Source organism: uncultured Thalassolituus sp., assembly GCF_950066645.1.
Classification (GTDB): domain Bacteria; phylum Pseudomonadota; class Gammaproteobacteria; order Pseudomonadales; family Oceanobacteraceae; genus Thalassolituus.
Genome location: NZ_CATMFB010000012.1, coordinates 57,672 through 112,963, shown reverse-complemented (window position 1 = coordinate 112,963; position 55,292 = coordinate 57,672). Strand labels below are relative to the sequence as shown.

Genomic DNA, 55,292 nt, shown 5'->3' with positions numbered 1-55,292 from the left:
CAGCTCCAGCCAGGCTTGCTTGTCTTCTTCAGACAGCTCTACAAACTCGATACCGTTCTGTGCGAGTGCTTCGCGGGCGCCGGCTTCGTCTTTCTCGTTCTGTTCGTCCATGCTGGCAAACGCGGCTGCCATGATGCGCTTTACAACGGCCTGATCGGCAGGAGCGATTTTGCGGAAGGCTTTCTGATCAACCACGATGGTGCCTGTCAGAAACAGCAGCGGATAATCGGTTACGTACTTCACTTTGGTGTGCCACTGCAGCGCAATGGCAGACGATGCGTTAACGACGATGGTATCGATGAGGCCGGTTTGCAGGCTGGTGTACACGTCAGAGACAGGCAGAGAGATAGGTTCTACACCGCCGTTTTCAAACGTGGTGGCGCCAATCAGATCGCCTTCCGGTACCCAGACTTTCTGCTGGCGTGCGTCCTCAGAGGTGCGGATAGGCTCACCCGACATCATGTAAGCGAAGCCCGCTTCAGAGATACCCAGAACCACGTAACCTTTCTTCTCAAGTTCACTGGCGATGAAAGGATCGAATTCTTTACGCACGGTACGGATTTCTTCCAGATTGCGGAAGGTGAATGGCAGATTGTAGAGCTGCGACGCTGGAGCGATGTTAATCAGAGATCCGGTCGCGATAGCGCCGCCCTGAAGTTGTCCGATACGCATTTTACGCAATACGCTCTGGTCGCTGCCCTGAACGCCACCCGGGAAAAATTTAATTTTTACCCGGCCTTCCGTTTCTGCCTTAATGTCATCGGCGGCCTGGCGCATGACTTTCATCCAGCTGGTACCGTCTGGCGCCAGTGTGGCAATTTTAAGAGTCGCGGCGTGGGTGGCCGGTGTGATCATGCTGACCAACAGCAGAACAAAAGCAAAAATTCTCATAGGGATCTCACTCAAAGTAATCGGCAGATTCGGCTAACAGTGCGGCAGCCTGACGTTGCGCCAGGCGGTTGACCAGGGTCAGGCCTTCGGCATAAGGGTCGGCATCCAGTACTTCCTGAAGCAGACGGTCGTGCAGTTCCTGTTCAAACATCAGTCGGGCAAACTGCTTGGCGTAGAGCACCTTCGCCATCAGGTGCTGGCCCTCTGTCAGTTCAATTGCTTTTTCAAAATGTGCCTGACCAATTTCAGGTTTGCCTCCGACAGAAGGCGGCAGCTGGCTTTCCAGTACGCCCAGATAAACCTGCACGGTCGCGTTGTCATAACCCTCGTCATAACCCGCAACCCATTGCATCAGCGTTTTGACTTTGCCGACCTGAGCGATCGCATTCCAGTCACTGGTATTCGCCTGAATCCAGCCTGCCCAGGCCGCACCATAGGCATAAAAGATTTCAATATCGCTTTCGTCATAGCGGGCTTTCAGGCCACTGAGCAGGTCGTCGGCCGGACCATCCACCAGATCACAGGCTTTATCGTCGTATTCGCACAGTGCGCGGCGGGCGTATTCCATGGCCTTATCAGCCATGCCTGCGGCCTGTTCTTCATCCTGTGCAAAGACACCGGCATAGGCACCGTAGAGTTGTGCGCCCGCCAGCAGGAAACGTTCATTTTCCGGATAGGTGAGGATCAGGGCATCCAGCATCAGCAGGTAGGCCGGTGCGCCTGCTGCAACAACGGACGGATCGTCCTGGTTGAGCATGGCGCGGGAGAGGTTATCGGGTAGCTGGGTCACGGCACAGCCACTGAGCATCAGAGTCAGTACGACAGACAGTATGCGTTTCATAATTATGTCGGCAAATGAGTGTGCGGCGATTGTACACTGCGGGGCGGGGTGTTTCACCCGCCCACCTGCGTCAGACCTGAGTCAGATCGTCCAGATGAACCGCCTGCTTCTCAGAAACCACGCCGTAATCAATGCCAATACCACGGAGGATGTCCCACACCAGCACATTGTCACTGTTCTCAGCGATGGTTTTCTTCGCCATAAATTGCGCGATTTCCTGAATGGATTTGATCAGGGCGTAATCTGCAGAGCTGGAGTGCAGGCCATCAATGAAGTTACGGTCAATCTTGACGAAATCGACCGGCAGGGCTTTCAAATAGTTGTAGGAAGACTGACCGGTTCCGAAGTCGGACAACACGAAGCGACAACCCAGAGTGCGCAGTTCATGCATAAAGTCTGCGGCGTCACCCAGATCATGCAGCGCCGATGTTTCGTTCAGCTCAAAACAGAGTTTACCCACTGGAACGTCGTGTTCCCGTGCCTGTTCGGTCAGATATTCGAGCAGGCTTTCGTCGCTGACGGCCCGCGCTGAAAGACGCAGAACAAAGCGACGGATGTTCTCGGCTTCTTCTTCGTGGGTACTCAGCCAATGGACGAGTTGTTCGATGATCCAGCGATCGAGCATATACATGCGGTTATAGCTTTCTGCGGCCTGCAGGAACTCAATCGGTGGAATTTCTTCACCGTCTTCTGTCTGGATGCTGATTACGACTTCGTACTGTATGGTCCCTTTGTGGCGGCTCTGAATCGGCTCTATAGGGACACAGAGAATACGGATACGGTCTTCTTCAAAGGCCTGATTGAGGCGGTTCCCCCAAACCATAAACTGCTCGTGGCGCTGGCGTGAGGCATCGTCATATTCATAACGGACGATGCGGCTGCTGCCTTTTTCCTTCGCCAGCTGACAGGCAATTTCCGCCTGTTCGAGCAGATCGGCGGCATCGGTGGTGTCGGCAGACATGACCGCCAGACCGATGCTGACCCGCAGGCGGAACTTATCTTTGCCGGTATCAATGTCGGTTTTCTCGACCGCTTTCATCAGCATGCGGGCTGAGGCCTCGGCACGCTCGATGTCCTGCTCTTCAAGCAATACGGCAAATTCGTTACTGCCAATGCGTGCGCAGATGGCGTCTGGCATTTCTTCCTGCAGAATGGTGGCAATGGTCTGCAGTGCGGTGTCACCCGCTTCGACGCCGTAGTTTTTATTGATCAGTTTGAACTGGTCAACGTCAATCATACACAGGGTATTGGAAGTGGGTTCCCGGGCAGACTCAGACACACTGGTATCGAGTTGCTGCAGAAACTGCTGGCGGTTGGTCAGCCCGGTCAACGGGTCTGTGGTGGCCTGCAGAGACAGATCGGTATAAATCTGCTGCACGAGCTTGTCGATACTCTGGTCGACCGGGGTATCTTCCTGCTCGTAGATCCGCTTGATCGTGCCTTCTTCCATGGCTTTCGCCAGTTCGTTGAAGCGGTAGTCATGTACGCGCATCCCGGTATGGTTAACGCAGGCGTAGCGACTCTGATCGGCAGAAATCCAGGCGATGGATACGATCTGCTGCTGATCAGTAATCATCAGCCAGTCACCCACCTGCAGGCTGAGAACACGACGTGCGCCTTTTCCTTTCAGCAGCGTTTCTTCTTCCTGTTCTTCGAACTCCGGCAGGTTGATCGCATCTGGCATTTCACCCTGTTGCAGGTGTTTCACGGCGGCTGCCATGATGTCATCCTGCCACTGCGCATGTTTCGGCTGAGGGCCGTTCAGCTGATCCAGCTCTTTACGGGCAAGAGTCAGCAGCGGCGTAAACTTCTCCAGCAGGTCTTCCCGTCCGGAATTATTGGCGTTAAACAGAATCAGTACCTGGCGGTAGAGCTTTACCGCCCCTTTAAAGCGTGTGCTGTCGGCACCCTCACGAAGGAGAAGCAGGCAGAGCATCTGTTGCCAGCCTTCCTGTAGCCATTCAATGACGCACTGGGGCAAGACCCGTTCGGAGGTATCTTTTCCGATCAGGGCATTCACGCGTTTGTGTGCCATAAACAGACGGTACTCACCTTCGGCGCTCTGAGCGACACGCTCGGTGTTCTGTTTGACTTTACGTTCGGCAGAGCCCACCAGTAACTGCAGGTTCTCCACCAGGTCTTCCATCTGTTTCGGGTCGGAAGACGGAGCCTGCAGAACCGGATCAATCATTTCTTCCAGTGCTGCGCGCAGCCGTTTCTGGCCGCTGCTGGTGATTCGTCCAAGCCGGCCCAGCAGGTTCAGGATCAGACGTCCCGGGTGTTCTGGGTTAAACAGCAGTGATGGGTCTTTCAGCATCAGGCGCAGCAGTGGCCAGCCAAGTTGCTCGATACTGGGTTTGATAAATTCCGCAAGGCTGGGGTTATCAAGCAGGTTACGGGTAACCTGTTCCATTGTATCAATGGCCTGTCGTGTTTCTTCCGGCAGGCTGACTTCTTTTTCGGCGAGTTGCTGTTCGAGCTCTTCGCGCACGCTCTTTTCACTGAGCGGCGCGGATCGGGACAGACTTTCCACCAGTTCTGTGATCTGTTCCGGTGCTGCCTCAGGCAGGCTGCTTTCTGCGCCTTCCTGAAGCTCGCGCTGATAACGCAGGGTCAGAAGGTGCTGAATGTTTGAATAGGCCTGCTGTGCCTCGCCCTGATGGCGTTGAAAATCAAACAGTGAGCTGCCTTTGCGTTCTGGGTCTGAACGACGGCTGTGAGCCTCGTAGGCTTCCTGCACTTTGGTGTCTGTCGCCGGTGTCTGTGAGGCATCGGTAACCACCGGGGTTTCGCGCTGGCGACGGAAGCGGAAGGTAATCGGGATATTGATCTGACGGATCACCGACTGATAAACGCTTTTCAGCGCCGCGACGGCGACTTTCTCAAAGGTATCAAAGGCCAGTTCGCGGGCCTCATGCGGCAGATCAAGAGCATCAATACTGTCACGGAAGGCTTCGGTGACCGTGTTGGGTCCAATCGGGTTAAAGCAATGTTCTGGCGCGGCCTGAGAAAGCGTATCCAGCAGCTGCCGCAACTCGAAACTTTCCTGAGACAGGAACGACTGCAGATGAGAGGCCGCAACTTTGGCCTGCAGCCAGTCTTCGAAATCGCTCTGGCGCACCAGCGACAGAGCAACGGCACCATCAAACTCTTCGTTCTCATCAGACAGTTTTGGCTCTCCTGCCTGCCAGCGCTGCATCTGGTGGTGCAGTATCTGGCTGAAGCGCTCAAAAAACTTAGCGGCCTTTGCTTCGGTCTGAGCGCCCAGTTTGGTCCAGAGTTGCTGTTCGGAGGTATTGCGGGCGTAGTCTGCTTTGCTGTGACTGGCTTCGGCAAACTCCGGCACCCACTGACGTGGCAGTTTTTCAATCAGGGCATTGGCTTCACTGATGAACTGCTCGCGGAAGCGCTGCCGCTGATCTTCGGACAGTCCACCACCTTTGCGGGTCTGCTGATTGAATTCCTGCATCTCGAGGAACAGCTGACTGTCTGCTTCATGCATCTTGACGCCAACCGTGGTGCCATTCTGATAGACCAGATCGACTTCAGCGCGGACGGGTGTACTGAGCTGCATTTCGAGAATCATAGGCCCGAGCTGTTCCGGGATCTCTTCATGCATCCAGCGGAGTTTCATACCGGAATGCGAGTAGTCCGAGACCAGACATTCATAACCACTGCCGTCGGTGAGTATCAGCCGGGCGTTCAGCTGGCTGGCAAAGCGGGGATGTTTCCGTGATTCGGTGGTCATGTCTGTTCCCTAAAGTACTGCCGATTCCATATAAAGAAGAGAAAGTATAGTCGGCAGCTTACAATCTTTTTCCCATTCTTAACCGGAATACCGGACGAATCAATGTCCACCGGAAATCTGTGGGCAAAGTGACCCGTTTGTTGCGGATAGTTGTCCTGAGTGGAATATCGCGGCTGCGACATCATGTCGCAGGCGGTAGAGTCGGACTGGTGGCAGACTTTGCCCCCGAATGTCCAACCGATCGCTCTGGAGGTTTCTATGCCGCAGCGGCGCCCCGTCTTCAGTATCCCGCTTGTCCGGGAGCTGACGCTGGTTCTTATCATCAAGCTGGTTCTTATCACCCTCATTGCCCGGGCATTCTTTTCAGATCCGGTAGAAACCGATCCCCAGGGGACGCATATGGATGAGGTATTCGGCATCCCCAGCGCCTCGCCTTCACTGTCACAGGAGACACAGCATGATCAGTGAACACCTGGTAGATATGTCGCGTCTGCAGTTTGCGATTACTGCCTTTTACCATTTTCTTTTTGTACCCCTGACACTCGGGCTGTCTTTCATTCTTGCCATTATGGAATCTGTTTACGTCATGACGGGCAAACAGGTCTACCAGGACATGGTGAAGTTCTGGGGCAAGCTGTTCGGAATTAACTTTGCTCTGGGAGTGACAACCGGGCTGACGATGGAGTTCCAGTTTGGAACGAACTGGGCGTATTACTCTCATTATGTCGGAGATATTTTCGGCGCCCCGCTCGCCATTGAAGGTCTGATGGCGTTTTTCCTGGAGTCGACCTTTATCGGGCTTTTCTTTTTCGGATGGGATCGTCTCTCCCGGATCCAGCACCTGATGGTGACCTGGCTGGTGGCAATAGGCTCAAATATGTCAGCGCTCTGGATTCTTATTGCGAATGGCTGGATGCAGAACCCTGTCGGTGCGGAATTTAATTTCGATACCATGCGAATGGAAATGATGAGTTTTACCGAGGTCATTTTTAACCCGGTAGCGCAGGTGAAATTTGTGCATACCGTGTCTGCGGGGTACGTCACCGGTGCGATGTTTGTATTGGCTATTTCGGCGTACTTTATGCTGAAAAAACGCGACCTTCCGTTCGCCCGGAGATCGTTTGCCATCGCTTCCAGCTTTGGCCTGGCTTCGATTCTTTCGGTGATTGTGCTGGGGGATGAATCGGGTTACGAAATCGGTGACGTGCAGAAGGTAAAACTGGCCGCCATCGAAGCCGAGTGGGAAACGCAGGAAGCGCCGGCAGCGTTCACCCTGATTGGCCTGCCAGATCAGGAGGCGATGGAAACCGACTATGCAGTCCGTATACCTGCCGTACTCGGCCTGATCGCGACCCGTTCGGTTTCTGAAGAAGTCAAAGGTCTGAAAGATCTGATGGCTGAACACGAAAAACGCATCCGCAATGGGATGCTCGCCTACGCGCTTCTGACACAGATTAAAGCCGGCGATCGTTCTGAAGACACCATCGCTGCCTTCCGGGAAAAAGTCGACGACCTTGGCTTTGGTCTGCTACTGAAAAAATATACGGATAATCCAGCTAATGCGACGGAAGAACAGATAGCCCAGGCAACGAAAAATTCTATTCCCCGGGTAGCACCTATGTTCTTTACTTTCAGGATTATGGTGGGGCTTGGCTTCCTGATGCTGATACTTATCGGCCTGTCTTTTTACTACAGCGCAAAGGGTACTGCAGAGCGTCAGAAATATTTACTGCGCGCACTGATTATTGCATTACCTGCGCCCTGGATTGCCTGTGAAATGGGGTGGTTTGTTGCCGAGTTCGGTCGTCAACCATGGTCAATCGGCGAAATACTGCCCACTCATTTATCGGTATCTACCCGCTCGGTGGAAGACCTGTATATGAGCCTTGCCGCGTTTATCGGGTTTTATTCACTGCTGCTGGTGGTCGAAATGTATCTGATGATTCGTTTCGCCCGCCTGGGCCCTTCTGCACTTCATACCGGGCGCTACCATTGGGAGCAGCCAGAAAATCAGACTCAACCGGCACAGGCACATTAAGGGGGCGTTATGGATTACGAATTGCTGAAGTTAATCTGGTGGGTTCTGATCGGCGTTCTGCTGGTCGGGTTTGCCGTGACCGACGGATTTGATATGGGCGTCGGCGCCTTGTTGCGTCTGCTGGCGAAGACCGACTCAGAACGGCGCGTGTTGCTGAACACCGTCGGGCCACACTGGGATGGCAATCAGGTGTGGCTAATTACCGCTGCAGGCGCCATTTTTGCTGCCTGGCCGGTGGTCTACAGCGTTGCTTTTTCCGGGCTCTACTGGGCGTTTCTGCTGGTGCTGTTTGCGATGTTTTTCCGCCCAGTGGGATTCGAATACCGTTCGAAAATGACGGACCCCCGCTGGCGCAGTGCGTGGGACTGGGGGCTGACCATCGGGGGTGCCGTTCCTGCACTGGTGTTTGGCGTCGCGTTTGGCAATATGTTCCTGGGCGTTCCTTTTTCACTTGATGAATTTATGCGCTCCGCTTACAGCGGGTCGTTCTGGCAGCTACTGAATCCATTTGGTCTGTTGTGCGGTGTGATCAGCCTGCTCATGTTGTCGATGCATGGCGCTGCGTATCTGCAGATGCGGACAGCCGGAGAGCTGCGTCAGAGAGCCCGGCGAGCAGGTTTTCTTCTGGCCGTTGCGGTCGCAGTGTGTTTTGCCCTCGCGGGTATCTGGGTCAGCTATCTGCCCGGGTATGTTATTCAGTCTGCGGGCGATGTCGGGGCTGCGATGACGCCTCTGATGAAAACCGTTTCTCTGCGGGACGGCGGCTGGCTGGCTAACTATCAGACATTTACCTGGATGATAGCGGCACCTGTGATTGGTTTTGCTGGTCTGCTGCTTGTGGCTGTCGCCAGTCTGTTGAACCGCAGTGCTCTGGCGTTCGTCGGAAGTTCATTCGCGGTTGCCGGGGTGATCTGTACCGCCGGCTTCAGCCTGTTTCCGTTCCTGCTGCCATCGAGCCTTATTCCGGATCAGTCACTGACCATATGGGATGTCACTTCAAGCGCCCTGACACTGAATATTATGTTCTGGGTCGCCATGATATTTGTGCCCATTATTCTCAGTTATACGCTCTGGGGTTATTACAAAATGTGGGGTCGTCTGACCACGGAATTTATCGAAGACAATAACTACTCAACTTACTGAACGGAGGCTATGGCTATGTGGTATTTCGCATGGATTCTGGGTGTTCTGCTGGCGTGCTCCTTCGGCATTATTAATGCCCTCTGGCTGGAGGTGAACGAAAACCTCGACCGCGAACCAGATCCGGACGACGCTCAATGAGTGAACCGGTCAATTATCATCAGTACGGCCCGCTTTATGCGGGCTGGGCCCGGCTGTTTTCTTTCGTGCTGGCGACCGGACTGTCTGTTGCTCTGCTCGTCATGCCGCATCTTGTCGCAACGGATACCCGGGACCTTGAGCACGGACCGCTGTCGCTGGCTCTGCTGGGAATCAGCGCAGGCTTTGTGCACGGGGTCGGGTACGTTCCCCTGCTGACTCTATGGCGCTGGCTGTTCAGCCCATACATGGCCTGGCCAGTTATGCTGTGGTGTGGCTGGTGGTGGGCGCAGGCGCTCTGATCAGGTTGTATTTTATTATTCTTATGTGGTTATATTGATCTTCCATACAGGAGGCTCCTATGACAACAGCGATGACGAAGGACGATTTTCTGGCTGAAGCACAGGCTTCAGTGACGCCCGTGGATGCAGAAATGGCTCAGCAGATGATGGATTCCGGTGCCCGGGTTCTGGATGTGCGTGAGCCTGCAGAATTTATGATGGGGCATCTGCCAGGAGCAGAAAACATTCCTCGCGGGGTTCTGGAGTTTAAAGCCGCGGACCACCCGTTACTGGCCGACCGGAATGCGCAGATTCTGCTCTACTGCAAGAATGGTGGCCGCAGTACGCTGGCGGCGCATACGCTGAAGCGGATGGGCTATGACCAGGTGAAAATGCTGGTGGGCGGCTTTGATGCTTGGGCGGGCTCTGTACATAAAGTGGAGTCTGATCCGGGCCTTTATCGCTGAGGGAATCTTCATGAGACTGTGTGTCATGGCAGGTGCAATCCTGCTACCACTCTGGGCGTCTGCTGAGAGCGTGCCCCCTATGCTGGATGAAGCCCGTATTCAGACAACCGCTATGGCGGAATCTCTTAAGCTGACCCTGATGGCAGGCATGAAAGCTGATGGGCCAGTGGCGGCAATCTCTCTCTGTCACACTGAAGCGCCGGCGATTGCTGCCCGCTTCAGCGAAGGCGGCTGGACGGTCGGCAGAACGTCAGAAAAGCTGAGGAATCCTGCTAACGCGCCGGATGACTGGGAGCGGGAGGTGCTGAAAGATTTCGCCAGGCAGGCCCGTCAGGGAATCGATATCAGCACACTGGAGGCATCCTCAGAAAGCGATGATGGGGAGTATCGTTATATGAAAGCGATTGCCGTAGGCGGGCCTTGCGTGATCTGTCATGGTCAGTCACTCAGCCCTGAAGTGTCCTCTGCGCTCAGTTCACTGTACCCGGAAGATCAGGCGCGGGGCTACCTCCCTGGCCAGCTGCGTGGTGCTTTTACTCTGATTTACCGTCCACAGGAGCACTGATCATGGAGCACCGGGTAGCCGTCAGCTGGGAACGTCAGGGCGCGTTCAGCCACGAAGGATTTGAGCGGCGTCACAGCCTGAGTTTTCAACCAGAGGTGACACTTCCTGCGGGAGGCGCGGGCAATGATTACGGTGCCGATCCGGAACAACTTCTGGCAGCGGCCATGGCAAGCTGTCATATGCAGACGTTTCTCGCTCTGGCGGCCAAGAAGCGCCTGACGGTAGATTTCTATTACGATGATGCCGAAGCCGTGCTCGGGCAGAAAGACGATGGCAAGTTCTGGATTGAGACCCTGATCCTTCGTCCCCGTGTCGGTTTCAGCGGCGATAAAGTGCCGGATGATGCAGTTGTCGTCGCCATGCATAACAAAGCACACGAACACTGTTTCGTTGCAAATTCTGTCATATCGGAGGTCGTTATCGAGCCCGGTTTTCAGGCAACATAAAAATTTTTCAGAAAATCACATCCAGTCTCTGAACTGCACCGTAAAGGTAATACACATTGAGTGTACAACCTGAAATCGGGAGCAGTTATGAAAACGCACGTCACCCTTCTGCTCAGTGCGATGGCCGCATTGAGTACTATGAATGCCAGCGCTTCGAGTCACCGGGAGGCGCCTAACGTCACCCGCCTGCCAGCAATCGACTCCACGGATTTTTACGCCTTCCGCAGCTACGAAAGTGGGCGCGAAAATTATGTTACCTTCGTTGCTAATTATATTCCGCTTCAGGACGCATACGGCGGCCCAAACTATTTTGCGATGGACCCCAGCGCACTCTATGAAATTCATATCGACAACAACGGCGATGCTGTTGAAGACATAACATTCCAGTTCCGTTTTCAACAGATGCTGGGCGCCATGGGAAGTGGATTTTCGCTGCCTATCGGTGAAGGTGATAACCAGAAAAATGTCGCTATTCCGCTGAAAAATTACGGCAATGTTGATACTGACGGCAGCGCTAATTTTTATGAAAGCTACAGCATCAGTAAAGTCAGCGGTGATCGTCGTACCGGCACGGCTATGCCACTGAGTGATGGCTCTGGCAATGAGACCTTCACTAAGCCACTCGATAACATTGGTGAGAAATCATTTACCGATTATGAAGCCTATGCCGCAGGCTATGTTCATGACCTGACCATCCCCGGGTGTGATGCGGGAGGTAAGGTATTTGTTGGTCAGCGTAAGGACCCCTTCGTGGTTAACCTGGGGAAAACGTTTGACCTGGTAAATTATACGCCGCTGGATGCTGACGGCAGTGCACAGGACGATGCGAATGATGATCTCGTAGATAAAAACGTCACATCTATCGCACTGGAAGTACCTGTTTCGTGTGTAACGGGTTCTGGTAATGGAGTCATTGGCGCCTGGACAAGTGCCAGTCAGCAGCAGGCCCGTATCCTCAACCCTGAAGCATCGTTTGCTAAACCGGAAGTGAATGGTGGTGCGTGGACTCAGGTCTCACGTCTTGGTATGCCGCTGGTAAACGAAGTGGTTATCGGGCTGAGCGATAAAGACACCTTTAATGCCTCTGAGCCCAAAGATGATGGTCAGTTTGCAGACTATGTGACACACCCGACGTTGCCCGCTCTGCTGGATATTCTCTTCCGCGATGCACTGGGGGCATCGGACAATATTGCACCGTCCAATATTCCTCGTACTGATCTGGTGACAGCCTTTCTGACGGGCTTTCCGGGTGTGAACCAGTTGTCGACCGTGACCGCCTCTGAAATGGTACGTCTGAATACCATCATTGCACCAACGGCCGCCGCAGAGCAGAGTGCATTTGGTGTGGTCGCAGGTGATCTGGCTGGCTTCCCGAATGGTCGTCGTCCGGGCGACGATGTTGTTGATATCGCTCTCCGTGTCGTCATGGGTGCTCTGTGTCATCCGGTAGACCTCGATGGTGATGGTAATGCGACGGACGATCTGGGGCTCTGCAGTCCGGGCGATGCACCGACTGGAGATCAGCCGTTTTCCGATCTGGCACCGATTGATTCCACCTATGTCAATGATGTCTTTCCATACCTGCTGGCACCGCTTGCAGGGTCAGTTACTCCAACGCCGTAACGTAAGGAGACAGACATGAAAACTTCTTCACTACTGATGATTATGAGCGTCGTTTTTCTCAGCGCATGTTCGGATAACGGCAGCAGTAATCAGACGCTCGACCTGACCGGTCCGGGTGATGACGTGACAGAGCAGACAGGCGTATTACTGACTCAACTGATCGACGAAATTTTTTCGGCATCTGAAAATTCAGAGCCGTTAAAAATTAATGATCTTGAGATCACTGATAACGCCGACGAGTTCTCTTTCTCGTATCTCACTGGCGAGTGAATGACTTTCCGGGGCCACGATGTGGCTCCGGGTTTTTTCATTGCGCAGAATTTTCACAATACCCGGGAATAAACGATGTTCATTAACCGTCTGATCAACTGCATCAGCTTCCGGATTGCGATCGCTGGTGTGTTCATATTGCTTGCAGCAACCGCAGCAACCGCAGCAACCGCAGCAACCGCAGCGTCCGCCTCTGAAATGTGGTCGGAACCCGACGATGACGTTGTCGTTGCGCGTTGGAGTGAAGACCAGCTTAAGGCCGTTCAGCTACCTCACGCAGAGCGTCTGGATGAAATAAGAAAACATTTTTTATTGGCAGACAGGCCTGGTGAGTCCTGGCGCTATGACCGGATATACGGATTGATGGACGGTATCGAAGAGGAAGAAGACAGTGATTCATGTGGGGTGACGGATGAAATTGCCTATTTCCGCGCTCGACTGTTGCAACATGGTCATGACTTCACTCGCGCTGCGTCTGTTCTCGAAAATATTGAACAGACCTCCGCGTATTACACCAGTGCGCAGCTCATGTTGTCCCAGGTGTATCACGAGCAGGGGCTCGTTAAACCCGCACACGAGGCGTGCCTTTCACTGATGCTGGTCCAGTCAGATGTCGCTGCCATATGCAGTATGGGGCTGCAGTCGGGTGCAGACGATTCTCAGCGACAGTTATTTACGTCGTTTCTGAACAGGTTCAGCAAAGACATGACGCCGCAGGGGCGCAGCCTGACTGCCTGGGTGATTTACCAGAAGGCTGCTTCCCTCCTGAAAACCGCAGATTACGAACAGGTTGATCAGTTGTACCGGCACTGGTCTGACAAGGCATCCCTGAGTGTCGCAGACCTGGTTCATCACAGTGAGGCTCTGTTGCAGATGAAACAACCCGCAAGCGTCATTTCTCTCCTGCAGGACTACGGTCGTGCAGATTTTCCCGATGATGTTTTGATTGTTCAGTTAGCCCGGGCAGAACAACAGATTTCTGATGGCAGCTATGTCTGGCGGGAGTATGCGAGTGAGCGTATTTCCCAGAGAATTAACCGTCGGGATAGCAGCTACGCCAGCCTTATTTCTCTGTATTACGCGACCCTCGGTGAAGGGAAAAAAATGCCGGAGTTGAGCTGGCTGTCTCAGACCAATGACACCCTTATTCCGGGAGATCTGTGATGAAACGCTATCTTATTTTTATTCTGATAACGACCTGGCCACTGTGGGTATCCGCGCATCAGAGCAGCACTGCCCTTATGTCTCTGAAGGCAGACGGTACTGACCTGAAGGGCACAGTACAATGGCAGCTGATTGATCTTGAACAGCGTCTGGGCCTTGACCGCAATCGTGATGGTGAGTTGCGCTGGGGAGAAGTAAAAGCGCTTACTCCTGACATAAGAGCCTTTATTCAGCGTCATATCCGTATTCAGAGGGGGGCTGACGCCTGTGTGACAGAACCCGGCAGCCCACTCCGGTTTAACAATGAGCGTGGCGCGTCGGCGGCGCTGATTGCTCCACTCAATGTCCTGTGCAACACCGATGGTCCGGTCACGGTAACTTACAGCGCTTTATTCGCTCAGTTTCCCGAACATCGCTTGCTCTGGAACCTGTCCGTGGGGGATCAGGTGCGACAGGGCGTACTGGAATCTGCGGAAAGCTTTTTCGTCACAGCCGATATGACCGCGTCGGAATTAAATCAGGAAACCTTTGCCGAATTTTTTGTGCAGGGTGTTATTCATATACTGCTGGGGCCAGACCACGTTGCTTTTCTGCTGACACTGCTGCTGGTCTCGGTACTGGTGCTGAACAACAACCGCTGGCAGCCGGCGTCAGACACACGCACCTGCGTGAAAACGGCGCTGTTATACGTTACTACGTTTACCGTGGCACATTCGTTGACACTGAGCGCCAGTGCCCTCGGTTGGCTGGCACTTCCCGGGTATTGGGTTGAATTAATCATTGCTGTGTCGGTCGTTGCCGCCGCTGTTCACAACCTTCGCCCATACCTGCCAGCGAGCACCGTTGTGGTCTTTCTGTTTGGTCTGGTACACGGCTTTGGCTTCGCCAGTGTTCTGGGGGAACTGACCGCGGAAACCGGCAACATGGCCTGGGCATTATTTGGCTTTAATCTGGGCGTCGAAGCCGGACAGGTCGCCATCACCCTGGTCATCATGCCGCTGCTGATTCACCTACGGAACCAGGGCTGGTACCACCGGGTACTGGTCAGGTATCTGTCGGCGATACTCGCTGCGTTGGGCAGCTACTGGGTGCTGGCACGCCTCTGAGGGTGCCTACTCTGCACAATCGACGCACTGGCTGGTATAGGGAATTGCCGCCAGTCTTGCGGGTGTGATGGCTTCACCGCAACCAGAACAGATTCCGTACAATCCCTTATCCATCCGTGTGAGCGTCTGGCGGATCTGCAGGGCTTCCTGCTCACTTTCGTCGGCGATCGCGCTCAGTACTTCATCGTTCTCCCGCTCGACTGCCTGCTCGGCAAAATCGGCGGACAGGCCTTCGTCTCTGTGGCTGGCATGCCGCTCTGCCTGAGCTGAGCGCTGCTCCAGCTCTTTCAGCTTGTCTTCGAGCTGGGCGCGGATCTGTACTGTATCCATGTTGGCCTCCTGCGGGTGTGTTTCTGCCGTTACAAAATTTCTACACCCAGCATACCCAGATGCCATGCGGGCTGCTTGACCTGTGTCAGGAGAGTAAGGTTCCGGTGACTGGCAGCAGCCTTAATCTGACTTCTAACCTTGAACTATGAAGGTCTGATCTGGACCTGTGTGTGGGTTTAACGGTGGGGGTGAAAATGAACTATCTCAATGATGATCGTCTCGATGCTCTGTCTGCAGCGTTCGTAACCGGCAGTCTTCAGGGCAGAGCCCGGTTGCGTTTTCAGCGTTTGATCGAAGACTCTGAGAAAGCTCGTGAACGGGTCAGTTACTGGCAGAGGCTGCTGCGTCCTGTCACAGAGCAACTTCAGCAGGCCGATGAGATTGCAGATGGCGTCAATGCCGAGCGCAACTGGGGCTGGCTGGCCGGCTTTGTAACGGCGGTTCTGCTGTATCTTGGTATAGTCGTCATCTGGCCGCAGGAACCCCCGGCGTCACTGGAACGGCTGGCGGTGTTTGAAGCTGAGCACCAGCCTTTGTGGGTGATCCAGGCTTCCCGTGGCGAACTGAAGCTACAGGCAACCGGTGCTGTAACCCTGAGCGATATGTACGATTTTGAACTCTGGTATCAACCTGTGACGGGCGGCGTCCCTGAATCCCTGGGGTTACTGCCTGAGGAAGGCATCCGTGCGACAGGATTACCTCAGCTACTGGCAGACAATCGCGAGGGCATCCTGATGGTGTCGCGGGAAGTACCTGGCGGATCGTCGAGTGGTGTCCCGGGCACCGTCCTCTACCGGACATCGCTGACGGCGTTCTGACGTGACAGAACATCCAGTTGTGGAGCAGCAGCGTATAGAGACTGACAGCAGATTTAAGGAATACCGGTTATGACAGAACAGGACCATCAGACTCTGATCCGCGCCGTGGCGATGGGGGAGCAGGATGCCTTTCAGCAATTGTACGAAAGTACGTCGTCGCGGCTTTACGCCATCGCTATGCAGCTGCTGCGCTCTCCGGAGCGCGCCGACGAAGCTCTGCAGGAAGCTTATGTGAAAATCTGGCACAACGCGGGTGAATATCACGCCGGGCGTGGTGCTGTGATTACCTGGATGGGTAGCATTGTGCGGTACCGGTGTATCGACATGCTCAGGAGCATCAGCAGAAAGGAGGATCGCCAGGACTCTCTTGATGACATGGCCCCGGAACTGGCAGAAGCCCCGGTGACGGAGGAGAGTTCTGACTATCAGGCCATGGAGCATTGCCTCGCTCAGCTGGAATCCGGCGAGCGCCAGCTTGTGCACCTGGCGTACTACCGCGGGCTGACGCACAGCGAAATACAGAACCATACCGGAACACCTCTGGGAACAGTGAAAACCTGGATCCGTCGTGGTTTACAGGCGTTAAAGAGGTGTCTTGAACAATGAATTACTCATCTGAAGAACGTCTGGACGCTCTGGCCTCGGCTTACGTGCTGGGAACCCTGGAAGGCAGGGCGCGTCGACGCTTTATACGTCTTATGCAGCAGAAAACGCGGATTCGTGAGCGTGTATGGTTCTGGGAACAGATGCTTGATCCGCTCAATGACCGGCTTGAGCCGCAGCCACCGCCAGCGCATGTCTGGCCACAGATCCGTGCCCGTCTGGGAATGGCGGTTGCCGCCAACGATGAGCCGGCACCTTCACGTCGCTGGGTATCCTGGGCAGGTGGTTTTGCGACGGCAGCCATGGTGCTGGCGGGTCTCTACCTGACGGTACCGGGGCCGGCGCCAGTCATGGTGGAACAGGTGGCCGTGTTCACTGATGCAGACGGGCAGACGCTCTGGTTACTGGACGTCAGTGATCAGCAGATTGCCGTCCGCGCGACGGGTCTGGTGTCAGTCAGCGCTGAATACGATTACGAACTCTGGATGGTACCGGCTGATGGTGGTGCGCCAAGGTCGCTGGGCTTAATGCCGGAAGACGGAAGTCTGGTACTGCCTCTGACAGAAGATCTGTCTGCAGATATGGTTAAAGCCATTGCGGTGAGCCGGGAGGCTCCGGGGGGATCGGTAACAGGCGCTCCGGCAGAAGTGCTTTACGTGACTCCGTTGCTGAGTACCTGAACGGGACAGGGTTGGGCCAGCGTCCGCTGGCCCGGTCAGATCACTGACGCTTACCTTCAACATGCAGCTCGATTTCTACATGAGTAGACGCCGGGCCCAGGTTGTAGTCGATACCATAGTCGCTCAGTTTGAGCGTGGTTGCGCCGGTGAAGCCAGCGCGGTAACCGCCCCATGGATCGTTGCCTTCACCCAGACGTTCTACCGGGAAGGTGATCGACTTGGTCACACCGTGCAGTGTGAAATCGCCGGTGATTTCACCTTTGCCTTCACCAGTAGATTTAAAGCCAGTGCTTTTGAACGTTGCCGTTGGGTACTTTTTGACATCCAGAAAGTCTGAGCCTTTCAGGTGCTTATCACGTTCAGCATGATTCGAATCAATGCTGGTGGTATCAATAGTGACGTTAATGGACGACTTGGCCGGTGCTGCTTTGTCGTACTCAAAAGTGCCGTCAAAGTCATTAAAACGACCTGTCAGCCAGCTGTATCCCAGATGCTGAATTTTGAAATTGATCGAGGCGTGGGCGCCCTCATTGTCGATATCGTAGGTAGCCGCCTGAGCAAAAGCTGAGGTCATGGCCAGTCCGGAAAATGCAGTCGCTAACAGCAGTTTTTTCATTTTTACTCTCCTGAGTAGGTCGGTCGTTATTTCTGTGGACGGAACATGCGCAGCAAGGTTCCGTCCCGATTGATAAAGTGGTGTTTCAGTGCCGCCAGTGCATGCAGAGCGACGAGTCCGATCAGCCCCCATGCCAGCCACTCGTGTATGTCGCCGGCGATGTCTTCCTGGTTATCGCCAGTCAGCGTCGCGGGCACAGTAAATAGCCCGAACACTTCAATGCCGTGGCCTTCAGCGGTAGAAATCAGATAACCACTGATAAAGAGTGCAGCCATTACCAGGTACAGAGCCATATGGGCTAAGTGAGCGGCCAGATTTTCCAGAGGTTTCTCTGACAGGCCTTCTGGCAGGGGATTAATGACACGCCAGACAAAGCGCAGCAATACGACGAAAGCCAGAAGCAGTCCCGCCGACTTGTGCAGATCCAGAGATCCTTTGTACCAGGCATCGTAATAGGTCAGCTCGACCATGTAGAGCCCGAGCCCGAACATGCCGAAGATGGCAAGTGCAACCAGCCAGTGCAGGGCAATCGCCAGCCAACCGTACGAGTGTTCTGTGTTTTTCAGGCCCATATCCGGAATCCCTGTCGTCACTGTTCAACTGATATAACCCTAGCCTGAATTCTTTACAGTAAATAGTTCTCTGTGTGGACAATAGTTGTGCAAAAATGCACAGAACTCTGAGGGAGTCTTTTAATATTGGACAGAGATATTCGTTGGGATGACCTGAGAATTGCCTTTCAGGTCGCCGATCAGGGCAGCCTGAGTCGTGCGGGCGAGGTGCTGGGGATCAACCACAGCACGGTGCTGCGGGCGGTCAACCGGCTGGAGAATGGTCTGGGCATACGTCTGTTTATCCGCCATCAGCGTGGTTATCAGCTGACGGACGCTGGGCGACTGCTGGAAGACAGGATGCGCCCGATCGTAGGGGAGGTGCAGAGACTGTGTAATACCCTGGCGACGGCTGACAGCTCGCCGGGCGGGACATTACGGATCTCGACCGTCACCGATTTCTCGACCTTTTTTGCCCCGCTGTTGTATCGCTTCCGCCAGGAATATCCGCAGATCCGGGTACAGATTGTTGCGACGGACGACGTGATGTCGCTCTCCGGAGGCGAAGTGCACGCAGCGATACGCATTGGAAATGAACCCAGAGAGACAGATCTGATCGCCCGCCCGCTGTCCGTCGTTGCCCTGCGCTATTACGCATCGGAAGACTACGCGCGTCGCTATGGTCTGCCAGTGACGCTCGAAGAAATGAATGATCACCTCTGGGTGTTGCCTACCGGCGATAAGTCCCGCATCCCGAGTGTCCGTCAGCTGATTGATCAGGTGCGGCCCGAGCAGATCGCATTCCAGAGCAACAGCTTTAATGATATCGAGGCGGCGGTGCGTGCTGGGATGGGAATTGGCCCAATGAGTTCGGTCAATCTGCGGCGCAACGAAACCGATGACGAGCGTCTGACCGAGGTCACCCTGCCATTGCCACAGTCGGGCTCGCAGATGTGGTTTGTATATCACAAAGATCTGCGTCAGAGCGCTCGCGTCAGGGCGCTGCAGGAGTTTCTGCAGCGCCACATTCATCAGGGGTGAGCAGAATTACAGCAGAGCGCTGGCACACCCCAGCTGCGATGAAAAGCAGGACCAGCGTTGCCCAAGGTGAGCGACGTCAGCGCTTTTCAGACGCTGCATAAAGCTTCCGAATGCCGTGTCTTCGTAGCTGCGGCGCTTTTCGAACAGGCGTTCGACGCGCAGCTCTACCATCGCGTCCAGCTCATTAGCGAAGGGTTCGCCGATCAGAGTATGAATCATGATATTCGACAGACACATATCGAGCGGAATCAGTGGCTGGCCGATGCGGTGAATGCAGGATTCGTTAACTTCTTCCAACAGACGGAAGGCCAGGTAGGCTTCATCCATCAGCGCAATTAAGCCAGTTTCTTTTTCCAGTTCGGCTGGTGGTGTCAGTAAAAACTGTTGTGCAGCGCGGATAACCGGGTCCGTCACTGCCGTCATGCCGGTCTGTGTTGCTGCGGTATCCAGATCATTCAGCATGGCGGGCAGATAGCGGATGTAATCGACAACGTACTGACAGAGGTGCATGACGGGATCGTTGTCTGGCAGACGGATGATGCGACTGATGTCATCCAGGCGATGGCGTATCAGATTTGCCAGTAAGTGGTGTTTTTCTTCCTGCTTGAGGGCGTCTTCGATCAGTGCTGACAGGGCTTCCGTGTTGAATGCTGCGTGTGCTGACAATTTTATTTTCCTTTAAAAACAAGAAGTTACGGCTTTGTTTCTCGCCTCACAAAAAAAGTATAGTAAAGATTGACGCATACGCCAGAATCATCAGGAAAATTTCGCCGGATTTCTGCAAAGTGTCAGAAAAGTGGGAAAAAGTAAGCTTGCCCGCGCCAGTAAAAAGACATGAAAGGCGATCCAGAGCAGTGTGTTCTCATTTCTGACGCCCGTGAGGTGCCAGTTTTCTGACCATAAAGGCAGTGTCGCCAGCGGGGCAAAGATAACAACGGCGGCGATCAGCATAGTGTTACGCATCGCCCGGGTGGCCTGAGCACCAATCATAAGGCCATCGAGCCAGTAGCTGAGGAACCCTGTGACAGGCAACAGCCACAACCAGAGGTGAATATCCATCAGCTGTGGGATCAGTGCAGGCTGGTCTGTCAGTAACATCAGCAGTGTGTCACCTCCCCAGTACAGTATTGCAGCCAGCCCTGCGGCAACCAGAGCACTGTCAGTCAGAGTGAGAAAACAGATCCGTGGCAGCGCCACATAGTGGCGTGCGCCCAGATACTGTCCGGTCAGTGTCTCTGTTGCATGCGCAAAGCCATCCAACGCATTGGATATAAACAGCAGCAGGGTAATCAGGATGGCATTGGCCGCCAGCACTTCACTGCTCTGACGTGCACCAAGGGCTGTGAACAGGGCGAATACCATCAGCAGGCAGAACGTACGCACAAAGAGATCGCTGTTTACTCTCAGCATCTGCCGCTGAAATTCAAACCACGGCCGGCGCAGTGGAAATCTGAGTCCCCGTTGCCAGGCAGCGGCCAGAGCGATGATCACGGCAGTAGCGTCGGCGCAGAGGCTGCCAATGGCAACCCCGGCGACGCCCATTGAAAAGTGCCAGACCAGCAGAAAGTCGACAGCGGCATTGATCAGGTTTGCGCTGATCAGCATCACCATGGGGATGCGGGTTTCTCCGCGGCCGATAAACCACCCCGTCAGAGCGTACTGCAGCAGTACCAGAGGAATGCCGGCGGAACGTATCGCCAGATAGTGTCCAGCGCCTGCAGTGACTTCTGAACTGGCCTGATACAGAGGCAGAACGACAGGGATCAGCGTGTATGCGAGGGTCAGACATATCAGACTGACAGGAATAATCAGCCACACAGCCTGCTCAAGTACTCTTATTGTTAACTGTTGTCCGTGGCCCCCGAGGTGACGAGCGGTCAGGGAGGTTGTGCCCATCCGCAGAAAGCCAAAGCTCCAGATCAGCAGAGTAAATAGTTGCGCCCCGATTGCGACGGCCGCGAGTGGTTCAATCTCATCCAGATGTCCCAGAATCGCGGTGTCGATCAGCCCCAGCAGCGGGACAGTGATATTGCTCAGTATGATGGGCCAGCTGAGCGCCCAGATGGTGCGCTGATCTGCCGCAGGCAGCGATTGTCCTGACGCTGTTACAATAGAGCGGGATGACATTTGATTAGTCCGGAGATTCTGATGTTTAGGGCGATTTTACTGGGTTCTGCACTCGCTGCAGCATTTATCGCTGGGGTTCTGCTGGCCCCTCCAACCGCTGACAAGGTACTGAACCGGGCGGCAGGCGTGGTGCTGTTTGAGGGTATGCCAGTGCCGGATCTGTCTTTTCAGAACCAGCAGGGGGCGCCTGTTGACCTTTCTTCCCTGAGAGGAAAGTGGGTGGTGATGTTTTTTGGGTACACCTTCTGCCCGGATGTCTGTCCGATGACACTGATGCATCTCAGTAAGACCTGGAAGCAACTGACCCCGGAGGAGCAGTCAGCGCTGCAGGTGGTTATGGTGAGTGTCGATCCGGAGCGGGACACACCTGACGGCCTTGGCCCGTATCTTAATTACTTTAATCCCGCGTTTATTGCTCTGACGGGCAATAAGCGGAGCCTGAGTGAGCTGGCTCTGGCGGTGAATGCTTTTTATGCCCGCGTTGAGCGGGGGGAAGGACAGGCCTACCTGATGGATCATTCAGCGAATATCGTATTACTCGACCCGGCTGGTAATTATCGGGGCTATATCGAACCTCCCCATCAACCGACGCGTCTGGCGCCAGTGCTGCAGGCGCTTCTCAGTCACGCTTCAGCAGACTGAGCGAGAACAGCAGCATGGCCGAAACAACGATGCTCGGGCCTGCCGGCGTATCCCAGAAAAAGGAAGCGCTCATTCCCATCATGACGGCGACTACGCCTGCCAGAGACGCCAGTGCTGCCATCTGAGCAGGAGAGCGGCTGAGTGACCGGGCCGCCGCCGGTGGGATAATCAGCAAGGCGCTGATCAGCAGAATACCGACGACTTTCATCGCCAGAGCCACCGTAAAGGCGAGCAGAATAATCAGCAGCAGATCCAGAGCTGCGACCGGGCGGCCTTCGATACGTGCCAGAGATGGGCTGACGGTCACGGCCAGTAACGCATCCCAGAAAAACGCAATCAGTCCCAGGGTCAGGCCAGTCGACAGTAGCAGCCAGCCCACGTGGGTACTGTCGATGGCGAGCAGATCCCCGAACAGATATCCCATAAGATCGACACGAATACCATCGGCCAGGCTGAGTGCGACCAGACCGACAGCCAGCGTCCCATGCGAGACAATGCCGAGCAGAGTGTCCGAAGACAGGCGGCTGGCCTGCTGCAGTGGCAGCAAGAGCAACGCGAGCCCGACAGATCCTGTGATCAGTGCCAGCGTCAGATCAATTCCGCTGAGCACGCCCAGCGTGATGCCCAGCAGAGCACCGTGTGCCAGCGTATCCCCAAAGAAAGCCATGCGGCGCCAGACCACGAAACTGCCCAGCGGGCCGGCCGAGAGCGCCAGCAGGACGCCGGCGAAGAGTGGCATCAGCCACCAGGCCTGCAGAATGTCAGTCATGCGTGTGGTCTCCGTGATGGTGACCATCACAGTGTTCGTGATCATGGTGGTGGGTATAGTGCGCGATGCTGCTGTCGAGGCGACGGCCAAACAGTTCCAGATACGCCGGGTTGGCAGAGACTGATTCGGGGTGCCCTGAGCAGCAGACGTGTCCATTCAGGCAGATGACTTCATCCGTGGCAGCCATGACCAGATGCAGATCGTGAGACACCATTAGAACACCGCAGCCCAGTTCGTCGCGCAGTTCCGGGATCAGTCGGTAAAGTTCCAGCTGGCCCTGAACATCGACACCCTGGACGGGTTCGTCCAGCACCAGCAGGTGCGGTTTGATCAGCAGTGCGCGCGCCAGCAGAACCCGCTGCCACTCGCCACCGGAAAGGTTATGCACACTCTGTGATGCCAGCTGGGTAATGTTGAGACGTGCCAGCCAATGGTCAATGTCCGCTCGTCTGGCGTCCCGGGTGAGCCCAAGAAAGCCACTGACCGACAACGGCATACGTTCATCAAGGGTAAGTTTCTGTGGCATATAGCCGATTCGCAGACCTTTGCGGCGGGAGACACGCCCGCTGTCTGTTTTCTGCAGGCCGAGCAGCACTTTTGTCAGTGTCGATTTACCACACCCGTTGGGGCCGATCAGGGTAATAATCTGCCCTGGCAGTAACGTCAGACTGATGTCGTCGAGTACGGTTTTCTGACGGAAACTCAGCGACAGGTGGCTGGCTTCCAGGAGTGGTGCCTGATTCATGCGGCTTTCCGGCAATTGGAACACAGTCCTGTCAGCTCGTGCGTTTCACCTTCGACCCGCACGCCCAGCAGTGCTTCCAGACGCTCCGCCAGAGCACTTAACTCATCGGGAGGCAATTCGGTGGCTTCCCCGCATTTGTGGCAGATAAAAAAGCCGGTCGGGTGGGCGCTGCCGGGATGATCGCAGCCAATAAAAGCATTCAGTGAGCTGATTCGGTGTATCAGCCCCAGTTCGAGCAGAAAATCGAGCGCCCGGTAGACGGTCGGAGGGGCCGAGTTGAACCCGTCCTGTGCCAGTTGCGGCAGCAGCTCGTAGGCACCGGTAGGTTTGTGGTTCGCCCATACCAGCTCAAGCACACGGCGCCTTACCGGGGTCAGCCGGGCACCGCGTTCTTCACAGAGGCGACGTGCTGCGGCCATCGCAGTATCGATGCAGTGGCCATGATCATGGGTATGGGGCATAAGCTCACCTTAGGTTATAATGTAGCAATTCTACGACAGATTACCCCGGTTACCATCATGAAATTCCTGAAGACTGCCGTTCTGGTGATTTTCACCACATTGTCTTTTAACCTCTGGGCCGCAACAGAAAAGAAAGTGCTTGCCAGTGTTCACCCTCTGGCACTTGTCGCGGCCTCTGTTGTGAACAGTGATCAGCTGCAGACCCTTCTCCCTGCGGGAACAAGCCCGCACGACTTTGCACTGCGTCCTTCCGATGTTGACCGCCTGCAGGAAGCTGACGTGATTCTCTGGACTGGCCCGGTGGCTGAGCCTTACCTCAGTGGTTTTGCGCGTCGCTGGCCAGACAAAACCTGGATCGATCTGTCAAAGCTGGCAACGCCAGAGCAGCCTCGTGATCCTCATTACTGGTTGTCTGTACCTGTGGTTCTCAAAGCTCAGGCGGCACTGGCTGATGCGCTGGGGAAAGACGCTTCAGATTTCGCCCGTCAGGTTGAACGGGCTGTGCTCTATAGCGATCAGGTGCTGGCACCGGTGAAAGACCGGGGATTTTTTGTTTTCCACCGGGCCTACGATCACTGGGTGTATGAGCGTGGCCTGAACCAGGTCGGGGCGTTTACCCTGACTCCGGAACAGAAGCCTGGTATGCGCACCCTGCAGATGATGCGGGATCAGTTGCGTCGTGGCGAAGTGGCCTGCGTTTTCCGTGAGCCAGAATTTTCACCGGCGCTGGTCGTCAGTGTGGTGGGTGATCTTCCGGTCAAACATGGTGAACTTGACCCACTTGGCGCACATATCGATCTGAGCAGCGATGGTTACCCATATTTTTTACGGGATCTTGCTGATCGTGCGGTAAACTGTCTGTCCCTGTGACAGGCATCCGTTAAGCGGGCGCTCCGCGGCGCCCAGCATCAGCCTGTCGGACAATAAACAATAAGAACACCGAAGGGACGGACGCAGATGCAACCCTATCCGTTTTACGATCTTCACCGCCTGAACCGCTGGCTTCTGCCTATGCTGGTGATTTCTGGCGTTCTCACCATTGTTGGTTTCTTTCACGGCATTTATTCCCTGTATGGTGTTGCCGATGTGTCTCAGGAAACTCTGATTTCTGCGCTGTTGCCAGAGGATCAGAGCATGCTGAAAACGGATGGCTACATCCGTGCCAGTCAGATTCTGGCGACACTGATTGCTCTGACATTTTTCTTTGTTGTCTGGTTGTATTTCGCCGCCCGGAATCTCGTTGCGATTTATGAAGAGCGTCATCATTCGCTGGCGAACTCGATGATTATTTTTACCCGTCTGATGTTGGGTATTTTCTTTGCTCTGCGCATGATGATCGCCATGTGGCGACGTTCGGTGCCCGTCAGTCACGAACACCGGGCAGAGAACTGGCTGGTGCCTCTCTGGTGGGTGCTGCTGATCGCCGCCAATATCTGCAAAATTATTTCGGTTTATACACTGACAAACGCCGACCAGGTCGGTGTCTGGGTCGACAGTTACAGCTGGATGACCGCGGCATACAGCCTGTATTTTCCGCTGTATATCCTGACCTGGCGCCTGGCGTTGGCCTTTACTCACCTGCAGTCCCGTCGTTGGGATCAGCGTGAGAAAGAAGTGGATGAAATTCTGGGTGAAACATTTCACGTCGGCGGGCGCAAAGAGAAGCGCCGTTGGCATGATCCGTACCCGCGCGCTCTGGATGCACTTTCTCTTCTGTGGCGTAACCTGAAAGGGCCATCGAAAAAGAACCCTGAAAATATTCAGTACATCAGCCGTAAAACAACCGCCAACGATATTATCCCGGAAGTGACCGTCGGGTTTGGTGGTGACGTGATGATGATGTTTGGCAAACCCTGGGCGGCCTCGGAGTCACTGAAAGCATTTTTCGCACCCTGCGATGCCGTGATGCTGAATATGGAAGGCGTGGTGACGGATTGCGCGAAAAAAGGACCCGACCAGAAGCATGAGCGGGACATTATTACTCAGCTGGCGGATATGTTTCCTGCCGAAAAAACCTGGCTGTCGTTTGCGAATAACCATGCCGGTGATTTTGGCCCGGACGAATGTGACTGCTCGGCTGATCAATTCAGTCAGGCAGGATTCCACCGCGTGGGCCTCAGAAATGAACCGTTCGCCGATCTGCATCCGTCATTACGTGTGATTGCCGCCACTCAGTGGAGTAACCGTCACGACGGAGACAAGCTTGCCTGGTTGGATGAAACCCCTGAGCAATACCGCCGTGACGATGCATTTAACCTCCTGTTCCCTCACTGGGCATACGAAATGGAGTGTTATCCCCGTCCCTGGGCTGTGACGCATATGAAGCGTTGGCTCCGGTTGTTTGACGGTGTCATCGGCCATCATTCGCACACGCCACAGCCGCTGGCTCTGCACGACAAAGACGGCGTGAATGCGCTGGCCGCTTATTCGCTGGGTGGCTTCTGTTTCGGGCTGACCAAGCGTAATGCCCCCGGCCTGATGCACTATGGATATGGCGCGGTGGCGAAAGTGACCTTCGGGCGCCTGCGGGATAACCCCGAGCGCTTTGCCGTGGGCGAGATTGAGTGGCAGTTTGTTGAATGCTTCCCACGGGAAGACGGAGTGGTTGTCAGTGATCTGGTGGATCAGATCCCTTACATCACAGTGAACTGATTCATAGACCTTTTATGACGCCTGGTTGCACCGGTAGGGAATCTCAGGCGTCGCCCCCGCGCAGGCGGGGGCATACCCTTCAGCGGGTGCTCTGCCCATCCTGATAACCCGCATCCCAGCTGGCCGCCAGCAGATCTTCGTTGGCAAACGGGTTGCGGGTGCGCACATTCGCAGCCCCTTTCTGGAAGCCCATTTCATAGGCCTGTTCTACGGTGATTTCCACTTTCTGATTCGACAGCAGTTTCTTCGAACCGACGACGACGTCGTCCAGTAACAGGTAAGTGGCGGGTACCAGCAGAAGGCTGATCGCGGTGGCGAACAGCACGCCAAACGCCAGTGATATGGCCATAGGAATCAGGAACTGTGCCTGCAGGCTGGTTTCAAGGAGAAGTGGTACCAGTCCGGCAAACGTCGTCAGAGAGGTCAGCAGAATCGGTCTGAAACGGGCCTGACCCGCTTCCAGTACGGCGTCATAAATAGACGCCCCTTCGGCGCGCTTGGTATTGATGTAATCCATCAGCACCAGGTTATCGTTCACCACGACCCCACTGACGGCCACCATGCCCACATACGACCATGAGCTGATTACCATACCAAACAGCTGGTGGCCGATCACTGCCCCCATAATGCCGAACGGAATCGCGTAAAGAATAATCAGCGGTTGTGAGTAAGACTGGAAGAGTACCGCCATCAGCAGGTACATCCCGAGCACCGCAATCAGATAGTAATTCAGCAGGGTCGACATAAACGCCGCCAGGTCACGTTGCTGACCTCCCGGGTTCCAGCTCATGCCCGGATACTTCGCGATCAGCTGAGGCAGAATGTCTTTCTCCATCAGTTTCTGCACCTGCATCACCGAGTTTTTACTGCTGTCGACAAACGCACTGACGGTGACCACACGCTTACGTTCGCCACGTTTAATATGTGTTGGTGCATCGCGATAAATAATATCGGCAATAGAATAGAGCGGCACATACTGACCGTCGGCATAGCGGATATGCATATTTTCGAGGTGCCATGACGATTCCCGCTCGTCTTCGGCCAGGCCGAGCCAGACTTCAATTTCATCGTCCCGGGTCTGAACGTGCTGAACGACGCTGCCCTGGAAGGATTTATTAATCTGACTGACAACACCCTGCTGGGTCAGCCCAAGAGAGTTGGCATTATCGCGCAGCACAATATCGGCCTGCTGCTTACGGTCTTCCTGAGAGTGGCGGACATCGTACGTACCAGAAAAACGCTTAAGCGCATCGACCAGCTCGTTGGCCGCGGCCTTCAGGTCATCCGGGTTGTTTGAACTGAGTTCTACCTGCAGGTCCGGACGGGCCGGGTTCAGGCTGGCGGTAAAGCTCAGCTGACTGGCTTCAGGAATTTCGCCAGCAATTTCCCGCCATTTAGAAATGATATCCCGGCCACTGACGCGACTGTCGCGCTGCTGGACGAGTTCCAGAGTAATCTCCGCCGTGTGATCAAGATCCTGCGACGACTTTATATTGCTCTTACTGTCTTTCGGAGCCACTACCGCATAGATGTGATCAATTGCCGGTGTGTCCGCCATCGCATAGCGATGCTTAAGCAGCTCTGCTGCGTTGGTCAGGCGTGCGACAACGGCTTCTGTTTTATGGCGCGGTGAGCCTTCCGGCAGGGCGAGTTTTGCCACCACGGCGTCGGCTTCTACCTCTGCAAAAAGAGAAGAGCGGATCCAGCCAGTGAGCATCAGTACCAGCATCAGAACGAAGGCGATGGTAAAGCCCAGCACAATCAGCCCTTTCATCTGCAGACAGGAGCGCAGTACCGGGGCATAAACCGTTTGTGCAAACCAGCGCAGGCCCTGATCAAAGCGGTCCTGAATCATTTTCAGAGTCGGGATGGCTTCTTTCTTTTTCCCTTTCGGAGCACTGGTGTGAGACAGGTGTGCAGGCAGAATAAACAGAGACTCGACCAGAGAAAACACCAGTGTCGCGATCACCACAATCGGGATGGCCTGCATCAGTTTGCCTTCTGGCCCCGGCAGCGACAGCAGCGGCATAAAGGCGACGACTGTCGTGGCGACTGCAAACAGAATTGGTTTGTATACCTCGTAGACGCCTTCGAGGGCCGCCCGGGTGCCATAAATGCCGGCTTCATTTTTTAAATGAATCGACTCAGCGACCACGACCGCGTCGTCCACTACGATACCGAGCACCAGAATAAAGCCGAACAGTGACACCGCGTTAATCGAAACATCGTAAATTGGCATCACAAACAGCGTGCCGAGGAAGGCAATCGGAATACCCATACTCACCCAGAACGACAGGCGGCCGTTGAGGAACAACAGCAGGGTAATAAACAGCAGTATTAAGCCCTGATAGGCATTTTCCAGCAGAAGCTCAATGCGGCTTTTCAGGTGTTTGGATTCGTCCTGCCAGATATGGGTATTAATTTCATCGGGCAGGTTCAGCCGGTCGACAAAGGTGTGCAGTACAGACGCGATATCCATGATGCTCTGATCGCCGACCCGGTAGATATCCATAGAAACGGAAGGAACGCCATTAAAGGTCGCATTGGATGACGCGCTGAAACGGGTATCCGTAATTTCTGCGATGTCCCGCAGCAGAATTTCAGCGCCCGTCGCATCTGAATAGATAATGATATTGCGGTAAGCTTCGGCCGAATCTTTGTAGGCGTCACTGGTAATCAGAATGTCGCCGTCACTTGTCTCAAGTACACCGCCCGGAAGAAAACCGGTCTGCGCACGTATCATTCCGGCAATATCGTCAAAGGTAAGGTTATATTTTTCGAGGTTATGTGCCGGTACCTGGATACGGATTTCAGAATCACTCATATCCATCAGTTCGATCAGACTGACGTCCGGGTATTCCATCAGCTCGTTACGCAGGGCACGTGCTGTTTCTGCCAGCGCGGTATAGCCGGTATTTCCGTAAATAATCAGTTTGGCGACCCGGTTTTTCACTGATAATTCCTGAATTTCCGGATCTTCGGCGTCTTCAGGTAAGAGGCCCTGTTCATTCACCCGTTTACTGACTTCGTCCATGATCTCTTTCGAATCATGCCCATCGACGATGTCCAGAGTAATTGCGCAGAGGCCATCGTAGGCCATCGACACCATATTCTGTGTGCCCTGTACGTCGTAAATCCGGTTTTCAATGGATTTACAGACGTTATTTTCTACCGTATCAACGGTACCACCGGGCAACTTAACCTGTACGCTGAGCTTATTCAGTGAAACATTCGGGATCAGTTCTTTTCTGGTTTCGGGGATGGCCATCAGGCCCAGTACGACCAGACAGATCATCAGCAGATTAGCGGCGACCGGGTTTTCAGCAAACCAGCGGATTGATTGCTTCATAGTAACTCCGCCGGATTATTTGCGATTAGCCGGACTGACGGTCATACCTTCGACCAGCCGGTGAAAGTTACCGGAAATAATCCGGGTGCCCGGTGGCAGCAGGGTATCAATATAAACCTGATCTTTACCCCGGTAGCGGATATCGACCGGCTGGAGCTGAATCGTGTTATCTGCGTTGATCATCCAGACACTGTCACCAGGCTGAACAACTTCGCGGGGAAGAATTCTCAGATCGCGGATTTCGCGGCCACGGATTTCTGCCTCAACAAACGAACCGGGAACAAGATAACGACCCTGATTCCCGGTCATGTCAGGCCCCGAAACCTGAGCCACCGCATAGAGCAGTTGGTTACGGGAGCGCTCGCCGTCGGTGCGGACCAGATAACCGGCCCATTCATCACCACTTTCGTAATCGCGCAGGGTGACCTCTGGCATAAAGCGCGGGCCCATATCGTCAGAGTAGGCTTCCTGTGCACCGATGATTGCCAGCTGATGATCACTCAGAGGCAGTCGAACTTCGGCTTTATCCATGCCGTAAATCACGGCCACCTGTGTACCGGTCTGGATCAGGTCACCACGGTTGATGTAAACCTCAACGATTTTGCCATCGATGGGGGCAATAATCTGAGTGTTTTCAAGTTGACGGTTGGCATAATCGAGGGCGGCCTGCGCGGCTTCGACCTGACTGGTGGCATACTCCAGTTGCGGGACAAAACGGGCAAAATCAGACGAGTTTTTACCGGCCTGGCGTCGTGCTACCCGGGCGTTAGCTTCTGTTTCTTCTAGCTTCAGCCGGGTCTGCGCAAGGTTGGCTTTCTTCTGCGCAATGTCCAGGATGATTGGCTGATCGTCGATCTGAGCGAGCAGATCGCCTTTTTTAATCAGGGCACCTTTGGTCAGGTTCGGGCTCAGGTCCGTGACCAGACCAGATACCTGACTGGCGACTTTATGAATCTGAGCAGAAGCTACGCGGCCCCGTGTCATCACCGGAATAGCCTGGCTGCTGATACTGACCTGAGTGAAGGGTACGATGGGGATATCCACCCTGCGTTCCTGCATGACCGGTTTCGGGGCATTGATATAAAGATAATAACCGCCTGCACCTGCCGCCAGCAGAAGGATCAGGCCGATAATAATGAACTTAAACTTCTTCATAAGGTTTTCTGTCGTCCGTTACCGTCATCATGCGCTGACACAATGCACAGGAAAATACTAAAGGCGCGCCTCAGAGGCGCGCTGTTTCGAGGTACATGAGCTTATCCCGGCCAAGCTCGTCCATCGGATCGTCACCGAATCCAGCCATAAAATGGCAGCTGTACAGAATTTCTTTTTTATAGGGATCCGTTGCCTTGTGCAGCGGATCACGGCTGTCGAAACCCACCACCAGAGCATCGTATGGGCCGTTGTGCAATTCCCGGCGGATGCTGGCGATGAGGTCTGCCAGTAACTCCGGATTGTTTTCTTTGACGACCGTCGCATGCATGTAGGTGTAGCTGGTCAGGCTGCCGGCGGCAGGGAGACTCAGCCCACCGAACACTTTCACCCAGGCGTTGTAGAAAGGCCGCGCAATCTGCAGCGCTTTACTGTATCCGGCAATGCGGGTCTGCTTGAACTTCTTCTGATCCCAGAGACCGGTCATACCGACCAGCTCACCCTCGTTGAAGGCGAGAAAGAAATCTTCCAGGCGGATGTCACGGTAATACGCATCGTCACTGCCAAGCCGGGAAAAATCATAACAGGGATAAAATTGTTTTTTGCCGGCATTGGCATCAAAGAATGCCTGCATGGTAGCGATATCGTCTGCTGTTGCCCGGCGCACCTGCGAACCGGTTTTGCGTTTTTCGCGCTGGCGCAGCTCAATCATATTCGTTCTGTGTTCGCCCGCAGGGTAATACTTCGGCTGCACTTTAAGACGACCTGAACCTATGGTGTTCATGGACGCTGCGTTATCTTTGAGGATCACGGTCTGATAAAAATCATCACCAATCACCTCGGCTGCTTTTTTGATCAGACGCAGCAGAGCGCGGCCGCCCTGATAATCGCGGTGCACGCGCAGGTCACTGCCGTAGCGAACTGACTGGCGCTCACCATTTACGAAGACGTCTCTGTGCCCCATGCTGAAAGCACCTGCAAAACGATTCTGCTCAGTATCTTCCATCACCCACAGGTCAGGGGCGCTGGTCCCCACCCAGGTGGCCCAGAAATAGTTTGGCTGGCGTTCAAAGTTCAGCAGGATACGGCCTTCCTGAGGCGTATCTGCTAACAGTTCCATTAAACCGGGTGAGTCGGACTCCTGTGTCGGACGGAGAACGAAACGTTGGCTCATGCACCAGCCTCCGCTGCACTGCTGTTTTTCAGCGTTGAACGGATAATGTCTGGCAGTTGATTGTTCTGCCAGAGTACCAGCGGCTCAATTTTGATATTGCCCGCCACCATACCACCGGCGATTTTATGAGAGGTGTACACCTCCATCGCATCCGGTACGACCAGCATTTCTGCGTGTCCAAGCTGACCGAGTTCCCGCGCCAGTTTGTAGTGAAAGTGCTGGCACAGCTGATCTTCCAGCTGACGGCTCAGTTCGTTGCGCTGCTGTACGGCGTCATCACCGCCATTACAGAGCAGGGCATAGACGGGCTTGTTGCGTTCTTCGGAGGACGGCAGAGCCAGCAGAGTAACGGGCGACATGCCGGCGACCCCTGAGAAATGATCGATCAGTTTTACCGCGGAATCCGGTGAGAGTTTTTCGCCCACCATATCAACACCATCAATACGGCTGATAAAGCGCAGACAAGGGCACTGGTTGATAAAGCCCGTCACCAGCAGCATGTCTTTGGTGGAATACCGCAGCAGGCCGTTACCGGTGGTCAGGATCGGACGGACACGCATGTTTTCTTTCAGCTCCCAGCTGAACAGAATCTCATTGGTGTCCAGATCTTCGAATTCATAGAAGTGACTGGTAAACGCCAGCGGGTACAGGTCTCCCATCGGGAACGTCACCACACCTTCTGTGGCGAACAGGCCTTTGCCCTGGAATCCACTGTGCGGGAAAATGGCCTGAAGTTTCTCAGCCCAGCCTTTTGATGATGACGTGTCCCATGAGCTGATCAGGGCCAGATCGGGCCAGATGGCTTTGGTAAATGCCGGGGTGATTTCTCCATCCCACTGGCGCATGTACGCGGCGGCTTTGGCATTTTTCGGCGGCTCAACATTTTTCAGACTGTCGAACGGCGCGACCCAGCGACCGGTTTCCAGTACTTCAGCAATTTTTTCGCGGTGCTCCTGCATCATCTGCAGCAGGCTCATGGCGAAGGTCGGGCTCCATACGGACATAAACGACAGATCGGTACAGGCCACCAGATAACAGGAAGTCGCAAAGAAGGATTCATCCGACGACTCAGCCAGCGAGACGCCCTCAGGTACTGCCATGGTGCCGGCCATAAACAGGCGTTTCCACCATGGGAGGAGTTGCAGGTCATCATTGATACTTTCGCTGACCGCGTTTCGCAGATCGCTCGGCACCCAGGACAGCGACCAGTAATGGCGGCCTTTCTTAATACCCGGGAAGCTGGAGTACAGGTCAGACATCCACGGACTGATTGCCTGATCCGCCTGGTCCAGGAATGGACGGGTATACGGAATCCATTTGATTTTAGAGGTCGAGCCACTGGTCGGCTGATAGCGGTCACAGCTTGACGTTGTCAGCATAGGTTTGCCGGACTGTTGCTGCTCTACGATCATATCGTGCCAGTAGTCGTAGTCAGTGATCGGCACCTGCTCGCGGAATTCTTCGACCGACATGGAGGTGGTCAGTCCGTGCTTCCGGGCGGATTCAGTTCCGACCACCATGGCCAGAGTGTTCTTCAGAATGGCGCGCTGCTGCGCCTCGATATCATGGCTGGCATCTACAAATTTCTTCGCTCCCTGACTGGTCAGGGTCGCCGAAGCGAAATGCAGAATGGAGGTGGCCAGTTTATTGAGGGCGGACATCAGAAGCTCCTGTAAAGTCATGGTGTGGGTGCGTAACCCATACAGAACTCAGGAGGATAAGCCGGAAATGTTAACGACAGACGGACAGTCCAGCGCCTGGCTGACTGTGCGTCATGTTCCGGTGGTGCAGAAGCCTGCGAAGTGGCGTCAGCGCCAGCGCAACAGGCTCCGGGGGTATCCTGGTGAGATCTGTTTTATATTCTTGTTATTTCCAGCCCGGCCCGGATAGCCAGAGCGGTTGCTGGAATTTAATCATAAAGTCGTACTGAACAAAATTCTTTGGCCGGCAGAGCCTTCGGGTTTGGCGCATTTTAGGGACTTTGTCACAAAATGATCCATTCCTGTCAGGATAGTTCAGGCCATCGATTTTTGCAGGCGACGTGCTTTACGCACCCGGAAGGCCCCAACAGTCACTTTTTTGAAGAAGTGCCAAAGAGCACTCGCTGAGACTTCACCAATACATGGCATCTCGGTACCGCGACGCCATTCGTGATTGCGCTCATTGAAGAAACGGATGTTGTCGTTATCAGCGCACATGCTGGAGGTGATCGCGGCAACATCAGACTTCAGAGCGTGATAGCCGTCACCAAAATCGAGAATGCGGCTGTCGGCCTGGTAGTAATCCGGGTACAGCTTGTTGCAGTACTGGTCTACGAGGCCTTCCAGCTCAACATCGTGTTGATCATGGCGAGGGTAGAAACGCTGAAAATTGTTGGTCATCAGCAGATAGGTTTTGTATCCCTTGGAGATCAGCAGCCAGAAAACGTGGGTGCTGGGGTTCAGGAGTTTGGTTGACAGCATCTTGATGGCAAAGGCGGTGTGCATCGCCTTGTTGCCCCAGTATTCCTTTTCAACAATGGTGTCACCACTGAAGACCCCGATGGCTTTCTTCCCACGGTAATCTATTTCTACTTCGTTCCAGGTGCTGAAGCCGACGATGCGACCTGCCGTCTTATCTTTCAGAATGAACACACCACTTTTCTTGTTCATATCCTGAATGAAAGTTGCCAGGTCGGCATTGTGATAGTACTGAGAAAACACAGCGTGCATCTCAAGCATTTTCGGGATGCTGATGTCATGAATACGGAAAAAACGGCAGGACAGCTTTGCGTTAGTTTTCATGTCGGCCTCTGATGAGAATTTATTATTGTTCTTTTTTACCGCCGCCTGGGGCGTACGGTGTATCAGTCAGCATCCGGCTGTTGGGGTCTACCCCGGGTCCTGTCGGTCAGAGAAGTTGTGGCTTAAAAAGTACCTGATCGTCTCAGGAGGGTCTGGCCACAAAAGCTACTCTTGTTACCCGCTGTTACAAGAGGTTGGCTCTGTAACTGCTCTCTGTGAACTAATGTTAATTTTAATCAGGCCGTAAAAGCCAGAGCACTTTTCCGGCCTTACGGTTAGCTGACGTATTATTTGTGCCAGATGGCACCAAAATGACCGGTTATGGCAGGTTGCAACCCTGTGGCTGCCCGATAGAATACCTCCCAACTACTGTTCAGGACCGGAAACGTCTATGTCTCTCGCTGTTGTTACCCTGGCTGCCGGTAAAGGCTCACGCATGAAGTCGCCGCTGCCGAAAGTTCTCCATACTCTTGCAGGCAAGCCCATGTTAGGACACGTTCTGGCGGCGGCCAGTGCGTTGCCGGAGGCCGCGCAGCACGTTGTCATCGGTCATGGTGCGGAGCAGGTGAAAGCCATGTTTGCCGACTCAGGCGTGACCTGGGCACTGCAGTCTGAACAGAAAGGGACGGGTCATGCTGTGGCGCAGGCGCTTCCGGCCATTGCTGATACGGCGGTGGTACTGGTGTTGTACGGCGATGTGCCGCTGATCCGCACGGAAACACTGGAGAAACTCACCGCCATTGCGGCGTCTGGTTCATTGGGTCTGCTGACCGTAACCCTGGAAGACCCTGCCGGGTACGGGCGTATTATCCGTAACAGTGATGGTGCAGTGCAGGCCATTGTCGAGCACAAAGACGCAACCGAAGCGCAGCGTGCGGTGCAGGAAGTAAACACCGGCATCATGGCGGTGCCTGCTGCGCTACTGAAAAAATGGCTCCCCCAGCTGTCTGCGGATAATGCACAGGGCGAATACTATCTGACCGATATCATCGCGATGGCCGTTGCCGATGGCGTGGCAGTTGAGGCGTTGCAGCCTGCGTCTGCCAGCGAAGTTGAAGGGGTGAATGACAGAATTCAGCTGGCTCGTCTGGAGCGCATTTACCAGGCACAGCTGGCCGAAGCTCTGATGGCCGGTGGTGTCGCTCTGGCCGATCCGGCCCGGTTGGATATCCGCGGAACACTGACCTGTGGGCAGGATGTCTTTATTGACGTGGGCTGTATTTTTGAAGGGGATGTCGTCCTGGAAGATGGTGTTCGTATCGGCGCCTATAACGTCGTGCGTAACAGCCGTATCGGTGCGGGAGTTGAGGTTGAGAGCTTCTGTCACATCGAAGATGCCCGTGTTGCAGCCGCCGCTTCTGTTGGGCCTTATGCGCGTCTGCGTCCGGGCGCTGACCTTGCGGAAGGTGCCCGTGTGGGTAACTTCTGTGAAGTGAAGAAATCGGTTATCGGACGTGGCTCAAAAGTGAACCACCTGACCTACATTGGTGACGCTGTGATAGGCGAAGGCGCCAATATTGGCGCGGGCACGATTACCTGCAACTACGATGGGGTGAATAAATTCCGTACTGAGATTGGTGACGGCGCTTTCATCGGGTCCAACTCTTCTCTGGTAGCGCCGGTGTCTGTAGGTGCGGGAGCGACTGTGGCCGCAGGCTCCGTGGTGACCAAGGATGTCGCGGACGGCGAACTGGCGGTTGCTCGTGGGAAGCAGCGCAATATTTCAGGCTGGCAGCGTCCTGTTAAAGATTGATCAGAGCAGGGTCAGCGCCAACCGCACAAAGTCCTGAGAGGTTGCGATACCGAGCAGTCGCCGCTCGCTGTCAGCAACCATCAGGCAACCACTCTTTTCTTTCTGCAGTTTTTCGCCAGCGCCTTTCAGCGGCAGGTCGGCATCGACCAGGCTGACATCGGCAGACAGGCAGTCTTTCACTCCGGTTTTTGCCAGATATTCCTGAAGATGGTGCGCCCCGAATTTATCGGTGATGCGGAAGGCTTCACGCAGAAATTCTTTCTGGCTGAGAACGCCTTCGATGGCGCCATCGCTGTTCACGACCGGTATGTGCCGGACATGTCGTTCTCTCATTAACTTTTCCGCATCATAGAGAGTGTCCTCTGGGCTCAGAGTGACTACATCGCGGGTCATAATGTCACTGATCGTCTGCATCCCTGATGCCTCCTGTTATCTGACACACTAATTAAAGCAGAGGATGGCTGACCTGCTATTCTGTTCAGAGAGTCTGATTCGCTGATTGTGCGGGTCATTACTGGCACAGAGGAGGCTGTATGAGTATTTCCCACCATATCCGCAACTACTACGAACAGCCGGTGGCTGAAGAAATTCAGCGTCAGTTGAGGGAAATGCAGCGGCAGGGGGACAGTGGATACCTGGCTGATATTGCCTGCGTTGCACTGAACCGTTTGCCACCCCGTTACATTCGCTACGAGGTGGACATGGCGTTTTATATGTCTCCGGATGAGCTGGTGGCCATGAAGACCCAGATATCCGAACAGGTGTCCGAGGCGATAGCCTTTGTGGATAAGCATGGCCGGGATGACGAATCAGACGATGACATCCAGTGATACTGAGTTTATTGTAAAGAAGAAGCGCTGGTTATAAGGACGCACCGGAGCCTGAGGGCGATGGGTGGAGACGCGAATGAATATATTGTTAGTGGATGATGACACGGAACTGACAGCCCTGCTGTCGCGCTATCTGGAACGCGAACTGTTTCGTGTGACGGCGGTGCATACCGCCGAAGAAGGACTGGAAGAAGCACTCAGTGGACGTTACCAGGCTGTGGTTCTGGACGTGATGCTACCGGGTGGAAATGGCATTGAAATTCTGCGCAACATTCGTGAACGCAGTGAATTACCCGTGCTGATGCTCACCGCCAAAGGCGATGAAATGGATCGTATTGAAGGTCTTGAGATCGGTGCTGACGATTATATTCCCAAGCCCTGCAATCCACGTGAGTTGTCAGCCCGCCTGCGATCTATTCTGCGCCGCGGGCGTTCGCACGACGTGACAGCGTCGACGCTGGAAATTGACGATCTCGTGATCGATTTCGATCAGCACACCGTAGAGCGCGATGGCGAACTGCTGGAGCTGACCGTCACCGAATTTAACATTCTTGCCGTGCTGGCCCGTGAAGCAGGAAAAGTCGTCGATAAAAATCGACTGGCCGAGAAGTCTATGCAGCGCTCGCTCACTCTGTTCGACCGTAGCCTGGATATGCACCTCAGTAATCTTCGTAAAAAACTTGGGCCGCTTGATGATGGCTCTCCACGTATCAAAACCGTGCGTGGTGTTGGTTATATGTACCAGACGGGGCAAGCCGTCGCGAAAGCCTGATGCGTGGTGTTTTCCTAAAGATCTATCTCGCCTTTATGGTGACGGCGGTCATTACGGCCACCGTCACACTCGTTCTGGCGGCCTATTATCGTCAGTGGTCGAATGACTCTACCAATCTGATCGCTCCTACTGGTGGCTATATTTCGGCCGCCGAGTTGATTCTGCAACAGGGAGGTGAGCCTCTTCTGCTGGAATGGCTGCTGCGTTTTGACCGTCATCCAAGCGTCAATGCGTACGTATTCGATGATCAGGGGCTCAGCCTGTTACCCGTCGTCCCGCAGGGGGTGATGGATTACGCCTATTCACCGGATACCTATGAGGCCCGGATTAATCCGCTGGGGCGCTCCGAGATTCTTGTGAAGGCGCCAATCGAAAGCGCAGAAGGGCGGGTCTATCTGCTGGTTGTTGAGTTTCTTCATCCGCTGGTGGTGTTCAACCTGCCAGCCTATCTGGGGTGGGGCTTACTGGCGTCGTTGCTGCTGTTCGCTATCTGGGGGCTGATACTGTCGGGGTATCTCACCCGTCCTGTGCGGTACATGCAGAAAACCGTTCAGGCGTTTGCCAGTGGTGACTGGACTGCGCGTATGGATCTGCGCTCGCTGAAGCGACGCGATGAACTGGGTGAACTCAGTCGCGAATTCAACCATATGGCGTCGTATATTGAGCGCCTTATTCATGATCAGCGGCAGCTGGTCAGTGATGTGTCTCATGAACTTCGTTCTCCCCTGGCGCGGACCACCGTCGCGCTTGAGCTTGCACGGCTGGATGCCGTCCCGGAACAGGAAGAGCACCTTGACCGTATCGAGCTGGAAACCCAGCGCCTGAACGATATGATCGAAGATCTGCTCAATATGGCGAAACTGGAAACCCAGCAGGATCACAGTCACTGGCGGCATGTTGATTGCGGTCAGGTGCTGAACCAGGTGGTGGAGGATGCACGCTTCGAACGTCAGGAAAGCATCATTAATCTGACTCTGGCCAGCGATCTGAAAACCGTCTTTGGTGACAGCAAGCTATTGCAGTCCGCCTTCGAGAACATCACCCGTAATGCGCTTCTGCATACGCATGTTGGCACCAGTGTCGATGTCAGTGCCCGTATGCGTGATGGCATGCTCAGGGTCGTTATCCGCGACCATGGCCCGGGAGTTCCTGAGGATAAGCTTGAAGACCTGCTGCGTCCGTTTGTCCGGGCGGAAGGCGCGCGTGAACGACTGGGACAGGGGCATCGCGGTTTTGGTCTCGGACTGGCGATCGCGCACCGCGTTATTTCCCATCACCGTGGCCGTATCCGACTGCTTAATCACCGCGAAGGTGGCCTGATGGCCATCATTGATCTGCCTCCGGATGTGTAAGTCTGTTTCTTTACGTTCAGTTTACCCCGGCCAGCTGTAAAAATTTGTAGATCTGCCGTTACAATGAGTGAGTAATAGATCTCACGGGTATTTTGCGTGCGTTTCATTGGAATCCTGATACTTACATCTCTGTCTGCGCTGGCGTTTGCGAATCCGCCACATGCTGGCACTCGCCCTCAGATGAGTATCGAATGGAACAACACCCTGCCAGAGCAGCGCCGTGCCCTCGACAGTTTTTATCAGTCCCTGCCGGTTAACCCGGGTACCACCGGAGCAGCGCAGCCGACGGAGCGGCTCCAGCATCTAGAGCAGTTGCGTGGTATGTCATCCGAACAGCGTCAGCAGATGTTCCGCAATTTTGTTCAGCAGGCTGATACTCAGCGCTTCCGTTAAGAGCAGCGCTCTTTCGTCCCCCCCTTTTCTATTTGCGTCATTTCGGCAATATACAAATTTCACCTAAGCGCTAGAGTGTGCCCTGTCTGATAGTCAGGAATGCATTATGAAAACCCGTATCACCGAACTCCTTGGTATTGATGTCCCGCTGATTCTGCCGGGCATGAGCTGGATATCTACTCCACAACTGGTGGCTGCCGTTTCTAATGCCGGTGGTCTGGGTATTCTCGCCAGTGGCCCGCTGACTCCGGAAGAAACCCGCGCTTCCATTCGTGAAATCCGCTCTCTGACGGATAAGCCGTTCGGTGTGGGCGTGACCTTGCTGATGCCTGGCGCGAAAGAGAATGCGGAGATTGCACTGGAAGAACAGGTGCCGGTCATTAACTTTTCTCTCGGCAAAGGCGACTGGCTGGTGAAGCGAGCCCATGAATACGGCGGCAAGGTGATTGCGACGGTCGTGTCTGAAAAGCACGCACTTTCTGCCCAGAGCATTGGCGCCGATGCATTGTTAGTGACAGGTCATGAAGCGGCCGCTCACGGCGGCGATGTGACTTCGCTGGTTCTGGTGCCAAGCATTGCCTCTAAGGTAGAGATCCCAGTGATCGCAACCGGTGGCTTTGCTGACGCCCGGGGCCTGATGGCAGCCTTGTCTCTCGGGGCAGAGGCGGTAGCGATGGGCTCACGTTTTGCTACCTGCAAAGACAGCCCGCTGCACAACAAGGTGAAAGAAACCGTCGTCAGCAAGACAGAGCAGGAAACCATTTATTCGAAGAACTTCGATGGTCTCTGGGCCCGGGTTATGAAAACGCCACGGTCTGTTAAAGAAACAAAACGTCCGATGAATCTCATTCTTGCAGGGATTGAAGCGACTAAGGCCGCTAAGATTGTTAAGCAACCAGTGTGGAAGATTATGCTGGGGATGCTGGTGATGCTTGATAAGATCAAATTGCTGGCCTATTTCGGAGCCAGTGTGCCACGGCTGCAGGCTGCCACTATTGATGGCGACCTGGATAAAGGGGTGCAGTTTATCGGTCAGACCCAGGGGCTGATTGAAGATATTCCCACGGTACAGCAGCTGGTCGACCGTATCACCAGTGAAGCTAAGGCTTTGCAGGACGCAAATAACCGCTTCTTTTCCTGACGGAAAACCAGCATCTCACTCCAAAGAGTGAGTCTGTCCTGATTAATCCGTGTGCAGTGTAGGAGTTTTGTTACTGTGCACGGATTAATCCGTCCTTGTCCGGATAAGCCATTCTGGGCGGCCATCTCCTCCTTATACTCGTGTCAGCTCTGGCCAGAGCGCCCCCAAATAAAAATAAACACGAGGCGAATATCATGAAAAAAACCATGCTGGCAACAGCACTGGCCTTAGGTATTTCCGCAGAAGCAGTAGCGATGTCAGACACACCGGAAACCGGGTATACCGAAACCCGTTATCCGATTGTGCTGGTTCACGGTTTTCTCGGATTTGATCAGCTGGTGGGCGTAGACTACTGGTACAAAATCCCCGAAACCCTGCAGGAAGATGGTGCAGAGGTTTACGTTATTACTGTGTCGAATACGAACTTCCCTGAAGTCCGGGGTGAGCAGGTTATCGAACAGGTTGAAGAGATTCTGGCCGTCACCGGCGCAGAGAAAGTCAACCTGATTGGTCACAGCCATGGCGGCCCAACAACCCGTTATGCAGGTTCTGTCCGCCCGGATATTATTGCTTCCGTCACGTCTGTGTCGGGTGTGAATAAAGGGACTGTGGTCGCAGATACTCTGATTGAATGGTCGGATAATTCCGAATTGTTCGGGAATGCATTCGAACTCTTTATTTCCGGCATTTCACACTTTGTTGCATTGGCGTCCGGTAACGATAAAGAACTGGCTCCGGTGGATTCTGTACGTTCCATGACGACAGAAGCTTCACTGGTATTTAATGCTGCTCACCCCGGTGGTATCCCGGATACGGCCTGTGGTGAAGGTGATTATGAATATAATGGCGTCCGTTACTATTCCTGGGCAGGTGCCGTGCCGACAACGCGTGGTGTTGATCCTCTCGATCTGATTACGCTGACGTTCTCGCAGTTCTTCCCGGAGGGTGTGGCGAACGATGGTTTTGTTGACCCATGTACCAGTAACCTCGGGATGGTCGTCCGCAATGATTTCGTTATGAACCACCTTGATGAAGTGAATCAGCTGCTGGGCATTCATGACCTTCAGGAAACTGATCCTCTGGCGGTGTTTCGTACGCATGCCAATCGTCTGAAAAACGCAGGCCTTTAATCGCTTGCTCTCCGCGCTGACCATGCGTGGTCAGCGCGGTATTTCTGTATTTCTGCGGAGGATAATTAAATGCGTATTACCTTCACTGGCATTGTTTTTTCGGTAGTTTCAGGCTGTGCTTTATATTTCGGAAAATCGTTAATAACGACGCCCGAGATAATACTTTCGGAAAAACCTCAATTTGCGCCCGGACACACCACAGAAATTCCGCAGGAAATTCGTTCAGTGGCGGGATTCAATCCTGCAGAGATGGCGACATTCCGCGGGGCTGACGAAGATGGTGATCTGGTGGTAATGAATGGCCGCCTGTTGATTAACCGGTCGCTCAGGCGTTGGATGGATTTTTATCTGAGTGCCGTCGGTGAAAAATCATTGGAAGACATTGTTGCGTATATGGAATCCCGGATGCGTTCGCTTCCGGCGCCAGCAAATGCCGAAGCTTTAGAAATCCTCGGCAGTTATCTCAGCTATCGGCGTGATATCGATGACTATGATGAAATTACCGCGCGTAAGATCCAGGGCAGTGACCTTGCCAGTCTGAATGCACGTATGGAATGGATTACGCAGGTGCGACGACTGCATTTCAGCGATGACGTGGTGGCTGCATTTTTTGCCGATGAAGAGGCGATGGACCGTTTTACGCTGAAACGTATGGCTCTTGTGCAGTCGGGTGCTTCCGGTGAGGAGCTTGCGGCAGCGGACGAGGCTTTGCCCACGACCCTTAAGGTGAAACGTGAACAGTCAGGTATGGCTGCTCAGTTGCAGGCCTTACGTCAGGAAGCGGGCGATGACCCCGTGTTGTTGCAGACTCTTCGTGAAGAACAGTTCGGGGCTGACGCAGCAGTACGCCTCGCGTTACTGGATCAGACGAGACAGCTCTGGCACCAGAAGCTTGATCATTATCAGTCACTGATTGATGCAGGCGCCGATGAGGCCCGCCTTACCGCTTTCCGTGCAGAAAACTTCTCCTCCGCCGAGTCTGCGCGCCTGGATGCTGCTCTGCAGGTCAGGCAGTCGCAGCTTGCTTTGAAGTAAGCTGATCTGCCTGCTGGAGTAGAGCCTGTAGTGGCTTAAACAGCGCGGGGGTCGACATCAGCAGATTGTCACCACACAGCTCTGGGTTTGCACCGGCGGGCAATGGGTGTATGTGTCCGGTGATGGCTCCTGCTTCGCGGGCAATCAATTGCGCTGCGGCGAAATCCCAGGGCTTAACACTTTCGTAATACACGTCCAGCCGACCGCAGGCGAGCCAGCAGATGTCCAGTGCTGCTGATCCCAGACGTCGGACGTCGGCACAATTCTGTAGGACGGTATGAAGGCGATTCATTAACAGCGGCAGCTCGTCTTTAACGTATGGAAAGCCAGTTGCGACCAGCGCTCGCTTCAGTTCTTCTTTTCCTGATACACGGATCGGCTGGTCGTTCAGGCGGGCGCCTTTGCCTGCCTGCGCATGAAAGGTTTCCTGCAGAAACGGGTTGTGAACAACTCCGAGCCTGGCCTTGCCCTTGTGGTAATAAGCGATAGACACCGCGACCTGAGGATGCTTGTGGGCGAAGTTAACGGTGCCGTCGATGGGGGCAATAATCCACAGGTGCTCGGCATCGGTTGCCTGCTCTGGATTCAGTTCTTCTGACAGTATCTGATGATCCGGATAGATAGTCAGAATGCCTTCAGTAATCAGCCGGTCGGCGGCAACGTCGGCCTGCGTGACCAGCTCTGTACCGTCTTTAAAGGAGACGCTAAGGGCCTGACGCTGGCTCGCGATCAGTTCTCCTGCCTGCGATGCGAGACGCATCGCCAGTGTCAGTAAATTGGTCTCGTGCATGGCAACCGGTCCGTTAAACAGTGGGTTGTCGGATTATGCGATTGCCCCCGAAGCGATGCCAGTGATATTAGTGTTACACTATTACATTAGGTTCAGGATACATCGCCATGATACGGGTTCATCTGATTACCGGATTTCTCGGTACCGGAAAAACAACTGCCATTCTCGACTTACTGACTCAGGTTCCGGCAGGGCAGAAGTGGGCGGTGTTGGTTAACGAGTTTGGCGAGGTCGGTGTCGACGGTGCGATTCTCACGGCCAGTGGTGCTGTTGTACGGGAAGTACCGGGAGGGTGTCTCTGCTGCGTGTCGGGCCTGCCCTTTCAGATGGGGCTGAACATGTTAATTGCCCGGGAAAAGCCCGATGTCATCCTGATCGAGCCGACGGGTCTGGGTCACCCACGTAAGGTGCTTGAAACACTGCGCAACGAGCATTACCGGGATCTGCTCGAGCCGGGGGCAAACCTGTGTCTGATCGATCCCCGTCACCTCAGCCAGCCACGCTACACCAGTAATGATACCTTTATAGATCAGATACAGCTGTCTGATGTGCTGGTCGCCAATAAAACCGATGCCTGTCCGGAGGAAGACCTCAAGCGCTTTACTGATCTGGCAGAGGCGTCTGTCCCGCCGAAAGTGGCGGTTATCCGCACCACCTATGGCAAGCTCGATATCAGTCTGCTGTCGTTGCCTGCAGACCCCTTGCGGCTGACGTTGCAGGATCATACCGGCCATCACCATCACAGCCGTGAAGAAACCGCCCCCGTTGCGCTCGCTCCCGGGGAGCGTTTCCATCGGTTTGAAGGGCACGGCGAAGGGCATTTTTCAGTCGGCTGGTTATTGGCGGGTGATCAGATATTCAATCTCAACAGGCTGCGCCACTGGTTTGATCTGCTGGATGTTGAGCGGGCGAAAGGACTGCTGCGTACGACGGAAGGCTATTATGTGTTTAACTGGCGGGAGGGGGTGTTGTCAGAAATGCCTACCCGGGCGCTGGAAGAAAGTCGTCTGGAAATTATCAGCGCGACACCTCCCGACCACCAGACCCTGCAAGATACTTTATTCCAATGCCTGGAGACTAACGGATGAAATACTGCCCCCAGTGTCAGGCGGACATTGAAATCCGCATAATTGACGGTGAAGAACGCAAAGCCTGTGCGGTTTCCTGCGGTTTTGTTTTCTGGGATAACCCGACCCCAGTGGTCGCCGTCGTTGTTGAAACTCCTGAAGGGGTGGTGCTGGCGCACAATAAGCTCTGGCCGCCGGGTATGTTCAGTATTATTACCGGCTTTCTCGAGCGCGGCGAAACTCCGGAAATCTGCGCCCTGCGTGAAACAGAAGAAGAACTGGGGCTTTCGGCCACCGGGGCAACCTTTATCGGTTTTGAATTGTTTGATGGTAAGGGAGTGAATGGCCACGATTACAATCAGCTGATTATTGGCTTTCACGTTAAGGCGCAGGGCGCGATCACCCTTGATCAGAATGAACTCGATAGCTATAAAATTATTCCCACAGAAAAATTACGTGGATGGAATACGGCGACAGGAAAAATCGTCGAGCGTTGGTTAGCTCAGCGGTAAACTCATTAAAGCTGTAATAATTACGGCACAGAAACGTAAGAAAACTGCCGCATCACTGACATTCCTTTCATGCTGAATAGAGCACCTGAAAATTTCTCAGACAATTAATGGTGCTTTATGTCTCCTCGCGCGTTATGGCTGGCGTTGCTGGCTTCAGGTGCTGCCCAGGCAGATATCCTGATTAATGAATCCGATGCGGATACCCCCTCTACCGACGTCGCTGAATTTATCGAGCTGTACAACGGTGGTTCTGGTGTTGAGTCACTGACAGGACTGTCGCTGGTGTTCTTTAACGGCAGCAACGACAGCAGCTATTTTTCACTGTCGCTTGATGGTTACGAGACTGGTGATGACGGTTATTTCGTGGTGTGCGGCGACGCAGCTCAGGTGGCTGGGTGTGATCTTGATGTGTCTCCTGACAGTAATCTGATTCAGAACGGCGCAGATGCCGTTGCACTTTACCGGGCGTCAGCGACTGCGTTTCCGAACGGCACGGCGGTAACAACAGAAAACCTGATTGATGCGGTTGTCTACGATACAAACGACAGTGACGATACCGGTCTGCTGCCCCTTCTCTCGACTGGGGAGCCCCAGCTGAACGAAGATATGAATTCGGCGAAGGACACTCAGTCGCTGCAGCGTTGCAGTGGTGGTGCGCGGGAGACAAATGGCTGGAGCGCAGCGGCGCCCACACCCGGTGGAGCTAATGCCTGCGATATCGTTCCTGAACCGCTGATCGGCAGTTGCGGTGACCCGGCAACCGGCATTCATGCCATTCAGGGGAATATCCTTGATGTGAATGCCGATGCATCGCCCTTGCTTGGCTCATTACAGGTGGTCGAAGCCGTCGTTGTAGCGGACCTTCAGGGCGGCCCGCTTGCAAATGGTGACAGCTCATATCAGTACAGTGGTTATTGGCTGCAGCAGGCGGACCATGAAGTCGATAACGATGACATGACCTCAGAAGGTATTTTTGTTTACGACTACCGCAGCAATGTGAGCGTCGGTGACCGCGTGCGACTGATGGCGAACGTCAGTGAATATAATCAGGTCACCCAGCTCAGTCAGGTAGCGGATTATATTGTGTGTGCGCAGAATCAGGCTCTGCCAGAAAGCACACCTCTGTCTCTGCCGGTTACTTCACTGACCGAATGGGAAGCGCTCGAAGGTATGCGTGTTCACGCGACCGCTCCTCTGGTGATCAGCGACCTCTACGGCACAGGATACGGACTGGGAAATTACGGTCAGTTTGTTGTGTCATCACGTCTGCATTTTCAGGGTACAGAAATCGCTCTGCCGGGGTCTGAGGTGGCGCTCGCAGCGAATGCACAGCGCACTCTGGATGCGTTATTGATAGATGATGGCGTATCGGCATCGTATCCGGAGTTTATTCCGTTCCCGGACGAAACCGGCCTGCGCGCCGACAACCCTCTCCGTATCGGTGATGAAGTCGCGCAGTTGTCAGGCGTGATGCACGCCTACCGCAATAACTTCATGGTTATTCCTGCAGAAATAACGATTGATCCGGTCAATCCGCGCACCTTGTCGCCACAGGTTGCGGTGGACGCTGACCTGGTGATCGCTGGGATGAATGTACTCAATTACTTTAATGGTGATGGCATGGGAGGTGGCTTTCCTACTTCCCGCGGAGCACCGACGGCTGATGCTCTTGAAATGCAGGGCGCCAAAATTGTTGCTGCACTGACGGCGATCAATGCCGATGTGATTGGTCTGATGGAAATCGAAAATGACGGTTATGGCGAGTCCAGTGCTATCCGTCAGTTGGTCGCTGAGCTGAACGCGCAGCAGCTGCCAGGGGACGAATACAGTGTGGTGGTTCCTGCGGCTGAGATGCTGGGCAGTGATGAGATTGCGGTCGGGCTTATATACCGCGCAGAACGAGTCACCCCAGTGGGGCAGGCGCGGGTGCTTAGTTCTGATAACTCTCCGTTGGATGAGCAGGGCGAACCTCTGTTTGATGACACCCGTAACCGCCCTGCATTAATTCAGACATTTGCCGTCAACGGTTCTGAGATTACTCTCGCGGTTAATCATCTTAAATCTAAGGGCTCGGCGTGCGGCGAAGAAAACGAAGGCGCAGACGGTCAGGGTAACTGTAATAACAACCGCACCCGTGCCGCTCAGGCTCTGGTCGGGTATCTGGCAGATGATGGGCGGGTGATGGTGCTGGGGGATCTGAATGCCTACAGTCAGGAGGATCCGATGCAGGTCTTCTATGCCGCCGGTTTTTCGAACCTTAAATACTCGCCGGCATCGACAGAAGCACAGCCCTTCAGCTACAGCTTCAGTGGTCTGCTCGGCAGCCTTGATCATGCACTGGCAAGCAGTGATCTGACTGCGGATGTCGTCAGTGTGGACGCCTGGCACATTAACTCTGTAGAAGATTCATTAATGGATTATCTGACGGAAGAAAATGGCCAGCCATACAGTTCCGTCGATCATTACGCACAGCCGGATGCCTACCGCTCGTCCGATCACGATCCTATTGTTGTTGGCCTGAAAATGGTGCCAGAAAATACTGCGCCAGTGCAGGTTGAGGACATTCCTGCGATAGGAATTTCCCGAAGAAATCAGAGCTACCAGCTTGATCTGACACCTTACTTCGATGATGCAGACAACGATGAGCTGGCGTATACATTAATGAATTCATCTGCTCCGGCTCAGGTAACTGAAGGTGGTCTGGTGCAGGTATATTCCGATCGCGATCTGATGAATCAGTTGCCACTGACTCTGCTGATCGAAATCAGCGATGGCCAGTCAGTCATCACAGCGCAGGTGCAGATTGAAGATAGCCGTCGTCAGGTGTGGTCAGACGTGATTAACTGGCTGATTAACCTTTTCAGCCGTTGGTTTAATGTCTGATCCCAATTAAAAAAACCGTCTGTGGATTCAGACGGTTTCTGTTAACGGAATAACTTCCGCTCCCCGGCTGGTAAAGCTATCAAAGAGTAGCTGCCAGTCGGGAGTATCCATTTTTTCGTTCTGTACAAAATCGATAAAAATGCGGCGTTTATTCAGGCTCAGGCCTTGCTGAAGAGGCGAATTTTCTAACCAGCAGTCTTCAATGCCAATAATTTCCTCGGCCCGTAACATCAGAAAAACATCTCCCGCACCGCACAACTCATCGCTGTGACAACTGTATGTATCGAGGTGCTGAAACGCCAGCTGCGGAAATTTTTTTTCCAGCGCTTCCATATTTGCCAGCGGGCATTTTCCACTGCTCAGCAGGTATGCACAGTTGCCGCATTTGCCTGACGGGGCTTTCATAGCAGGTATCCTGAAATTACCTGCATTTCCCGGCTCAGGTAGCGTAGGGCATAACGTCCGTCGCGGCGGCTCTGGTAAATATGCTGTAGCGCAAAAAATGGCTGATAGAGTGATTCCAGGCATGCCTGGCGCCAGTGCGCTGGAAGTTCAGAATTAATTCCGGAGTCCCGCAGGGTGGTATAGATCCGCCGTAGCCAGCTTTCTTGCAGACGGGACAGTCCTTTATTTCCTGCGTCCGTTGCCAGTTCAAGACCGGTATCAATAAAATCGTTCAGCAGGTCACTGCGCAACTGCTCGCCATGGTAGTTGCGGATCATATTATCCAGTGAGTCAAAACGGTCCATGTGCTCGTGCGCAATCGACAGGCGCGATGCGCTTAGAATCGCCTTTTCAGGTACTGTGATATGTCGCATTGCATGTATCCTCCAGTCAGAAGAATACATTAATGAGAATGATTATCAAAAACAACTATGAGGGTGTTTGATTTTTACTATCACGCAAGAGAAATTGATAGCTTACCAGTGACAGGGCTTTTCGCCGTTGCGGTTTATCTTGACCCAGCCCTCATCCGGGCTTTCTTCCTCACCTTCCTGCCAGCTACTGTCACTGCAGCGGACTTCGCAGCCTAACGCGGCGAATGCTGCACGGCCCAGCTCGAGATCGTTATTCCACGCTGTGTTGTTGCTGCGGAACCAGAGGCTGGCAAAGTTTTTCTCTGCTTTGTCGTTGAGGAAGATATCCATTGTCCCTGCACGCCAGTGGCAGCGACTTTCGCTATGAACCAGTGCCTCCAGATCAGAGAACAGGGAGGTCAGCCACTCGCCGACGGCCTTGATGTCGGGTTTCAGCAGATAGATTTCGAGGTCGGGGAAGCGCTCAGTCATGTCGGGGCGGGGCTCTGAATATCCGGATAAGAAGCAGCATAATATACCCGCTCGCTGCAGCAAGAGCACCTGCGCCTGAGATGAGTAATGCAATCAGGGCGACGATCTCCTGTTGCAGTGACGGCAGAATCAGGTGCTCGGCGTACAGCATTCCGCCGGCGCCCCCGAAGAACAGGGTGGCACCAATCGCAAAGCGGGTGAGGTAGCGTCGCTCGTGCATGGCCCGTTGATTTATCCAGGTCTTAAGAGACATCGTTGATCTCGTCATTTTCCTGACGCAAGCATAGCAGAGCGCCTTCTGAACTTCTTCACTCCCCGATAAGCCCCGTAAATACTGCATTCTCACAGGGCTATGCACAGAAATATCCACAGGGTGTGTGGTTATCCACTGAAACTACCCACAATCAGAAACGTCAGAATCTCCGCGCTCTGCCGGCCCTTCAGGATAAGGGTCATAAATCTGACAGGTGCATAAGAAATCACGATGCTTTTGAATTAATCATTGAAAAATAAAGACTTTTTCTGTTTTTGATGTGACTGTTCTGTTTCTGATCAGTTTATCTCAGCCCCCATCAAACGGGCGTATGAAACACTTAACTCCAGACTACTCACAGAGTTATCCACAGAATCTGTGAAAAAACACGATTTATCATAGAAGTTGTTCACAATTCGCCAGAGAAGGCAGATGTGATCATAGTTTGAACATGCCTGGACTTTCTTGTAGAATGCCCGCCCTTCGTCAAAGCTGTGCTTAGGCGAACTCCTTGCCTTACCGGATGGGCCGGAAGGCTGAATACCCATAAGGAGCTGACAATGCGTCACTACGAAATCGTTTTCCTGGTTCACCCGGATCAGAGCGAACAGGTTCCTGCGATGGTTGAGCGTTACACCAACACCATCGAATCCGCTGGCGGTAAAATCAACCGCTTCGAAGATTGGGGCCGCCGTCACCTGGCATACCCGATCAACGACGTGCATAAAGCACACTACATCCTGATGAACGTTGAATGTACTCAGGAAGCTCTCGACGAGCTGACCACCAACTTCCGTTACAACGATGCTGTTCTGCGTAACATGGTGATCCGTCGTGATGAGGCTGTTACTGAAATGTCTCCAATCAAGGCTGCTGAAAGCCGTGAAGACCGTCGTCGTGCAGAGCGCGCTGAAGCAGAAGCTAAAGCAGACAATGCTAACGATGAAGATGAGACTGAAGAACAGTCTGCTGAAGACAACGCTGAGTAATAGGGGATTTAGTCATGGCACGTTTTTTCCGTCGTCGTAAGTTCTGCCGTTTCACTGCTGAAGGTGTTTCTGAGATCGATTACAAAGATCTGGACACACTGAAAGGCTACATCACTGAAACTGGCAAAATCGTACCAAGCCGTATCACTGGTACCCGTGCTAAGTATCAGCGTCAGCTGTCTACTGCGATCAAGCGTGCGCGCTACATCGCACTGCTGCCATACACTGATCAGCACGACAATTAATAGATACGGTCCGTACTGTATCCATTACTAATTTTCGTAGCGCCGGTGATTGACTGGCGTGACAAAAAGACACGGCTGCCGGCTCAGGCGGGTGGCCCTGTAATGAGGAATCATTATGCAAATCATTCTGCTGGAAAAAATCGCAAACCTGGGCTCACTGGGCCAACAGGTTACTGTACGTCCTGGTTACGCTCGTAACTTCCTGTTCCCACAGGGCAAGGCTGTACCTGCGACCAAAGCAAACGTTGAGCAGTTCGAAGCTCGTCGCGCTGAGCTGGAAGCTCAGGCTGCTGCTAAGCTGGCTGACGCTCAGGCACGTAAAGAGCAGATCGATGCTCTGGAACTGTCTGCAGCAGTTAAAGCGGGTGACGAAGGCAAGCTGTTCGGCTCTCTGGGTAACCGTGATGTTGCTGAGCTGGCTACTGCTGCTGGCGTGACTCTGGCAAAAGCTGAAGTTCTGCTGCCAGAAGGCCCACTGCGTCAGGTTGGTGAATACGACATCGCTATTCGCCTGCACCCTGAAGTAGAAGCGACTCTGACACTGCACGTTGTTGCTGAATAAGCACTGACGACAGTTGATCAGTCCGGAGTCTGAGCCAAACTGGTTCATAACTCCTGTTTAAGGCACTATTGGTTCCCACTGATAGTGCCTTAATTATTTTCGGATCAGGAAAACATGAGCGACGACTACAGCCACGGAGCAGAAGAGACTGGTAGCGTACGGGTTCCCCCCCATTCAGTAGAGGCGGAGCAATCTGTCCTGGGTTCACTGATGCTGGATGACCGTGCATGGGAATCGGTTGCTGAAACCGTACTCGATGTCGATTTTTACCGCCAGGACCACCGGATCATTTTCCGGGCAATCCGTCATCTCGTAGACCAGGAGCAACCCGTTGACGTGGTGACGGTTGCCGAGGAACTGGAAGAGCGGGCTCAGCTGGAAAAAGCCGGCGGTGCGGCGTATCTCAGTCGTCTGGTCGATATGACCCCCTCCATCGAGAACTGCGCTGCTTACGCTACGATTGTCGCTGAGCGCTCGCAGCAGCGTCGCCTGATTGAAGCCGCCTCCGATATCATCGAACGGGCGTTCGAACCGGCAGGAGATGATGCACTGACGCTGATCTCTGATGCCGAAAAGTCCATTGCTCAGATTGCGGAAGGCAGCCGGAAAGATGGCGGCCCTGAGCTGGTGGCCCCTATCCTTAAGAATACACTCGAACAGCTCGACCAGATGTTCAATCAGCCTGAAGGTCTGACGGGTCTTACCACGGGCTTCACCGAAATCGACAATCGTACGTCGGGTCTCCAGAAAGCTGACCTGGTCATCGTCGCTGCCCGTCCTTCCATGGGTAAAACGACCTACGCGATGAATCTGGTCGAGAATGCGCTGCTGGCCACCAAGCGTCCGGTGCTGGTATTCAGCCTTGAGATGCCGTCTGAATCTATTGTGATGCGGATGCTGTCCTCCATCGGCAAAATCGATCAGACCCGGATCCGCTCCGGTAAATTAATCGATGAAGACTGGCCTAAGCTCTCGGCGGCGGTCAACCTGCTCAAGGATCTGCCGCTTTATATTGATGACACTGCGGCGCTGACACCTCAGGAAATGCGTGCCCGTGCGCGCAAAGTGTATCGTGAGAACAACAACGACCTGGCACTGATCATGGTCGATTACCTTCAGCTGATGCGGGTTTCTGGTCCATCGGAAGGTCGTACACAGGAAATCTCGGAGATTTCGCGGACACTGAAGATCATCGCTAAAGAATTCAACTGCCCTATGGTGGCACTGTCTCAGCTTAACCGCTCGCTTGAGCAGCGACCGAACAAACGCCCGGTAAACTCTGACCTGCGTGAATCGGGCGCGATCGAGCAGGACGCCGATATTATTCAGTTTATTTACCGGGATGAGGTTTATAACGAAGATTCTCCGGATAAGGGCATTGCGGAAATTATTACCGGTAAACACCGTAACGGCCCTATTGGTATCGACCGTCTTGCCTTTATCGGTAAATACACACGATTTGAAAATCTCGCCCACGGCTACGAGGGCGGAGATGATGAGTACTGATCTGAATGAAATTTACTCCAGAAATTAGTTTCGAGGGTGGCAGAGTCAAGCCTCTGCACTATGACGATATCGACGCACTTTATGAGTTGTATCAACACCCGGAAATTCCCGGGCAGCGACCACTCGATAACAAAGAGCACCTGACTCGTATGGTCGACTACAGCGTACAGATGGCGGCCACTCAGCGGGGTATGATGTGGGCCATTGAAGTGGGTGGCGAAATACAGGGTATGGTCAGTGGCTTCGACTGGCAGCCTTCGCACCTGCGGATCATGATGCGTGTCGACGGCCTGCCATCACTCAGTGACGAGCATCGTACTGCGGCGTTGTCTGTGTGTATCGAATTTCTGCAGAGCAAATACCATGTCCGTAATTTCGGCTACCAGTGGATTGAAGGGCAGAAGCCTTCTATTACTGCAGCGATTCAGGCATTGGGCTTCCAGCCTGCAGCGGTATTGCGGCACGCCTGGCGCACTGGCGACAGTACGTTCGCTGATGTGCACCAGTACCACTATGTGTCTGATAAAGCGAAGCCGGTACCTAAGCGACTGGGTGACGATGATAATCCGGGGCAGAATCTGGATGCTGGAGTGAAGCACTGATGAACTGGAATTTCGTAACCGATAATTTTCTTATTCGTCTGCCTGTGTCAGAGACAGACGGTGCTGCACTCTTTAATCTTCTTCGTCAGCAGTCAGTCAGTGATCATATTCCACGACTGGCACTGGCTGTGGAAACCCAGGCTACTGATGAGCTGCGCCGGATCGCGATGCGCTTTGAAACGCGGGAGGCTGCTTTCTGGTTGATCGAAAAGGAATCGACAGGTGAATTGATTGCCCGTGTAGGTGTTCAGCACATCAATTGGATGATGCTGAATGCACAGCTCCAGTGGGAGTTTGCTCCGGCCTGCGATCAACAGGCAATTCAGGAATTTATTCCGGCAATTATTGATTTTATTTTTACCGAGCTCCGCTTGCATCGACTGGAAGTCAGAGTGCGCTCCGGACATGCAGAGCAGAAAGACATCCTGAGTGCGCTCGGTTTTGATGCCGAGGGAACTTTGCCGTCGCAATTTGAATACGGTGGTGATGATATCCATCTGGATGTGTATTCCATTATTTCCCAGAAATAAAAAAGGCCGCGATGCGGCCTTTTTTATCGCTGCTGCTTAATTACAGTTCACACTGTGCAGCGCCCCGGTTGGCCCGGATCATGTCACGGTCGGCGTTATTGACTGTACCATCCAGATTCACGTCAAAGTCACCACTGAGGAAGCTGCGGAAGTAGAAACGCCACAGGTCCGAGTTGGTGATTGCTCCGTCTCCGTTCAGGTCACCGCGCAGGAATTCCAGCGTGCCGGCATCTGTCGTACCCAGTGGAGCATTAAAGTCTGCACAAGGAAAGACATAGCCCTCGGCGCTGGCAGAAATCCGGTAGTCGCCAGGGAACCCCGCAGGCTGGCTGAAGCTCAGGTCATCATTAATCGCCAGCGGATACTGGTTTCCATCTGCATCGAGCAATACCGCGGATTCAATTATGGTGTTGGTCAGCTGGTTACCCACGGCGGCAAACTGCCCAG

General features: G+C 54.0%; 59 protein-coding genes (2 of these 59 cut by a window edge). 36 read left to right on the top strand and 23 right to left on the bottom strand.

Going from position 1 to position 55,292, the window contains the following annotated elements; genetic code table 11:
- From dctP to Q1L85_RS12210, 3 genes are all read right to left on the bottom strand, one after another.
- Positions 1 to 891: the 5' portion of a TRAP transporter substrate-binding protein DctP gene (gene dctP, locus Q1L85_RS12220; RefSeq protein ID WP_300428305.1), read on the bottom strand. Its footprint begins 102 nt before the window's first position; 891 of the gene's 993 nt are visible here — the first part of the coding sequence; its start codon is at positions 889 to 891; its stop codon lies beyond the left edge, outside the window.
- A 7-nt stretch (positions 892 to 898) separates the two neighbouring features.
- On the bottom strand, positions 899 to 1,732 hold the full coding sequence (locus Q1L85_RS12215; RefSeq protein ID WP_300433242.1) for a TRAP transporter TatT component family protein: 834 nt from the start codon (positions 1,730 to 1,732) through the stop codon (positions 899 to 901).
- A 70-nt stretch (positions 1,733 to 1,802) separates the two neighbouring features.
- The gene (locus Q1L85_RS12210; RefSeq protein WP_300426801.1) at positions 1,803 to 5,480 is read right to left on the bottom strand and encodes a DUF1631 family protein; all 3,678 of its coding nucleotides are present in this window, start codon (positions 5,478 to 5,480) and stop codon (positions 1,803 to 1,805) included.
- 258 nt (positions 5,481 to 5,738) lie between these two features.
- Here Q1L85_RS12210 and cydP point away from each other — a divergent pair, with 258 nt between their 5' ends.
- From cydP to Q1L85_RS12150, 12 genes are all read left to right on the top strand, one after another.
- Positions 5,739 to 5,948: a cytochrome oxidase putative small subunit CydP gene (gene cydP / locus Q1L85_RS12205; protein ID WP_300426800.1), complete on the top strand. Its 210-nt coding sequence runs from the start codon at positions 5,739 to 5,741 to the stop codon at positions 5,946 to 5,948.
- The gene (locus Q1L85_RS12200; RefSeq protein WP_300426799.1) at positions 5,938 to 7,518 is read left to right on the top strand and encodes a cytochrome ubiquinol oxidase subunit I; all 1,581 of its coding nucleotides are present in this window, start codon (positions 5,938 to 5,940) and stop codon (positions 7,516 to 7,518) included. The genes cydP and Q1L85_RS12200 overlap by 11 nt, the downstream gene beginning before the upstream one ends.
- Before the next feature lie 9 nt (positions 7,519 to 7,527).
- Complete coding sequence (cydB, locus tag Q1L85_RS12195; RefSeq protein WP_300426797.1) at positions 7,528 to 8,661, top strand: cytochrome d ubiquinol oxidase subunit II; 1,134 nt, start codon at positions 7,528 to 7,530, stop codon at positions 8,659 to 8,661.
- Between the two features lie 15 nt (positions 8,662 to 8,676).
- Positions 8,677 to 8,799 (top strand): cytochrome bd-I oxidase subunit CydX, encoded by a 123-nt coding sequence (gene cydX / locus Q1L85_RS12190; protein ID WP_300426795.1) that lies wholly within the window; start codon positions 8,677 to 8,679, stop codon positions 8,797 to 8,799.
- Positions 8,796 to 9,098, top strand: a complete 303-nt coding sequence (locus Q1L85_RS12185; RefSeq protein WP_300426794.1) for a cyd operon YbgE family protein — start codon at positions 8,796 to 8,798, stop codon at positions 9,096 to 9,098. Before cydX ends, Q1L85_RS12185 begins: the two co-directional genes overlap by 4 nt.
- A 59-nt stretch (positions 9,099 to 9,157) precedes the next feature.
- Complete coding sequence (locus tag Q1L85_RS12180; protein ID WP_300426793.1) at positions 9,158 to 9,544, top strand: rhodanese-like domain-containing protein; 387 nt, start codon at positions 9,158 to 9,160, stop codon at positions 9,542 to 9,544.
- Positions 9,545 to 9,554: 10 nt separating this feature from the next.
- Entirely contained in the window at positions 9,555 to 10,109 is a 555-nt protein-coding gene (locus tag Q1L85_RS12175) for a DUF3365 domain-containing protein (protein ID WP_300426792.1), read from the top strand.
- 2 nt (positions 10,110 to 10,111) lie between these two features.
- The gene (locus Q1L85_RS12170) at positions 10,112 to 10,555 is read left to right on the top strand and encodes an OsmC family protein (protein WP_300426790.1); all 444 of its coding nucleotides are present in this window, start codon (positions 10,112 to 10,114) and stop codon (positions 10,553 to 10,555) included.
- Between the two features lie 87 nt (positions 10,556 to 10,642).
- Positions 10,643 to 12,178 carry a DUF4331 domain-containing protein gene (locus Q1L85_RS12165; protein ID WP_300426789.1) on the top strand — a complete coding sequence of 512 codons (1,536 nt, stop codon included), beginning with the start codon at positions 10,643 to 10,645 and terminating at the stop codon, positions 12,176 to 12,178.
- Positions 12,179 to 12,193: 15 nt separating this feature from the next.
- Complete coding sequence (locus Q1L85_RS12160; protein WP_300426788.1) at positions 12,194 to 12,448, top strand: hypothetical protein; 255 nt, start codon at positions 12,194 to 12,196, stop codon at positions 12,446 to 12,448.
- A 75-nt stretch (positions 12,449 to 12,523) separates the two neighbouring features.
- A complete protein-coding gene (locus Q1L85_RS12155) occupies positions 12,524 to 13,612 on the top strand; it encodes a hypothetical protein (protein WP_300426787.1) in 1,089 nt (362 codons plus the stop codon).
- On the top strand, positions 13,612 to 14,718 hold the full coding sequence (locus tag Q1L85_RS12150; protein WP_300426786.1) for a HupE/UreJ family protein: 1,107 nt from the start codon (positions 13,612 to 13,614) through the stop codon (positions 14,716 to 14,718). Before Q1L85_RS12155 ends, Q1L85_RS12150 begins: the two co-directional genes overlap by 1 nt.
- Before the next feature lie 6 nt (positions 14,719 to 14,724).
- Here the strand turns inward: Q1L85_RS12150 and Q1L85_RS12145 are convergent, their stop codons facing one another.
- Positions 14,725 to 15,048, bottom strand: a complete 324-nt coding sequence (locus Q1L85_RS12145; protein ID WP_300426785.1) for a TraR/DksA family transcriptional regulator — start codon at positions 15,046 to 15,048, stop codon at positions 14,725 to 14,727.
- A 194-nt stretch (positions 15,049 to 15,242) separates the two neighbouring features.
- Between Q1L85_RS12145 and Q1L85_RS12140 the strand changes: the two genes are divergently transcribed.
- From Q1L85_RS12140 to Q1L85_RS12130, 3 genes are all read left to right on the top strand, one after another.
- A complete protein-coding gene (locus Q1L85_RS12140) occupies positions 15,243 to 15,866 on the top strand; it encodes an anti-sigma factor domain-containing protein (protein WP_300426783.1) in 624 nt (207 codons plus the stop codon).
- 69 nt (positions 15,867 to 15,935) lie between these two features.
- Positions 15,936 to 16,472: a sigma-70 family RNA polymerase sigma factor gene (locus tag Q1L85_RS12135; protein WP_300426781.1), complete on the top strand. Its 537-nt coding sequence runs from the start codon at positions 15,936 to 15,938 to the stop codon at positions 16,470 to 16,472.
- Positions 16,469 to 17,149 (top strand): anti-sigma factor domain-containing protein, encoded by a 681-nt coding sequence (locus tag Q1L85_RS12130; RefSeq protein ID WP_300426779.1) that lies wholly within the window; start codon positions 16,469 to 16,471, stop codon positions 17,147 to 17,149. The genes Q1L85_RS12135 and Q1L85_RS12130 overlap by 4 nt, the downstream gene beginning before the upstream one ends.
- 40 nt (positions 17,150 to 17,189) lie before the next feature.
- Here Q1L85_RS12130 and Q1L85_RS12125 read toward each other — a convergent pair whose 3' ends face one another.
- Together Q1L85_RS12125 and Q1L85_RS12120 are read right to left on the bottom strand one after the other, a co-directional pair.
- Positions 17,190 to 17,765 carry a YceI family protein gene (locus Q1L85_RS12125; RefSeq protein WP_300426778.1) on the bottom strand — a complete coding sequence of 192 codons (576 nt, stop codon included), beginning with the start codon at positions 17,763 to 17,765 and terminating at the stop codon, positions 17,190 to 17,192.
- 26 nt (positions 17,766 to 17,791) lie between these two features.
- Positions 17,792 to 18,337, bottom strand: a complete 546-nt coding sequence (locus Q1L85_RS12120) for a cytochrome b (RefSeq protein WP_300426777.1) — start codon at positions 18,335 to 18,337, stop codon at positions 17,792 to 17,794.
- 126 nt (positions 18,338 to 18,463) lie between these two features.
- Between Q1L85_RS12120 and Q1L85_RS12115 the strand changes: the two genes are divergently transcribed.
- Positions 18,464 to 19,357, top strand: coding sequence for a LysR family transcriptional regulator (locus Q1L85_RS12115; RefSeq protein WP_300426775.1), 894 nt, complete (start codon positions 18,464 to 18,466; stop codon positions 19,355 to 19,357).
- 6 nt (positions 19,358 to 19,363) lie between these two features.
- Here the strand turns inward: Q1L85_RS12115 and Q1L85_RS12110 are convergent, their stop codons facing one another.
- Together Q1L85_RS12110 and Q1L85_RS12105 are read right to left on the bottom strand one after the other, a co-directional pair.
- A complete protein-coding gene (locus Q1L85_RS12110) occupies positions 19,364 to 20,023 on the bottom strand; it encodes a hypothetical protein (protein WP_300426773.1) in 660 nt (219 codons plus the stop codon).
- Between the two features lie 90 nt (positions 20,024 to 20,113).
- The gene (locus Q1L85_RS12105; protein WP_300426772.1) at positions 20,114 to 21,484 is read right to left on the bottom strand and encodes an MATE family efflux transporter; all 1,371 of its coding nucleotides are present in this window, start codon (positions 21,482 to 21,484) and stop codon (positions 20,114 to 20,116) included.
- A gap of 21 nt (positions 21,485 to 21,505) precedes the next feature.
- Here Q1L85_RS12105 and Q1L85_RS12100 point away from each other — a divergent pair, with 21 nt between their 5' ends.
- Positions 21,506 to 22,126, top strand: coding sequence for an SCO family protein (locus Q1L85_RS12100; protein ID WP_300426771.1), 621 nt, complete (start codon positions 21,506 to 21,508; stop codon positions 22,124 to 22,126).
- Here Q1L85_RS12100 and Q1L85_RS12095 read toward each other — a convergent pair.
- From Q1L85_RS12095 to Q1L85_RS12085, 3 genes are read right to left on the bottom strand one after another with little or no spacing between them, the layout of a single operon-like run.
- Positions 22,104 to 22,895: a metal ABC transporter permease gene (locus Q1L85_RS12095; RefSeq protein ID WP_300426770.1), complete on the bottom strand. Its 792-nt coding sequence runs from the start codon at positions 22,893 to 22,895 to the stop codon at positions 22,104 to 22,106. The two genes, Q1L85_RS12100 and Q1L85_RS12095, sit on opposite strands and share 23 nt — an antisense overlap.
- Entirely contained in the window at positions 22,888 to 23,640 is a 753-nt protein-coding gene (gene znuC / locus Q1L85_RS12090) for a zinc ABC transporter ATP-binding protein ZnuC (RefSeq protein ID WP_300433234.1), read from the bottom strand. The genes Q1L85_RS12095 and znuC overlap by 8 nt, the downstream gene beginning before the upstream one ends.
- Positions 23,637 to 24,101 carry a Fur family transcriptional regulator gene (locus tag Q1L85_RS12085; protein WP_300426457.1) on the bottom strand — a complete coding sequence of 155 codons (465 nt, stop codon included), beginning with the start codon at positions 24,099 to 24,101 and terminating at the stop codon, positions 23,637 to 23,639. Before Q1L85_RS12085 ends, znuC begins: the two co-directional genes overlap by 4 nt.
- A 57-nt stretch (positions 24,102 to 24,158) precedes the next feature.
- On the opposite strand from Q1L85_RS12085, the gene Q1L85_RS12080 reads away from it, so the two are divergent.
- Together Q1L85_RS12080 and Q1L85_RS12075 are read left to right on the top strand one after the other, a co-directional pair.
- Positions 24,159 to 24,971, top strand: a complete 813-nt coding sequence (locus Q1L85_RS12080; protein WP_300426455.1) for a metal ABC transporter solute-binding protein, Zn/Mn family — start codon at positions 24,159 to 24,161, stop codon at positions 24,969 to 24,971.
- Positions 24,972 to 25,058: 87 nt separating this feature from the next.
- Positions 25,059 to 26,753: a CapA family protein gene (locus Q1L85_RS12075; RefSeq protein ID WP_300426453.1), complete on the top strand. Its 1,695-nt coding sequence runs from the start codon at positions 25,059 to 25,061 to the stop codon at positions 26,751 to 26,753.
- 79 nt (positions 26,754 to 26,832) lie between these two features.
- Here Q1L85_RS12075 and Q1L85_RS12070 read toward each other — a convergent pair whose 3' ends face one another.
- The 5 genes from Q1L85_RS12070 to Q1L85_RS12050 all read right to left on the bottom strand — a co-directional run bounded on the left by Q1L85_RS12070 (position 26,833) and on the right by Q1L85_RS12050 (position 35,211).
- Positions 26,833 to 30,102, bottom strand: coding sequence for an efflux RND transporter permease subunit (locus Q1L85_RS12070; protein WP_300426451.1), 3,270 nt, complete (start codon positions 30,100 to 30,102; stop codon positions 26,833 to 26,835).
- A gap of 15 nt (positions 30,103 to 30,117) precedes the next feature.
- Positions 30,118 to 31,257, bottom strand: coding sequence for an efflux RND transporter periplasmic adaptor subunit (locus Q1L85_RS12065; RefSeq protein WP_300426449.1), 1,140 nt, complete (start codon positions 31,255 to 31,257; stop codon positions 30,118 to 30,120).
- 70 nt (positions 31,258 to 31,327) lie between these two features.
- Positions 31,328 to 32,428 carry a hypothetical protein gene (locus tag Q1L85_RS12060; protein WP_300426447.1) on the bottom strand — a complete coding sequence of 367 codons (1,101 nt, stop codon included), beginning with the start codon at positions 32,426 to 32,428 and terminating at the stop codon, positions 31,328 to 31,330.
- Entirely contained in the window at positions 32,425 to 34,089 is a 1,665-nt protein-coding gene (locus tag Q1L85_RS12055; protein WP_300426446.1) for a GH3 auxin-responsive promoter family protein, read from the bottom strand. The genes Q1L85_RS12060 and Q1L85_RS12055 overlap by 4 nt, the downstream gene beginning before the upstream one ends.
- A gap of 354 nt (positions 34,090 to 34,443) precedes the next feature.
- Complete coding sequence (locus Q1L85_RS12050; protein WP_300426445.1) at positions 34,444 to 35,211, bottom strand: hypothetical protein; 768 nt, start codon at positions 35,209 to 35,211, stop codon at positions 34,444 to 34,446.
- Between the two features lie 391 nt (positions 35,212 to 35,602).
- On the opposite strand from Q1L85_RS12050, the gene glmU reads away from it, so the two are divergent.
- The gene (gene glmU / locus Q1L85_RS12045) at positions 35,603 to 36,964 is read left to right on the top strand and encodes a bifunctional UDP-N-acetylglucosamine diphosphorylase/glucosamine-1-phosphate N-acetyltransferase GlmU (protein ID WP_300426443.1); all 1,362 of its coding nucleotides are present in this window, start codon (positions 35,603 to 35,605) and stop codon (positions 36,962 to 36,964) included.
- On the opposite strand, the gene Q1L85_RS12040 is transcribed toward glmU, so the two are convergent.
- Positions 36,965 to 37,378, bottom strand: coding sequence for an HPP family protein (locus tag Q1L85_RS12040; protein ID WP_300426442.1), 414 nt, complete (start codon positions 37,376 to 37,378; stop codon positions 36,965 to 36,967).
- 119 nt (positions 37,379 to 37,497) lie between these two features.
- On the opposite strand from Q1L85_RS12040, the gene Q1L85_RS12035 reads away from it, so the two are divergent.
- From Q1L85_RS12035 to Q1L85_RS12005, 7 genes are all read left to right on the top strand, one after another.
- Positions 37,498 to 37,794 (top strand): late competence development ComFB family protein, encoded by a 297-nt coding sequence (locus Q1L85_RS12035; protein ID WP_300426440.1) that lies wholly within the window; start codon positions 37,498 to 37,500, stop codon positions 37,792 to 37,794.
- A gap of 76 nt (positions 37,795 to 37,870) precedes the next feature.
- Positions 37,871 to 38,566, top strand: coding sequence for a response regulator transcription factor (locus Q1L85_RS12030; RefSeq protein WP_300426439.1), 696 nt, complete (start codon positions 37,871 to 37,873; stop codon positions 38,564 to 38,566).
- Positions 38,566 to 39,918, top strand: coding sequence for a HAMP domain-containing sensor histidine kinase (locus Q1L85_RS12025; RefSeq protein WP_300426438.1), 1,353 nt, complete (start codon positions 38,566 to 38,568; stop codon positions 39,916 to 39,918). The genes Q1L85_RS12030 and Q1L85_RS12025 overlap by 1 nt, the downstream gene beginning before the upstream one ends.
- Before the next feature lie 96 nt (positions 39,919 to 40,014).
- Entirely contained in the window at positions 40,015 to 40,311 is a 297-nt protein-coding gene (locus tag Q1L85_RS12020) for a hypothetical protein (protein WP_300426437.1), read from the top strand.
- Positions 40,312 to 40,393: 82 nt separating this feature from the next.
- On the top strand, positions 40,394 to 41,452 hold the full coding sequence (locus Q1L85_RS12015) for a nitronate monooxygenase family protein (protein ID WP_307726824.1): 1,059 nt from the start codon (positions 40,394 to 40,396) through the stop codon (positions 41,450 to 41,452).
- 194 nt (positions 41,453 to 41,646) lie between these two features.
- Positions 41,647 to 42,582 carry a triacylglycerol lipase gene (locus Q1L85_RS12010; RefSeq protein ID WP_300426436.1) on the top strand — a complete coding sequence of 312 codons (936 nt, stop codon included), beginning with the start codon at positions 41,647 to 41,649 and terminating at the stop codon, positions 42,580 to 42,582.
- Positions 42,583 to 42,807: 225 nt separating this feature from the next.
- Positions 42,808 to 43,617, top strand: coding sequence for a lipase secretion chaperone (locus Q1L85_RS12005; RefSeq protein WP_300426434.1), 810 nt, complete (start codon positions 42,808 to 42,810; stop codon positions 43,615 to 43,617).
- Here Q1L85_RS12005 and Q1L85_RS12000 read toward each other — a convergent pair.
- Positions 43,589 to 44,407 (bottom strand): inositol monophosphatase family protein, encoded by an 819-nt coding sequence (locus Q1L85_RS12000; RefSeq protein WP_300433227.1) that lies wholly within the window; start codon positions 44,405 to 44,407, stop codon positions 43,589 to 43,591. The genes Q1L85_RS12005 and Q1L85_RS12000 overlap by 29 nt on opposite strands.
- Before the next feature lie 107 nt (positions 44,408 to 44,514).
- Between Q1L85_RS12000 and Q1L85_RS11995 the strand changes: the two genes are divergently transcribed.
- The 3 genes from Q1L85_RS11995 to Q1L85_RS11985 all read left to right on the top strand — a co-directional run bounded on the left by Q1L85_RS11995 (position 44,515) and on the right by Q1L85_RS11985 (position 48,869).
- Positions 44,515 to 45,495: a GTP-binding protein gene (locus Q1L85_RS11995; protein ID WP_300426432.1), complete on the top strand. Its 981-nt coding sequence runs from the start codon at positions 44,515 to 44,517 to the stop codon at positions 45,493 to 45,495.
- Entirely contained in the window at positions 45,492 to 45,986 is a 495-nt protein-coding gene (locus Q1L85_RS11990) for an NUDIX domain-containing protein (RefSeq protein WP_300426431.1), read from the top strand. The genes Q1L85_RS11995 and Q1L85_RS11990 overlap by 4 nt, the downstream gene beginning before the upstream one ends.
- Before the next feature lie 117 nt (positions 45,987 to 46,103).
- Positions 46,104 to 48,869 (top strand): ExeM/NucH family extracellular endonuclease, encoded by a 2,766-nt coding sequence (locus Q1L85_RS11985; protein ID WP_300433225.1) that lies wholly within the window; start codon positions 46,104 to 46,106, stop codon positions 48,867 to 48,869.
- 27 nt (positions 48,870 to 48,896) lie between these two features.
- Here the strand turns inward: Q1L85_RS11985 and Q1L85_RS11980 are convergent, their stop codons facing one another.
- From Q1L85_RS11980 to Q1L85_RS11965, 4 genes are all read right to left on the bottom strand, one after another.
- Positions 48,897 to 49,274, bottom strand: a complete 378-nt coding sequence (locus Q1L85_RS11980) for a hypothetical protein (protein ID WP_300425934.1) — start codon at positions 49,272 to 49,274, stop codon at positions 48,897 to 48,899.
- Positions 49,271 to 49,687 carry a hypothetical protein gene (locus tag Q1L85_RS11975; protein WP_300425932.1) on the bottom strand — a complete coding sequence of 139 codons (417 nt, stop codon included), beginning with the start codon at positions 49,685 to 49,687 and terminating at the stop codon, positions 49,271 to 49,273. The genes Q1L85_RS11980 and Q1L85_RS11975 overlap by 4 nt, the downstream gene beginning before the upstream one ends.
- Before the next feature lie 102 nt (positions 49,688 to 49,789).
- The gene (locus tag Q1L85_RS11970) at positions 49,790 to 50,158 is read right to left on the bottom strand and encodes a hypothetical protein (protein WP_300425930.1); all 369 of its coding nucleotides are present in this window, start codon (positions 50,156 to 50,158) and stop codon (positions 49,790 to 49,792) included.
- Entirely contained in the window at positions 50,151 to 50,411 is a 261-nt protein-coding gene (locus Q1L85_RS11965; RefSeq protein ID WP_300425927.1) for a hypothetical protein, read from the bottom strand. The genes Q1L85_RS11970 and Q1L85_RS11965 overlap by 8 nt, the downstream gene beginning before the upstream one ends.
- Before the next feature lie 560 nt (positions 50,412 to 50,971).
- On the opposite strand from Q1L85_RS11965, the gene rpsF reads away from it, so the two are divergent.
- The 6 genes from rpsF to Q1L85_RS11935 all read left to right on the top strand — a co-directional run bounded on the left by rpsF (position 50,972) and on the right by Q1L85_RS11935 (position 54,845).
- A complete protein-coding gene (gene rpsF, locus Q1L85_RS11960) occupies positions 50,972 to 51,400 on the top strand; it encodes a 30S ribosomal protein S6 (RefSeq protein WP_300425925.1) in 429 nt (142 codons plus the stop codon).
- Between the two features lie 14 nt (positions 51,401 to 51,414).
- A complete protein-coding gene (rpsR, locus tag Q1L85_RS11955) occupies positions 51,415 to 51,645 on the top strand; it encodes a 30S ribosomal protein S18 (protein ID WP_094059612.1) in 231 nt (76 codons plus the stop codon).
- Positions 51,646 to 51,760: 115 nt separating this feature from the next.
- Positions 51,761 to 52,207, top strand: a complete 447-nt coding sequence (gene rplI, locus Q1L85_RS11950; protein ID WP_300425920.1) for a 50S ribosomal protein L9 — start codon at positions 51,761 to 51,763, stop codon at positions 52,205 to 52,207.
- A gap of 114 nt (positions 52,208 to 52,321) precedes the next feature.
- Positions 52,322 to 53,713 (top strand): replicative DNA helicase, encoded by a 1,392-nt coding sequence (dnaB, locus tag Q1L85_RS11945; protein WP_300425919.1) that lies wholly within the window; start codon positions 52,322 to 52,324, stop codon positions 53,711 to 53,713.
- Between the two features lie 5 nt (positions 53,714 to 53,718).
- A complete protein-coding gene (locus Q1L85_RS11940; protein ID WP_300425917.1) occupies positions 53,719 to 54,315 on the top strand; it encodes a hypothetical protein in 597 nt (198 codons plus the stop codon).
- A complete protein-coding gene (locus Q1L85_RS11935; RefSeq protein WP_300425915.1) occupies positions 54,315 to 54,845 on the top strand; it encodes a GNAT family N-acetyltransferase in 531 nt (176 codons plus the stop codon). The genes Q1L85_RS11940 and Q1L85_RS11935 overlap by 1 nt, the downstream gene beginning before the upstream one ends.
- Before the next feature lie 40 nt (positions 54,846 to 54,885).
- On the opposite strand, the gene Q1L85_RS11930 is transcribed toward Q1L85_RS11935, so the two are convergent.
- A protein-coding gene (locus tag Q1L85_RS11930) for a hypothetical protein (protein ID WP_300425913.1) crosses the window boundary here: on the bottom strand, positions 54,886 to 55,292 show its 3' portion. 1,975 nt of this gene lie beyond the right edge of the window; 407 of the gene's 2,382 nt are visible here — the last part of the coding sequence; its start codon lies beyond the right edge, outside the window; the stop codon is at positions 54,886 to 54,888.

What these genes read in the sequence shown, in the direction of transcription:
- Q1L85_RS12215 (WP_300433242.1), bottom strand. Translation starts at nt 1,732, where the DNA reads ATGAAACGCATACTGTCTGTCGTACTGACTCTGATGCTCAGTGGCTGT.
- Q1L85_RS12210 (WP_300426801.1), bottom strand. Translation starts at nt 5,480, where the DNA reads ATGACCACCGAATCACGGAAACATCCCCGCTTTGCCAGCCAGCTGAAC.
- cydP (WP_300426800.1), top strand. Translation starts at nt 5,739, where the DNA reads ATGCCGCAGCGGCGCCCCGTCTTCAGTATCCCGCTTGTCCGGGAGCTG.
- Q1L85_RS12200 (WP_300426799.1), top strand. Translation starts at nt 5,938, where the DNA reads ATGATCAGTGAACACCTGGTAGATATGTCGCGTCTGCAGTTTGCGATT.
- cydB (WP_300426797.1), top strand. Translation starts at nt 7,528, where the DNA reads ATGGATTACGAATTGCTGAAGTTAATCTGGTGGGTTCTGATCGGCGTT.
- cydX (WP_300426795.1), top strand. Translation starts at nt 8,677, where the DNA reads ATGTGGTATTTCGCATGGATTCTGGGTGTTCTGCTGGCGTGCTCCTTC.
- Q1L85_RS12185 (WP_300426794.1), top strand. Translation starts at nt 8,796, where the DNA reads ATGAGTGAACCGGTCAATTATCATCAGTACGGCCCGCTTTATGCGGGC.
- Q1L85_RS12180 (WP_300426793.1), top strand. Translation starts at nt 9,158, where the DNA reads ATGACAACAGCGATGACGAAGGACGATTTTCTGGCTGAAGCACAGGCT.
- Q1L85_RS12175 (WP_300426792.1), top strand. Translation starts at nt 9,555, where the DNA reads ATGAGACTGTGTGTCATGGCAGGTGCAATCCTGCTACCACTCTGGGCG.
- Q1L85_RS12170 (WP_300426790.1), top strand. Translation starts at nt 10,112, where the DNA reads ATGGAGCACCGGGTAGCCGTCAGCTGGGAACGTCAGGGCGCGTTCAGC.
- Q1L85_RS12165 (WP_300426789.1), top strand. Translation starts at nt 10,643, where the DNA reads ATGAAAACGCACGTCACCCTTCTGCTCAGTGCGATGGCCGCATTGAGT.
- Q1L85_RS12160 (WP_300426788.1), top strand. Translation starts at nt 12,194, where the DNA reads ATGAAAACTTCTTCACTACTGATGATTATGAGCGTCGTTTTTCTCAGC.
- Q1L85_RS12155 (WP_300426787.1), top strand. Translation starts at nt 12,524, where the DNA reads ATGTTCATTAACCGTCTGATCAACTGCATCAGCTTCCGGATTGCGATC.
- Q1L85_RS12150 (WP_300426786.1), top strand. Translation starts at nt 13,612, where the DNA reads ATGAAACGCTATCTTATTTTTATTCTGATAACGACCTGGCCACTGTGG.
- Q1L85_RS12145 (WP_300426785.1), bottom strand. Translation starts at nt 15,048, where the DNA reads ATGGATACAGTACAGATCCGCGCCCAGCTCGAAGACAAGCTGAAAGAG.
- Q1L85_RS12140 (WP_300426783.1), top strand. Translation starts at nt 15,243, where the DNA reads ATGAACTATCTCAATGATGATCGTCTCGATGCTCTGTCTGCAGCGTTC.
- Q1L85_RS12135 (WP_300426781.1), top strand. Translation starts at nt 15,936, where the DNA reads ATGACAGAACAGGACCATCAGACTCTGATCCGCGCCGTGGCGATGGGG.
- Q1L85_RS12130 (WP_300426779.1), top strand. Translation starts at nt 16,469, where the DNA reads ATGAATTACTCATCTGAAGAACGTCTGGACGCTCTGGCCTCGGCTTAC.
- Q1L85_RS12125 (WP_300426778.1), bottom strand. Translation starts at nt 17,765, where the DNA reads ATGAAAAAACTGCTGTTAGCGACTGCATTTTCCGGACTGGCCATGACC.
- Q1L85_RS12120 (WP_300426777.1), bottom strand. Translation starts at nt 18,337, where the DNA reads ATGGGCCTGAAAAACACAGAACACTCGTACGGTTGGCTGGCGATTGCC.
- Q1L85_RS12105 (WP_300426772.1), bottom strand. Translation starts at nt 21,484, where the DNA reads ATGTCATCCCGCTCTATTGTAACAGCGTCAGGACAATCGCTGCCTGCG.
- Q1L85_RS12100 (WP_300426771.1), top strand. Translation starts at nt 21,506, where the DNA reads ATGTTTAGGGCGATTTTACTGGGTTCTGCACTCGCTGCAGCATTTATC.
- Q1L85_RS12095 (WP_300426770.1), bottom strand. Translation starts at nt 22,895, where the DNA reads ATGACTGACATTCTGCAGGCCTGGTGGCTGATGCCACTCTTCGCCGGC.
- znuC (WP_300433234.1), bottom strand. Translation starts at nt 23,640, where the DNA reads ATGAATCAGGCACCACTCCTGGAAGCCAGCCACCTGTCGCTGAGTTTC.
- Q1L85_RS12085 (WP_300426457.1), bottom strand. Translation starts at nt 24,101, where the DNA reads ATGCCCCATACCCATGATCATGGCCACTGCATCGATACTGCGATGGCC.
- Q1L85_RS12080 (WP_300426455.1), top strand. Translation starts at nt 24,159, where the DNA reads ATGAAATTCCTGAAGACTGCCGTTCTGGTGATTTTCACCACATTGTCT.
- Q1L85_RS12075 (WP_300426453.1), top strand. Translation starts at nt 25,059, where the DNA reads ATGCAACCCTATCCGTTTTACGATCTTCACCGCCTGAACCGCTGGCTT.
- Q1L85_RS12070 (WP_300426451.1), bottom strand. Translation starts at nt 30,102, where the DNA reads ATGAAGCAATCAATCCGCTGGTTTGCTGAAAACCCGGTCGCCGCTAAT.
- Q1L85_RS12065 (WP_300426449.1), bottom strand. Translation starts at nt 31,257, where the DNA reads ATGAAGAAGTTTAAGTTCATTATTATCGGCCTGATCCTTCTGCTGGCG.
- Q1L85_RS12060 (WP_300426447.1), bottom strand. Translation starts at nt 32,428, where the DNA reads ATGAGCCAACGTTTCGTTCTCCGTCCGACACAGGAGTCCGACTCACCC.
- Q1L85_RS12055 (WP_300426446.1), bottom strand. Translation starts at nt 34,089, where the DNA reads ATGTCCGCCCTCAATAAACTGGCCACCTCCATTCTGCATTTCGCTTCG.
- Q1L85_RS12050 (WP_300426445.1), bottom strand. Translation starts at nt 35,211, where the DNA reads ATGAAAACTAACGCAAAGCTGTCCTGCCGTTTTTTCCGTATTCATGAC.
- glmU (WP_300426443.1), top strand. Translation starts at nt 35,603, where the DNA reads ATGTCTCTCGCTGTTGTTACCCTGGCTGCCGGTAAAGGCTCACGCATG.
- Q1L85_RS12040 (WP_300426442.1), bottom strand. Translation starts at nt 37,378, where the DNA reads ATGCAGACGATCAGTGACATTATGACCCGCGATGTAGTCACTCTGAGC.
- Q1L85_RS12035 (WP_300426440.1), top strand. Translation starts at nt 37,498, where the DNA reads ATGAGTATTTCCCACCATATCCGCAACTACTACGAACAGCCGGTGGCT.
- Q1L85_RS12030 (WP_300426439.1), top strand. Translation starts at nt 37,871, where the DNA reads ATGAATATATTGTTAGTGGATGATGACACGGAACTGACAGCCCTGCTG.
- Q1L85_RS12025 (WP_300426438.1), top strand. Translation starts at nt 38,566, where the DNA reads ATGCGTGGTGTTTTCCTAAAGATCTATCTCGCCTTTATGGTGACGGCG.
- Q1L85_RS12010 (WP_300426436.1), top strand. Translation starts at nt 41,647, where the DNA reads ATGAAAAAAACCATGCTGGCAACAGCACTGGCCTTAGGTATTTCCGCA.
- Q1L85_RS12000 (WP_300433227.1), bottom strand. Translation starts at nt 44,407, where the DNA reads ATGCACGAGACCAATTTACTGACACTGGCGATGCGTCTCGCATCGCAG.
- Q1L85_RS11995 (WP_300426432.1), top strand. Translation starts at nt 44,515, where the DNA reads ATGATACGGGTTCATCTGATTACCGGATTTCTCGGTACCGGAAAAACA.
- Q1L85_RS11990 (WP_300426431.1), top strand. Translation starts at nt 45,492, where the DNA reads ATGAAATACTGCCCCCAGTGTCAGGCGGACATTGAAATCCGCATAATT.
- Q1L85_RS11985 (WP_300433225.1), top strand. Translation starts at nt 46,104, where the DNA reads ATGTCTCCTCGCGCGTTATGGCTGGCGTTGCTGGCTTCAGGTGCTGCC.
- Q1L85_RS11980 (WP_300425934.1), bottom strand. Translation starts at nt 49,274, where the DNA reads ATGAAAGCCCCGTCAGGCAAATGCGGCAACTGTGCATACCTGCTGAGC.
- Q1L85_RS11975 (WP_300425932.1), bottom strand. Translation starts at nt 49,687, where the DNA reads ATGCGACATATCACAGTACCTGAAAAGGCGATTCTAAGCGCATCGCGC.
- Q1L85_RS11970 (WP_300425930.1), bottom strand. Translation starts at nt 50,158, where the DNA reads ATGACTGAGCGCTTCCCCGACCTCGAAATCTATCTGCTGAAACCCGAC.
- Q1L85_RS11965 (WP_300425927.1), bottom strand. Translation starts at nt 50,411, where the DNA reads ATGTCTCTTAAGACCTGGATAAATCAACGGGCCATGCACGAGCGACGC.
- rpsF (WP_300425925.1), top strand. Translation starts at nt 50,972, where the DNA reads ATGCGTCACTACGAAATCGTTTTCCTGGTTCACCCGGATCAGAGCGAA.
- rpsR (WP_094059612.1), top strand. Translation starts at nt 51,415, where the DNA reads ATGGCACGTTTTTTCCGTCGTCGTAAGTTCTGCCGTTTCACTGCTGAA.
- rplI (WP_300425920.1), top strand. Translation starts at nt 51,761, where the DNA reads ATGCAAATCATTCTGCTGGAAAAAATCGCAAACCTGGGCTCACTGGGC.
- dnaB (WP_300425919.1), top strand. Translation starts at nt 52,322, where the DNA reads ATGAGCGACGACTACAGCCACGGAGCAGAAGAGACTGGTAGCGTACGG.
- Q1L85_RS11940 (WP_300425917.1), top strand. Translation starts at nt 53,719, where the DNA reads ATGAAATTTACTCCAGAAATTAGTTTCGAGGGTGGCAGAGTCAAGCCT.
- Q1L85_RS11935 (WP_300425915.1), top strand. Translation starts at nt 54,315, where the DNA reads ATGAACTGGAATTTCGTAACCGATAATTTTCTTATTCGTCTGCCTGTG.